We start from the raw sequence: 57,671 nt of genomic DNA on the forward strand, positions 1-57,671 counted from the left end.
TAGCAAAGAGGATACACCTGTTCCCATTCCGAACACAGAAGTTAAGCTCTTTAGCGCCGATGGTACTTGGGGGGCAACCTCCTGGGAGAGTAGGACGTAGCCACGTAATCTTTTTTATATATAAAAGATACTTGAATTAGGCTTATCAACATGATAGTTTGAAAAAAGAATCTTTTATTTTTTTTGTTTTAAATAAATATTAAAGGGTATTATAAAAAATAGTTAAAAAATTAATAATACTTGGAGGTATTTAGAAATGAAAGTTATAGTTGTAGGATGTACACATGCAGGTACAGCTTCAGTAGTTAATATAAAAAATAAATATAAAGATAGTGAAGTAGTAGTATATGAGAAAAATGATAATTTATCTTTCTTATCTTGTGGGATAGCGTTAAACGTAGGTAAAGTTATAGATACAACTGAAAAATTATTCTACAATTCTCCAGAAGGATTACAAGCTTTAGGGGTTAAAACTAACATGAAACATGAAGTTTTAGACATAGACTTTGTTAACAAAAAAATAACAGTTAAAAATTTATTAACAGATGAAATATTTGAGGATAACTATGATAAGTTAGTTCTTACACTTGGATCATGGCCAATTGTACCTAGATTTGAAGGTGGAGACTTAGAAAATATATTATTATGCAAAAACTACGATCATGCTAAAGACATAATAAAGAGAAGTGAAAATGCTGAAAACGTTGTAGTAATAGGAGCAGGATATATAGGTGTTGAATTAGCAGAAGCATTTGAGATGCAAGGTAAAAACACTACATTAATAGATGCAGAAGAAAGAATAATGGCAAAATATCTAGATAAAGAATTCACAGATATAGCAGAAACAGAGTTTAAGAATAAAGGTGTTAATGTAGTTTTAGGTCAAAAAGTTCAAAGATTTGAAGGAACAGATAATAAAGTATCATCTGTAGTTACAGATAAAGGTGAATTTAAAGCTGATTTAGTAGTACTATGTATTGGGTTTGCTCCAAATACAAAATTAGTTCAAGGGAAGTTAGATACATTACCTAATGGAGCTATAATAATAGATGAGTATATGAGAACTAGTAAAGAAGATGTGTTTGCAGCAGGAGATTGTTGTGTAGTTAGATACAACCCAGCAAAAGATACTAGATATATACCATTAGCTACTAATGCAGTAAGAATGGGAACGTTAATAGGTAGTAACTTAGTGGAACCTACATTAAAATATATGGGAACTCAAGGAACTTCAGGTATAAAAATATATGATCAATGTATAGCATCTACAGGACTTACAGAAGAAGTAGCGAAAAATACTACTAACTATAATGTAGACTCGGTAATGATAACAGATAATCATAGACCTGAATTTATGCCAGATTTTGAACCAGCAACAGTAAAACTTGTATTTGATAAAGATAGTAGAAGAATATTAGGTGGTCAAATTATATCAAAATTAGATTTAACACAATATATGAATACCTTATCAGTAGTAATACAAAATGAAATGACAATAGAAGAATTAGCTATGACAGACTTCTTCTTCCAACCACATTTTAATAAGCCTTGGAGTTTATTAAATACTGTAGCACTAAAAGCATTATAAAATAAAAAATAATTAATTAATAAATTAGCCTATAGGATATTATCTTATAGGCTAATTTCATATTATAATATAGTAGAGATTAGTTATAAAGGGGGGATTATAGTGCAAATAGATATACTACCAAAAATAGATTTGAGTATTATAGTATTATTTTTTTTGATTATAGTTATATTTTTATATAAATCAAAATTTAATATAAAAGAGAGTCATAATAAAATATTCATTACTATCATGATAATTTCAGCTGTAGTATTATTTTTGCAAATATTAGATGCGATTGTATTATTGTATACATATAAGTCTTTTGCTCCGCTTACAAAGATGATTAATATATTAGGATTTATATTATCGCCTATAGCATCTTATTTATGGCTAATCTATGTTTGTGAAAATTTAGATATAAAAATAAAAAATAAAATACTTATAATACCAGTTATAGTTAACTTTGTGATATCCATAGCTTCATATAATAATGGATATATATTTTATGTAGATCAATACAATAGCTATACAAGAGGGGTTTTATTCATGGTTCCTATACTAGTAACATATCTGTACTTTATTATTACCATGTATATTATTATAAAAAACAAATCTAAGATGGAGAAAAAGGAGTATAAATACTTACTGGTCTTTGAGATAATACCAATCACTGCGATATTTTTCCAAGTAATGTTTATAGAATTAATTTTAGTTTGGGCATCTGTAGGCATATCAATTATAATCTATTATCTTTATATTCAAGAGAAGCTAATAACATATGATACTTTAACTGGGGTATGGAATAGGTTCACTTTTGAATCATACGTTACAAACTCACTAATAAATAAAAAAACTTGCTTTTCATTAATATATATAGATTTGGATGACTTCAAATCTATAAATGATACCTATGGCCATGAAGAGGGGGATATAGCACTAAAGAATGTGGCTAAATTTCTAAAAGAGTACTTTATTACTATGGGAAAAGTCGTCAGAATGGGTGGAGATGAATTTGTAATTGTAGTTAGTTGTTATGAGAATAAGAAACTAGAAGCAATAGTAACTAATATGAAGATGGAGCTAAATATATATAATGAAATGTTAAAAAAAGAATACAACATTAAATTTAGTTGTGGATATGATATATATGATGAAAGGTATGAAGACCTAGATAGCTTTATAAATAGTGTTGATAAACTTATGTATATAAATAAGAAAAAAAATAAAAATAATTAGAATTAAATGTATATTAATAAAAAATTAGGGGCATAATATTATTGTAAAACTTAATACAAACAAATGAATTACTCAATCTCCCCCATTTTATAAGGCTTCTATCCCCCATAGAGGCCTTTATTTTGTTTAAAATAAAATTAATAAGGTTCATTTAATCTTAATTTGGGTAAAATATGTAAAAATACAAAAAGAAATACTATAAAGTTGCAAAAAACAATTTATATTATGATATAATTATACATATTAGGAACGAATGTTCGAAGAAAGGAGTGAGATTGTGGATTTTAACTTAAAATCAGATTTTAAACCTACAGGAGATCAGCCAGAAGCAATAAAATCTATTGTTAGTGCTATAAATAAAGATGAAAAATTTTCTACCTTACTTGGAGTTACTGGCTCAGGTAAGACTTTTACTATGGCAAACATAATACAAGAGGTAAAAAAGCCGACTTTAATAATTGCTCATAATAAAACATTAGCAGCTCAGTTATATAGCGAATTTAAAGAATTTTTCCCAGAAAATGCAGTAGAATATTTTGTAAGTTACTATGATTATTATCAACCAGAAGCATATGTAGCTCATAGCGATACGTACATAGAAAAAGATGCTAGTATAAATGATGAAATAGATAAACTACGACATTCAGCTACAGCATCAGTTCTTGAAAGAAGAGATGTCATAATAATATCTTCGGTTTCTTGTATATATGGTTTAGGGGATCCTAAGGATTATAAAGAACTTATGTTATCTTTGAGACCAGGAATGGAAAGAGATAGAGATGATATTATAAAGAAGTTAATAGAAATACAATATGAAAGAAATGATATTAATTTTACAAGAGGAACATTTAGGGTTAGAGGAGACATCTTAGAAATATTCCCTGCTAGTAATGACGAAAAAGCAATAAGGATTGAATTTTTTGGAGATGAAATAGATAGAATAACTGAAATAGATTATGTAACAGGAAAAGTGGCTGGTGTAAGAAATCATGTGGTTATTTTCCCTGCATCTCACTATGTAACAACTCCAGAGAGAATAGAAAGAGCAATAGTAGATATACAAGAAGAGCTTGCAGAAAGAATAGATTATTTTAAAGAAAATGATAAACTTATCGAAGCTCAAAGAATAGACCAAAGAACTAGATACGATATAGAAATGTTAAAAGAAATAGGGTTCTGCCAAGGAATAGAGAACTACTCAAGACATATAACAGGTAGAGAGCCAGGAGAAAAACCATATACTTTAATGGATTTCTTCCCAGATGACTATTTAATAATAGTAGATGAGTCTCATGTTACTGTTCCTCAAGTAAGAGGTATGTATGCAGGCGACAGATCTAGAAAAGGTTCACTTATAGATAATGGATTTAGACTTCCTTCAGCTTATGACAATAGACCTTTAAATTTTGGTGAGTTTGAGACTAATATTAACCAAATGTTATTTGTAACAGCAACACCAGGTCCTTATGAAATTGAGCATTCTACAACTATAGCTCAACAAATAATTAGACCAACAGGACTATTAGATCCAGTAATTGAAGTGAGACCAATAAATAATCAAATAGATAATTTGGTTGGAGAAATAAATCAAATAGTAGCTAAGAATGAGAGAGTTCTTATAACTACACTAACTAAGAAAATGAGTGAGGACCTTACTAACTATTTAAAAGAAATAGGAATAAAAGTTAAGTACTTACATTCAGATATAGATACACTAGAGAGAATAGAAATAATAAGAGATTTAAGATTAGGGAAGTTTGATGTACTTGTAGGTATAAACTTACTGAGAGAAGGATTAGATATTCCAGAGGTATCTCTTGTTGCTATATTAGATGCTGATAAAGAAGGTTTCTTACGTTCTGAAACCTCATTAATACAAACGGTAGGACGTGCAGCGAGAAATGCAAATGGTAAGGTAATAATGTATGCTGACAAGATAACTAGGTCTATGGAAGCGACAATATTAGAAACCAAAAGAAGAAGAGAAATACAAATGCAATACAATGAAGAGCATAGTATTATACCAAAGACTATTCAAAAAGGAATTAGAGATTCTATAGAAGCTACAAAAGTAGCTGATGAAGAAGCTATTTATGGAATAAAAGATACTGATGATATAGATGAAATAAAAGCTAATATAGCAGCGCTACAAGAAGAAATGATGGAAGCAGCACAAAACTTACAATTTGAAAGAGCTGCAGAACTTAGAGATAAAGTAAAAGAACTAGAAGAAAGGATTAAAAGTTAATGGAAGATAAAATCATTATAAAAGGTGCTAAAGAACACAATTTAAAAAATGTAGACTTAGAACTTCCTAGAAATAAATTTATAGTATTTACAGGGTTGTCAGGCTCTGGTAAATCATCATTAGCCTTTGACACTATATATGCAGAAGGTCAAAGAAGATATGTAGAAAGCTTATCTGCATATGCAAGACAGTTTTTAGGGCAAATGGAAAAACCAAATGTTGAATATATAGAAGGCCTATCGCCGGCAATATCTATAGACCAAAAAACAACATCTAAAAACCCTCGTTCAACAGTAGGTACAGTTACAGAAATCTATGACTACTTAAGATTATTATTTGCAAGAGTAGGAGATGTTCATTGTCCTGTATGTGGAGAGAAAATCAGTCAAATGACTATACAAGAAATAGTTGATAAAATGTTAGAGTTTCCAGAAAGAACTAAGCTACAAATATTAGCACCTGTAGTTAGAGGTCAAAAAGGAACACATAAAAAGACGATAGATCATATTAAAAAAGAAGGATTCGTAAGAATTAGAGTTAATGGAGAAAATTACGAAGTAACTGATGAAATAGAATTAAATAAAAATCAAAAACACAATATAGAGGTAGTAGTTGATAGAATAGTAATCAAGGACGGAATAGAAACAAGATTAGCAGACTCTATAGAGACAGCTGTAAAGCTTTCTGATGGACTTGTAATAGCTCAAATAATAGATGGTGAAGAAATACTTTATTCAACTAAATTTGCTTGTCCTGAACATGGTGTAGGTATAGAAGAGTTATCTCCAAGAATGTTCTCTTTCAACAGCCCATTTGGTGCATGTGATACTTGTAATGGGTTAGGTGAAAGTAAGGAAGTAGATCCAGATTTAGTTATACCAAATCCAGAGTTATCTATAAAGCAAGGTGCAATAGCTGCTTGGGGATCTTCAAGTGGTAATGATGATACCTATTACAGTAAAATGATACAAAGCCTTGCTGATACTTTTAAAGTATCTTTAGAGACTCCATTTAAAGATTTACCAGAGGATTTTGTACAAGAATTACTATATGGTAAAGATAATGTTATGGTTGAGTTTGTATATGAATCTAAATTTGGCGGAAGAAGACAATATAGAGCTCCTTTTGAAGGTGTAATCGTAAACTTAGAAAGAAGATATAGAGAAACAAACTCGGAATATTCTAGAGATAAAATAGAAGAATTCATGGGAGATACACCTTGTCCTAAGTGTAAAGGTAATAGACTTAAAAAAGAAGTACTTGCAGTTTTAGTGGATAACAAAAACATTATGGAAGTAACTGACTTCTCTGTAAATGAATTAATTGATTATATAGAAAATATAAATTTAAGTGAGAAACAAAAATTTATTGCCCACGAAATATTAAAAGAAATAAAAGGAAGAGCATCTTTCTTAAGAGATGTAGGTTTAGATTATCTTAATCTATCAAGAAAAGCTGGAACATTATCAGGAGGAGAAGCTCAACGTATAAGACTTGCCACTCAAATAGGGTCAGCTCTTGTAGGGGTTTTATATGTTTTAGATGAACCTAGTATAGGACTGCATCAAAGAGATAACGATAGATTAATAGGTACTTTAAGACACTTAACAGATATAGGGAACACTCTTATAGTAGTTGAACATGATGAAGATACAATGAGAGAAGCGGATTATGTAGTAGATATAGGCCCTGGTGCAGGTGTGCATGGAGGAGAAATAGTTGCTCAAGGAACATTAGATGAAATACTAGAAGATGAAAACTCTATTACTGGTCAGTACTTAAGTGGTAAAAAACAAATACTACCGCCTGAAAAAACTAGAGAAGGTAATGGAAACTTTATTGAAATAGTAAGAGCATCTGAAAATAACTTAAAAAATGTTAGCGTAAAGTTCCCTCTAGGTAAGTTTACTTGTATTACAGGTGTTTCTGGTTCAGGAAAGAGTACGTTAATAAATGATATCTTATACAAAGGTATTGCTACTAAAGTAAATAGATTAAAAGATAGACCAGGAAAGCATAAAGAAATCAAAGGAATAGAGAATATAGATAAAATAATTAATATTGATCAAAGTCCAATAGGAAGAACTCCTCGTTCTAATCCAGCTACATATACTGGAGTGTTTGATTTAATAAGGGATTTATTCTCGGCTACAAATGAAGCAAAAGCTAGAGGCTATAAGAAAGGTAGATTTAGCTTTAACGTAAAAGGCGGAAGATGTGAAGCCTGTAAAGGTGATGGTATAATCAAAATAGAAATGCACTTCTTACCAGATGTTTATGTACCTTGTGAAGTTTGTAAAGGAGAAAGATATAATAGAGAAACTCTACAAGTTAAATATAAAGATAAGACTATTGCAGATGTATTAGATATGAACGTTGAAGATGCGCTTGGATTCTTTGAAAATATACCTACAATAAAGAGAAAGCTAGAGACTTTAGTAGATGTTGGTCTTTCTTATATTAAGTTAGGACAACCTTCAACTCAGTTATCAGGAGGGGAAGCTCAAAGAATAAAACTTGCTACAGAATTAAGTAAAAGACCTACAGGAAAGACATTATATATATTAGATGAGCCAACAACAGGTCTTCATATGGCAGATGTAGATAAGTTAATTCAAGTACTTCAAAAGTTAGCGGATACTGGTAATAGTATAGTAGTTATAGAGCATAATTTAGATGTAATTAAGACTTGTGACTATATAATAGATTTGGGTCCTGAAGGTGGAGATAAAGGTGGAATGATAGTTGCTACTGGTACTCCAGAAGAGGTTTCTAAAGTAGAAGGTTCATATACAGGACAATTTCTAAAGAAGTACTTTGAATAAAATAAGAATAAATAATAAAATGTAGCTATTAAAAAAGCTCTTATCCGATTATTGGATAAGAGCTTTTATTTATGCTTCAGTAGTACTTTCTTTAGCTACTAATTCTGCTTCGTATTGTGCTAATTCTGATTTAGATCCATATATGAAGTGACCAGGTCTAATTTCAACCCACTCAGGAGTTTCAGTAGAGTAGTCATGCATTTTAGGATCGTATTTTATACGAGTTCTTCCTTTTTCATAGTCTGGATCAGGAAGTGGTATTGCTGATAATAATGATTTAGTGTAAGGATGTAGAGGGTTTGCATATAGTTCATCAGCAGTTGTTAATTCTACTAATTTACCTCTATGCATAACTCCTATACGGTCACTTATATATTTAACCATTGAAAGGTCATGGGCTATAAATAAGTAAGTAAGACCATTTTCCTTTTGTAATTTTCTAAGAAGGTTAACAACCTGCGCTTGGATAGAAACGTCAAGTGCTGATATAGGTTCATCGGCAATTATAAACTTTGGCTCTATAGCTAATGCACGAGCGATACCTATACGTTGTCTTTGTCCCCCAGAGAATTCATGAGGATATCTACTTGCATGTTGTTCATTAAGACCAACAGTTCTTAGTAATTCATAAACCCTACTAGTTCTTTCTTCCTTAGTTTTGCATAATCCATGTATATCAAGACCTTCAGCTATTATATCTCCAACAGTCATACGAGGATTTAAACATGCCATAGGATCTTGGAAAATCATCTGCATATTTTTATTTAGATGAACTCTATCATCTCTTTTTAGTTTTTTAGCAGACAAATTTTTATCATCAAATACTATTTCTCCGCCTGTTGGGTCATAAAGACGAATGATGGCTCTACCAGTAGTAGATTTACCTGAACCAGATTCTCCAACTAGACCAAATGTTTCTCCTTCATATATATGGAAAGATATATCGTCTACAGCTTTTACTACTGAGCGTCTGTCTAGTTTGAAGTGTTGTTTAAGGTTTTTTACTTCTAATAGTACTTTTCTACTCACCTATAGTCACCTTCTTTCTTCCTACATTAACAGGTCTTTCTACTTTTGGAGCTAAAGGATGTAATAACCAAGTAGCTGCGTAGTGACTATCACTAACCTTAAACATTGGAGGTTCAGCAATATGATCTATTTTCATAGCGTATTCACTACGTAGGGCAAAGGCATCTCCTTTAGGTGGATGCATTAAGTCTGGTGGTGTACCAGGTATATTATATAAATCATTGTCCCCTATATCTAAAGTAGGCATAGAACCTAATAGTCCCCAAGTATATGGATGTTGAGGATTATAGAAGATATCATCAGACGTTCCGTATTCTATAATTTTTCCTGCATACATAACAGCAACTCTGTCTGCCATATTTGCAACAACACCAAGGTCATGGGTTATAAATATAACTGCAACTCCAGTTTTCTTTTGTAAATCTTTTATAAGTTCTAATATTTGAGCTTGTATAGTAACGTCAAGAGCAGTTGTAGGCTCATCCGCTATAAGTATCTTAGGATTACAAGCTAGTGATATTGCAACAACAATACGTTGTCTCATCCCACCAGAGAATTGGTGAGGATATTGTTTAAATCTTTTTTCCGGTTCAGAGATACCAACTAAATCTATAAGTTCTATAGCTTTAGCTTTGGCCTCTTCTTTGCTAGCCCCCTGATGCTTGATTATTCCCTCCATTATTTGCTTACCGATTGTCATAGTAGGATTTAGAGAAGTCATAGGATCTTGGAATACCATAGCGATATCCTTACCTCTTAGTTTCTCCATTTCTGGTTCTCCAAGTTTAGTTAAATCTCTACCACCAAATAAAATTTCCCCACTTTTTATTATTGCATTTGAAGCTAATATTCTCATTATAGTTTTACAAGCAACAGATTTCCCCGAACCTGATTCTCCAACTATAGCCAATGTTTCCCCTTTATGTAAATCAAATGTTACACCTCTAACAGCTTGAACTTGACCGCCGTAAGTACCGAAGTTAACACGTAAATTTTTTACTTCCAGTAACTTTTCCAATTATCTCATCTCCCTTACTAATTATTGATTACGCATTTTAGGGTCAACTGCATCTCTTAAACCATCAGCCAATAAGTTAAGACTAAGTATTAATACACATAGCACAGCTGCTGGTATGAATAACATATACGGATAGTTTTGTAGAGCTAAGAAACCTTCGTTGATTAATATCCCTAATGATGCCATAGGTGGTTGAAGACCTAATCCTATAAAGCTTAAGAATGCTTCGTAGAATATAGCGCTAGGTAAAGAGAACATGATCATTACAACAACCGGACCTATTATATTAGGGAAAAGGTGTTTACTTATTAATCTAATATCAGAAGCTCCTAGTGTTTTAGATGCTAAAACGAACTCTTGATTTTTTAGTCTTAATACGTGAGAACGAACAACCCTTGCCATTCCTGTCCAACCGGATACAGCCATTGCCATAGATATGGACATTATACCGGGCTTAAACACCAGCATGAATAAAATAACCACAACAAGGTTTGGAATACCTTGAATAATCTCGATGATACGTTGCATAATTATATCCACTTTGCCACCATAAAAAGCTGATACGCTACCATATGTAACACCTATAACAAGGTCAAAGAATGCGGCAAGTAAGGCTATACCTAAAGATACTCTACATCCCCACCAAACACGTGTCCATATATCACGTCCAAGTGCATCAGTACCAAATATATAGTTATCCTCAACACCCTTTTCAGCGTATACATCATTACCTTTTGAATCAGTACCATCCATGATACCTATAGAAGATAATATTGATATTTTAGGTGGAAGCTTAACATGTCTTATATTTTGATCCTTGTATCCGTATTTAGAAAACATAGGAGCAAATATTGCCATTAATACTATACAAAATAATATACATAAACCAGTAATAGCAGCTGGGTTTTTAAACAATCTTTTTCTAGCATCTTGCCAGAATGTTAAACTAGGTCTTGAAATAGATTCATTATCACCAGCCTCAGCAGGAGCAGTTTCAAATAAATCTGCTGTTATTTCTAGTTCTTGGCCATCGACCATTATCTTATCTACCATATTACTTACCTCCTGCTATACGTATTCTAGGGTCTATTACACCATAAAGCACATCCACTATTAATATTACAGATATAAAGAATGTACTATAAACTATAGCAACGCCGGAAATTACAAATAAATCATTTGTATTTATTGCATTGACTAATAAGTCTCCCATTCCTGGAACTGCGAAAACTCTTTCAACAACTAGCGAACCAGTTAATAGACCTGCAGCTAGAGGGCCTAAGATTGTTATTACTGGAATTAATGCATTTCTAAGAGCGTGCCTTACTATAACAGTAGCACGACTTAACCCTTTAGCTTTAGCAGTAATTATATAATCAGCATTTAATACTTCAACTAATTCTGTTCTAGTAAAACGGGCAACTGTTGATATAGTCCAAACAGACATTGCTAAAGATGGAAGCACAGTCCATATATATTTAAAGTCTGATCCAAGAGGAAGTCCCCATGTAACAGGGAAAAATTTACTATTCATACCTAAATAATATTGTAATAAGGCGGCAATAACAAATGCGGGTACTGAAACTCCGAGAATTGCTATTACGGTACATAAATAATCCCAAAACGTATTTCTTTTTATTGCGGCAATAATACCGAGAATTAAACCTACACAACAACCAAAAATTAAAGATTGTACACCTAGCATAGCAGATGGACCAATACGACCTACTATTAAATCTTCTACCTTTTGGTTAGCATACTTAAATGATGTACCAAATTTTCCTTGGAATACACCAGTCAAATATTTTGCGTATTGAACTGGAACTGGTTGATCAAGACCATATTGAGCCTCTAGTTTTGCTATTTGCTCAGAAGTTAGTTTTTGATCATTAAATGGAGTACCTGGAAGAAGCCTTACCAGGAAAAAAGTAACTGAAATAACTACAAATAGTGTGATAAACATATACATGATACGTTTCATTACATAGCGGAACACGCTATCCCCCCCTTTTTTTAATTTAAAATTTTATTTTTGAAACAGAATTATGATGTTGCTAAAAAGCTAAGTATTGTAGTAGTTAAAGATATAATAAGACCGCAACTTAATAAATTGTAGGTAAAATTAAAGCTGTTTTTTCTAGAAGCGAATTCTTCGATAGTAATATTTTCTTCATCAGTAAGTATACCTCTACTTTTTTGAAGCTGTTGTCCTATTTTATTAAAGGAATATATTATAATATTAAAGAATCCTTTTTCCCATACATAACATAGTAATCCAAATAATAAATAGACCATTCCTATCATAAAACTACAATTTATGAAAGAATACTGCTTAAAGCCACAAATTATGTAGTACAAAATACTGACAATAATGTCAAATGAAATAAAATAAACTGATTTCTTCATTTTTACCCCCAACCTGAAAATTGTCTTTCTATTATTGTAAAGGCTTAAAGCATTAATTTCAAGTTCAAATAAATAATTTTTTACGAAAAAAAAGATTTAACTAAAAAATTTAGAAAATTTAAAAAAAAGAATGCAATCTTAAAACCAATGTTATATAATTATGAATAAGCAAGGAATAATTTAGCAATCAAATTATTTTTTTAGGAGGGGGACTATATGTTTAAGAAAAGAATATCAGTAATGGCGACGGTAGCACTTTTAAGTGCAGCTTTATTAGCTGGATGTAGTAGTACAGGAGGAGATAGTGATTCTAAAGGTGGTGGTGGAGAAGCCACATCTGCAGACGTTCTTGCTAACCAAAATGCAAGAGCAGCTATAGCTCAAGTTATAGATAAGCAGGCTATGTGTGACGTTATTTTAAATAACGGATCTTTCCCAACAAATATATGGACAGCAGAAGGATTAGCTTTCGATAATGGTAAAGATTATACAGAACTTTTAAAAGGTGTTGGGTATGAATTCAATGAAGAATCTGCAAAAGAATCTTGGGCTAAGGCTAAAGAAGAAGTTGGATTTGATACAGTTAATATAGAAATATTAACTTATGATAGTGATTCAGGAAAGAGATTAGCTGAGTTTATACAAGGTGAATTAGGTGATTTAGAAGGTTTAACAGCAAGCATAGTTAACTTACCTTTTGACCAAAAGCTTGATAGAGAAACTAAAGGTGAATTCGATATATCATTTGCAGGATGGGGAGCTGACTATCCAGACCCATTAACATTCCTTGCAACAATGGAAACAGGAAAACAATATGCTAAACAAGTTGGATATGACAGTTCTACATACAACTCGTTAGTTCAAGAAGCTATGAAACTTGGAACAACTGAAGCTTATGCTAAATATTCTGAAGCTGAAAAATTAATGTTAGAAGAAGGCTTTATAGCACCACTATATCAAAGAGGAAGTGCTTACCTAGAGAGAGAATATGTATCTGGAATAGTAGCAAACTCTTATGGAGCTGACTACACATATACTTATGCAGATGTAGATAAGCCAGAAAAAGTTCTTAACTTAAGAGAAGCTTCAGATATACCAACTATGGACGTAAGTGCTGCTACTGACCAAGTTTCATTCCAAACAATGAACTCTACTATGGAAGGTTTAACTAGAATAGATAAAGATGCAAAAACTCAACCAGGGGTAGCTACTTCTTGGGAAGCATCTGAAGATGGATTAACTTGGACATTTAAATTAAGAGAAAATTCAACTTGGTCAAATGGAGATAAGGTAACAGCTAAAGATTTCGAGTATGGATGGAAGAGAACTTTAAATCCAGAAACTGCTGCTGAATATGCATACATCATGTATGATATAGTGGGTGGAGAAGATTATAACTTAAATGGTGGATCTGTTGATGATGTAGGAGTAAAAGCAATAGATGATTATACTTTAGAAGTAAAACTAGTTAGACCTATAGCTTACTTCCCAGAATTAATGTCATTCCAACCATTCTTCCCACAAAACCAAGCGTTTGTTGAGTCTTGTGGAGATGCTTATGGTACTGCTCATGACAAACAAATATACAATGGGCCATTTACACTAAGTACTTGGAAGAAGGAAGACCAATTCTCTTTAACTAAGAACCCTAACTACTGGGATGCTGCTAATGTTAAGTTAGAAACTATAAATACTAAGATAGTTAAAGATACAGGTGCAGCTGTAAATTTATATGAAGATAAGCAAATAGATAAAGTTGCTTTAAGCTCTGACTATGTTGATAAGTATAAGGAAGATCCAAACTTTAAGACTAAGAAAGATGCAGCAACTTATATATTACAAATAAATGGTGGAAACAGAAAATAATATATAAAATATACTAAATATGACGCATAACTAATAGTTTATAAAAACACATTAGTTATGCGTTTTTAATTTTTTTGGGTATAATTAAAATATAAATATTTTAAAAGAGGAGGTAAAGAGTTGTTTGATATACAAGAGCATTTAAAAAACTTACCAGCTGAGCCTGGAGTTTATTTAATGAAAGATAAAAATGATAAAATAATATACGTGGGAAAAGCTATATCACTTAAAAATAGAGTAAGACAATATTTTCAGTCTTCAAAAAATCACTCCTCAAAAGTTGTATCCATGGTAAAAAATATATATAAGTTTGAGTATATAATAACAGATTCAGAATTAGAGGCACTAATACTTGAATGTAATCTAATAAAACAATATAGACCTAAATATAATGTTTTATTAAGGGATGATAAAACCTATCCATATATTAAGGTTACAACCAATGAAGACTACCCAAGAGTGTTAAAGGTAAGGCAAGTATTAAAAGATAAAGCTAAGTATTTTGGTCCATATACTAATACTGCGGCAGTAAATGATACTATAGAAATAATAAGAAATACATACCCTATTAGAAGCTGTAATATAGATATAGAAAAGGCTATAAGAAACAATATGAGACCTTGTTTGAATAAGCATATAAATAAGTGTGTAGGCCCTTGTACAGGTGATGTTAGCAAGGAAGAGTATAGTAAGATGGTAGAGGAAATACTTTTATTTCTATCGGGCAAGGAAGAGACCTTAATAGAACTATTAAAAGAAAAGATGAATAAGTGTGCTATGGAATTTAACTTTGAAGATGCAGCTACTTATAGAGATAAAATAAGAAGTTTAGAAGAAATGATGCAAAAACAAAAAATCGATGCATCTACATCAGATTTAAACCAAGATATAATAGCAATGGCAAGAGCCCATGACGAGGCTTGTGTACAGGTATTCTTCATCAGAAATGGTAAGATAGTAGGAAGAGAGCATTTTATATTAGAAGGTGTAATGGACAGTGAAAGGTCATCTATACTTGGTTCTTTTGTAAAGCAATTTTATATGGAACAAGAATATATTCCAAAGGAATTAATAATAGAAGATGAGATAGAAGATAGCTTTGTTTTAGAAGAATGGCTATCAGCAAAAAAAGGACAAAGAGTAACTATAAGAGTTCCTCAAAAAGGTGAAAAGAAAAGTTTAGTTGAAATGGTAAGAAAAAATGCCATAGAGTATTTAGAAAAGTTCTCAGATATGAATAAAAGAAAATATGAAAAAAGTGTAGGTGCTCTTGAAGAGCTTAGACAGATATTAGGTTTAGAAGAAGCTCCGAAAAGAATAGAGTCTTTTGATATTTCTAATATTCAAGGTGTAGATTCTATAGGGTCTATGGTAGTATTCACAAATGGAAAGAAAGATAAGAAAGAATATAGAAGATATAAAATAAAAACAGTAATAGGCCCTAATGATTATGACTCAATGGCTGAAATAGTTGAAAGAAGATTAAAGTATGGAGATCTTCCAGATTTAATTTTATTAGATGGAGGAAAAGGCCAAGTTAGTGCTGTAAAAAAGGTATTAAAATCACATAATGTAGAAATTCCTCTTTGGGGAATGTATAAAGACGATAAACATAGAACGAAGGGGTTAATTTCCCAGGAAAAGGAGATGGAACTAGATAAAACGTCTAATTTATATAGATTTGTCGCAAGTATTCAAGAAGAGGTTCATAATTATGCAATTACTTATCATAGAAGCTTGAGAAATAAAGCTTTGACAAAATCTGTTTTAGATGATATACAAGGAATAGGAGAAAAAAGAAAAAAAGCGCTACTTGCTCATTTTAAAGATGTGGAATTAATAAAAAAAGCTACTTTAGAAGAATTATTAGAGGTAGAAAATATGAATAAAGCATCTGCTGAAAGCGTGTATAATTTTTTTAGAAAGGGATAATTACATATGAATACGGTAGATAGAGTATCAATAAAAGAGATTATAAAAGATCTAGATTTAGATATAGTTTATATGCCTGAAGGTGTGGATTACTATGTAGATTCTCAAGATATAAACAGAACGGGTCTTCAGTTTGCTGGATACTTTGAATATTTTGCTTATGAAAGAGTTCAGATAGTAGGTAAGGCTGAATATAATTATTTTAGTCAAATGGATACAAAAACTAGAGAAGAGATACTAGATAAATTTTTCTCATATGAAATACCTGCATTAATAGTTTCAAGGGAATTAGAAGTAAAACCAGATGTAATAGAAAAAGCTAAAAAGTACAAAAGAGTAGTGTTAACAACTAAAAGAAATACTACAAGATTAATAAATAGGCTATCGAACTATTTAGATGATAAGTTGGCACCTCACACAACCATTCATGGGGTTTTAGTGGATGTATATGGTATAGGAGTATTAATAAAAGGTGAGAGCAGTATAGGAAAATCAGAAACAGCTTTAGAGCTTATACAAAGGGGTCATAGATTAGTTGCTGATGATGCTGTTGAAATAAGAAAGATAGATGAAGGAGTACTTGTAGGGCAGTCTCCAGAACTTTTAAGACATTTCTTAGAAATTAGGGGCATAGGAATAATAGATGTCAGAAGCTTATATGGCGTAGGTGCTATTAAGAATTCTAAGGCCATAGATATTATCATTAATCTAGAAGGCTGGGATGAAAATAGATATTACGACAGATTAGGATTGGATAAAGAGTATGAAGAAATACTTGGAGTTAACTTAGAGAAGTTAGTTGTACCAGTTAAGCCAGGTAGAAATACGGCAATGATATTAGAAGTTGCTGCTATGAACTTTAGACAAAAAAGAATGGGCTATGATGCAGCTCAAGAATTCACTAAAAAATTATCTAATTTAATAGACGCAAAGTAATTTAATTTAGAAAATGAATAGTAGTAATGTTACTATATAAAAAAAGGTAGATTATATCTAATTTAGACGTAATCTACCTTTTTTATTTATTTTATTCTACAGTAGCTTCAGCAGTTTGTAATTCCTCATTGTCATAAACATTACTCTTATCAAAATAATGAGTATGAAGTAATTTGTGAGACATATGTCCACAAGGCTCTCCTAAGAAATCTTTATATAGAGCTGCTATATCAGGGTTTTCATGAGATTTACGAAGTTGTTTGTTGCTATCTATGTTATATAATCCAGCTGCACGCTTTTTGATTATATCGTAATTTCCTTTGTGGTATGGTTGACCACCACCAGCTACACATCCACCAGGGCAAGCCATAACTTCTATTATATGATACTTAGAGTTTCCAGCTTTAACTTCATCCATAACCTTTCTAGCATTTCCAAGGCTACTAGCAACACATACGTTAACTAAAGTTCCGCCAACATCTATACTAGCTTCTTTTATTCCTTCGAATCCTCTTACAGCACTAAATTCAACAGATTCTAAAGTTTCTCCTGTTACAACTTCATAAGCTGTACGAAGAGCTGCTTCAAGAACACCACCAGTAGCACCGAAGATATCAGCAGCACCAGTAGATTGACCTAGCGGACTATCAAAGTTTTCATCTTCTAGGTTAAGTAAATCTATACCAGCTTCTTTTATCATTTTAGCCAATTCTCTTGTAGTTATTGATATATCAACATCTAAAACATCTTCTTGGCCAAGTTCTTCTCTTGAACATTCGTATTTCTTAGCTACACATGGCATTACAGAAACTACGTAAATATCTTTAGGTTCTATATTTAATACTTTTGGAGCAAAGTAGTTTTTAGCTATTGCACCAAACATTTCTTGTGGAGATTTACAAGAAGATGCTAGGTTTAGTGATTCTGGGTAAGTATGTTCTAAGAAACCTACCCAAGCAGGACAGCAGCTTGTTAATATTGGTAAGTTTTCACCTGATTTAAGTCTGTTTACAAATTCAGTACCTTCTTCTAAAATAGTAAGGTCTGCAGCAAAGTTTGTATCAAATACATACTTAAACCCTAAAAGACGAAGAGCAGCTACCATTTTACCAGTAGATATAGCTCCTGCTTCTAATCCAAATTCTTCACCTATAGCGACTCTAACTGCAGGTGCAACTTGAACTACAGTAGTTTGAGCTTTATTACTTAAAGCACTCCAAACTTTAGGTATATTATTAACTTCGGTTAAAGCTCCAGTAGGACATACAGCTATACATTGTCCGCAGAAAGTACATTCAGTAGATGACATTGGATCATTAAAGAATGTAGAAACCATAGTTTCAAAACCTCTATTAACTCCAGATAATACACCAACTTGTTGTATTTCATTACACATAGTTTCACATCTTCTACATAATATACACTTATCATGGTCTTTAACTATAGACTTACTAGAAGTATCTATTCCAAGTTTTGTTTGTTCACCTTTATATTTTATTTCTCTTATTCCTAAATCTTGAGCTATTTCTTGTAGCTCACAGTTTCCGTTTTTTTCACATACTAAGCAATCTTGAGGATGGTCAGATAATAAAAGCTCAACAACAGTTTTACGAGCTTTCAATGCACGTGGAGTGTTGGTTTGAACTTCAAGGCCCTCTCTAACGTTAGTACCACAAGCAGGAACTAATCCTCTCTTAGTGTCTACCATACAAACACGGCAAGATGCACATTTGTTATGCATGCTTATTTCATCCATGTGTAGATGACAAAGTGACGGTATTTTTATATTAAGCTTTTTAGCGGCTTCAAGTATTGTAGTTTCTTTATCTACAGATACAGGTTTGCCATTTATAGTTAAATTAACTAAACTCATTAAATATCCCTCCTATTTCTTGATTATTGCACTGAATTTACAGTTAGACATACAAGCACCACATTTTAAGCACTTAGTAATATCTATTTCGTGCTTTTCTTTTACATTTCCAGTTATACATCCTGCAGGACAAACCTTAGAACACTTAGTACATCCTATACAAGCATCAGTTATAACATAGTCTAATAGTGATTGGCACTTACCAGCTGGACATTTTTTGTCAACAACATGTGCCTTATATTCGTCATAGAAATAGTGTAGAGTACTTAAAATAGGGTTAGGAGCTGATTTACCAAGGCCACAAAGAGAAGTAGTTCTTATTGTGTTAGCTAAATCTTCAAGGTCAACTAAATCTTGCTCAGTACCTTTACCATCTGTTATTTTAGTTAATAATTCTAATAATCTCTTATTACCTATACGACAAGGAGTACATTTACCACAAGATTCTTCAACAGTAAATCCTAGGAAGAATTTTGCTATATCAACCATACAGTCGTTATTATCTAGTATAAGCATACCACCAGAACCCATCATAGATCCTAAAGCACTTAAATTATCAAAATCTATTGGAGTATCTAAGTGATCAGCAGGTATACATCCACCTGATGGCCCACCAGTTAAAACCGCCTTAAATTTCTTACCTTCAGGTATTCCGCCACCGATATCATAAACGATGTCTCTTAATGTAGTTCCCATTGGAACCTCAACAAGACCAACGTTACTAATTTTTCCACCAAGAGCGAAAACCTTAGTTCCTGAAGATTTTTCAGTACCTATATTTTTATACCATTCACCACCATTGTTTAAAATAGCAGGTATGTTAGCAAATGTTTCAACGTTGTTTGAACAAGTCGGAACATCCCATAATCCTTTTTTAGTAGAGCTGTATGTTTTCATTCTAGGCTCACCACGGTTACCTTCAATAGAACGCATTAGAGCAGTACCTTCACCACATACGAATGCACCAGCACCATATTTTAATTCTATATCAAAGTCAAATCCAGAACCTAAAATATTTTTACCTAATAGTCCTAATTCTTTTGCTTGACCTATAGCAAGATTTAATCTTTCTATAGCAAGAGGGTATTCAGCTCTTATGTATATATATCCAGTATCAGCGCCTACTGCATATCCACAGATAGCCATAGCTTCAAGAACCTTATGAGGGTCACCTTCTAGTATAGATCTATCCATGAAAGCACCTGGGTCACCTTCATCGGCATTGCATACAACATACTTTTTATCACTTTCAGATTTCTTTGTAGCTTCCCACTTTATACCAGTAGGGAAACCAGCACCACCTCTACCTCTAAGTCCTGAAACTTTAACTTCTTCAATAACATCTTCAGGTTTTAAATCAGTTAAACATCTACCTAAAGTAGAGTATCCATTGTTAGCTATATAATCTTCTAACTTTTCAGGGTTAATGTAACCACAGTTCTTTAAAGCAAGACGCATTTGTTTTTTATAAAATGCCATTTCTTCAGAAGTAGTTACTTTTTTACCTATTGAAGCTTCAAGATATAATAATCTATCAACTAAATTTCCGTTTACTAAATGTTCTTGTACTATTTCTTTAGCGTCCTCAGCATTTACCTTTACATAGAAAACGTTATCAGGGTGAACCTTAACAATAGGACCTTGAGCACAGAAACCAAAGCAACCAGTAAGTGTTACTTTTACAGAATCTTCAAGGCCTGCTTTTCTTATTTCTTCATTTAAATTATCTATTATAGGCATACTGTTTGCAGCTCTACATCCTGTATCACCACAAACTAGTAGCTCTCTTTTTTGATTTTCTTTTATAACATTATCTCTTATAGATAAATTAGGTTTTAAATTACTAGATAATTCCCTTAATTCATCAAATGATTTGATTTTACTCAAACTATTCCCCTCCCCGTTTGTATTGGATTATTTAGAAGCTACCTTCTAATACCTTATACTCATTTAATATGCTTTCAACTTGATCTACCTTTACATGTCCATAAACTTTACCGTTTACAACAACAACAGGAGCTAGACCACATGCACCTACACATCTTAACCCCTCAAGAGAGAACTTAAGATCAGATGTAGTTTCCCCGGCTTTTATTCCTAACTGCTTTTCAAATTCTTCTAGTATTCTGTCTGCACCTTTAACAAAGCATACAGTACCAAGACAAACACTTATTTTATAATCCCCTTTAGGCTCAGTAGTAAAGTAAGAGTAGAAGCTTACTACACCATAAACTTTAGCTGGTGGAACTTCAAGTTGCTTAGCTACATGAAGTTGAACTTCTCTTGGTAAATAACCAAATAAACCTTGAGCATGATGTAAAACTTGTATTAATGCTCCCTTTTTAGTAGGGAGAGAATCGATGAATTTATCTAACTCATCAAATAGGTTTTTGTTGCATTCAACAAAATTACACATATGGAACCCCCTTGTATAAAATAATAAAAGATTAAGTTTTGTACAATACAAAAACATATACTATATAAATAATATCACAATAATTGAAAGTTTATGGGTAAGTTAAAAAAAAAACAGTCAGAATTATTCGACAAGTATGCAATGATACATAAAATAGTATTTTAAAAATTATATGCTTAACTAACAAATAATTTTACTATAATTTAAAATAAAATAGCTGTTATAAAATGATTGAAAATCATTTTATAACAGCTATAAAGCTATTGAGCAGTGCAGTCGGATAATACTTCTTTTACGAAGGTATTACCTTTGCCTGTGTAGTGAGTATGAAGATATTTGTGAGCAGTAGAGCTATATGGTTCATTTAAGAAATCTTTGTATAAAGCAGCTACGTCAGGGTTTTCATGAGATTTACGATTTTGCTTATTTTTATCTAATTCATATAATCCATTACTGCGGCATTTTATTTTTTCATAATCGCCACCATGATATGGTTGACCTCCGCCTGCTATGCATCCGCCAGGGCAAGCCATTATTTCTATTATATGATAATTTGATTTTCCTTCCTTTATATCATCCATTATTTTTTTAGCGTTACCTAAGCTACTAGCAACACAAGCATTAATGATAGTACCATCTATGCTTATACTAGCTTCCTTTATTCCGTTTAGACCTCTTAAAACTTGGAAATCTAGATCTTCTAATTCCGTATTTGTTACCCATTCATAAGCTGTACGTAGAGCAGCTTCTAAAACTCCACCTGTAGCACCGAAGATATCAGCAGCACCAGTTGATTCACCTAAAGGGGTATCAAAGTTCTCTTCATCTAAAGCTAATAAGTCTATACCAGCTTCTTTAATCATTTTAGCTAACTCTCTAGTAGTTATTACAACATCAACGTCAGCTATATTGTTGGAACCAAGCTCTTCTCTAGAGCACTCGTATTTTTTAGCTACACATGGCATAATAGAAACTACTAATAAATCTTTTGGCTTAAGATTTATTTTTGGAGCGAAATAATTTTTAGCTATAGCTCCAAACATTTCTTGAGGTGATTTGCATGATGATGGAAGATTTAAAAATTCAGAGTAGTTGTGTTCGATATAGTTTATCCATGCAGGGCAACAGCTAGTAATGATAGGAAGATTTTCCTGTGATTTTAGTCTGTGTAAAAATTCTGATGCTTCTTCTAATATAGTTACATCAGCTGCAAAGTTAGTATCGAATACATATTTAAAACCTAAGTCTCTAAGAGCAGCAACTATTTTTCCGACAGGTATAGAGTTTGGCTTTAAGCCGAATTCTTCGGCTAAAGCAACTCTAACAGCAGGTGCTATTTGAACAACAGAAACTTTTTCTTTATGATTAATAACATCCCAAACTTTAGAGACATTATTGACTTCACTTAAAGCTCCAGTAGGACACACTGCAACACATTGACCGCAGAATGTACAGTTTGTTTGGGCGATAGGGGAGTCAAAGAATGTAGAGATAGTAGTTTCAAAACCCCTATTAACCCCAGATAAAGCACCAACTTTTTGAATATTATTACACATAGTTTCGCATCTTCTACATAATATACACTTACTATGATCTCTTTGGATAGACACACTAGAAGTATCACTATCAGCAAAAGAGTGACTACCTTGGAATGGTATATTTCTTATACCCAAGTCTTGTGCGATTTTTTGCAGATCACAGTTTCCGCTTTTATCACATACTAAACAATCTTGAGGGTGGTCTGACAACATAAGCTCAACAACAGTTTTGCGAGCTTCCAAAGCTTTAGCGCTGTTAGTTTCTATAACCATTCCTTCTACTACATTTGTAGCACATGAAGGTATTAAACCTCTAGGCGTATCAACCATACAAACTCTACAAGATGCGCATTTATGTTCTAAACTTATTTCATCTATATTTAAGTGACACAGAGTAGGTATTTTTATATTTAATTTTTTAGCAGCATTTAATACTGTAGTCTCTTTTGGTACAGATACAGGTATTCCATTTATAGTTAAGTTAACTAAACTCATCTTAAGACCTCCTTATTGCTTAATTATGGCATTGAATTTACAGTTTTCCATACATGCGCCACATTTTAAACATTTACTAATATCTATTTCGTGCTTCTCCTTAACTTTACCGCTGATACATCCAGCAGGACATATTTTAGAACACTTAGTACATCCTATACAAGCATCAGTAATAGAGAAGTTTAGAAGAGCTTGACACTTACCAGAAGGACATTTTTTATCTTTAACATGAGCTAAATACTCATCATAGAAATACTCAAGGGTACTTAATACGGGGTTAGGAGCACATTTACCTAATCCGCATAGAGAGGTAGACTTTATATTAGTAGCTAATTTTTTTAAGTTTACCAAATCTTCTTCGGTACCATTACCATCAGTTATCTTAGTTAATATTTCTAGGAGTCTTTTATTACCTATACGGCATGGAGTACATTTTCCACAGGACTCTTCAACTGTAAATTCTAAGAAGAACTTACATATGTTAACCATACAGTCAGTATCATCAAGAACTAGCATACCACCTGAACCCATCATAGAACCTATTTCACCAAGACTTTTAAAATCTATTGGAGTATCTAGATGTTTAGTAGGTATACAGCCACCAGAAGGACCTCCTGTTTGAACAGCTTTAAATTCTTTATTATTAGGTATGCCTCCACCTATTTCATAAACTATTTCTCTTAAGGTAGTACCCATAGGAACTTCAACTAGACCAACGTTATTTATCTTACCTCCAAGTGCAAAAACTTTTGTACCAGAAGAATCTTCAGTTCCGTAATTATTAAACCAATCAGCACCGTTATTAATTATTATAGGTAGATTAGCGAAGGTCTCAACATTGTTTACACAACTTGGCTTATCCCAAAGACCTTGAATAGCATAAACATAAGGTTTAAGCTGAGGCTCACCACGATTTCCTTCGATAGAGTGGATTAGGGCGCTACCTTCACCACATACAAATGCTCCGGCTCCATACTTAAGTTCTATATCAAAATTAAAATCAGTACCTAATATATTTTCACCTAACAAGCCACAAGCTCTAGCTTGATTAATTGCTATTTTTAATCTTTCAATTGCAAGAGGGTACTCAGCTCTAATATAAATATATCCTGTATCAGAGCCTATAGCATAACCACAAATAGCCATTGCCTCTAGAACACTATGAGGATCCCCTTCGAGAATAGATCTATCCATAAATGCACCTGGATCACCTTCATCGGCATTACAGATTACATATTTCTTATCATTTTTTGCATCCTTGCATGTAGTCCACTTAAGACCAGTAGGGAAACCGGCTCCCCCTCTACCTCTTAATCTGGAAGCTTTAACAATATCTATAACTTCGTCATCCGATAGTGATGTGATACATTTTCCTAAGGCAGTATATCCATCGCTAGCTATATATTCATTAATATCTTCAGGATTAATGTTACCGCAATTTCTAAGTGCCACACGAAGTTGTTTTTTGTAGAAGGACATTTCATCGTGTCTCTCCACTTTTTGGTGTCCAAGAGAAGGTTCTTCGAATAATAATCTTTCAATCACGTTATTATTCATTATGTGTTCATTTACGATATCCTTGGCATCACTTGGTTTAACTTCAACGTAGAATACATTGTCGGGGAATATTTTAACTATAGGACCCTTAGCACAGAATCCAAAGCATCCAGCTAAGTGAACACTTGCTATATCTTCAAGATTTGCGTCCTTTATAAATTGCTTAAGGTTATCTATAATAAGAGCACTATCAGCTGAGTTACACCCTGTACCACCACATACAAGTATTTCTCTTTTTATGATAGATGATGAAGTATTTTCATGTCTTAGGTTTAAGCTTGGTTTTAATTTATTAACAAGGTTTTTTAATTCATTAAACGAATTTATTTTATTCATAAGAAATCCCCCTAACAACTTAATTCAAGTTTTTTGTAGTGATCTAGAATTTCGCTAACTTGAGATGGCTTTACTTGACCGTACACTTTACTATTAACAACAACTACAGGTGCTAAACCACATGCGCCAACGCATCTTAAACCTTCTAGTGAAAACCTAAAGTCATCAGTAGTGTCACCTGATTTTATTCCCAGTTGCTTTTCGAATTCTTCTAATACTTTATCTGCACCTTTTACGAAACAAACAGTACCTAAACAGACACTTATTTTATATTCTCCTTTTGGTTCGATAGTGAAGTAGGAGTAGAAGCTTACTACACCATAAACCTTAGCTGGTGAAACCTTTAATCTTTTAGCTATATGAAGCTGAACCTCTTTTGGAAGGTACCCAAAAATTCCTTGGGCGTGATGAAGAACCTGAATCAAAGCTCCTTGTTGGGTAGGAAGAGCGTCGATAAAATTGTCTAATTCATCGAATAATGATTTATTGCGTAAAATAAAATCACACATAATAAAATCCCCCTAAATTGTTTATATTTATTTAAAAATATGAAAAAATATTCAAAATGAGTATGTTTAAAATATGAAAAAAGAAATAAAAATATTATGTCGAATTAATTAGTGGGTTGATACAAAGTAATATTTAATATCGGATAAGCGTTTGTTTATATTATTGTATATGATATGAATAAAATCAATCAAAATTTAGAAAATTCAAAAAGTATACAGGATATAGTATAAAATTTAGAATAGATAGAGTTTAAATTAATAAAAAATCGTTAGTTATTAGACAAACACTGGGGTTGTATTATTTTTATGAAATGATATATTATACTAATAAATTAATATTATTTATCAAAATAATCGTGTATAAATATATAAATATTTTATTAACAAATAAATTGGTAAGATAAAATAATAACATAACGCAAGAAAACTTGCATAAAATGTGGGATTTATAATATATAACGTTAAAAAACACAAAGTAAATTATATACTTTGTGTTTTTATATTTCTATAAAACTGGAGATAGCAATCTAGAAATAGACTCTTTAAATCTAATCATTTGAGATCTATTATTATATATTTCAGAAGTTATTTCAGTACATTTTTTTATATCTTCTTCAAAAATTAATTTTTGTTGTTTTGCTATTTCAGATGAATACATAAATGCATTGACTTCGAAATTAAGTCCGAAGCTACGAATATCCATATTAGCAGTACCTATTGAACATATAGAATCATCCATTACAACTGTTTTAGCATGTAAAAATGCATTTTTATCATATGTGTATAATTTAGCTCCGAATTTTAATAATTCACCTGCATAAGAGTAGGATGCCCAATAAACAAATGGATGGTCAGGTTTTGATGGTATCATAATTCTTACATCCACTCCAGAAAGACAAGTTATTTTTAAAGTCTCTATTAAGGTTTTATCTAATATAAAATAAGGGCTTTGTATATAAACATATTTGCATGATTTTTGAATCATTTTTATATATCCATATTTTATTTCTTCTAGTTCTGTAATATCAGGACCGCTAGATACAATTTGAACACCGACATTTCCGGATGTAGAAGTAGTATCGGTATTTTCATTAAATGACTTAACAAACTCTAGATCCTCTTTAGTAGTGTATCTCCAATCTAATATAAATCTAATGTTAAGGTCTTTTACACAGTCACCAGTAAGTTTAAGATGAGTATCTCTCCACATTCCAAACCTAGGATCTTTACCTAGATATTCATCACCTACGTTATTACCACCTACAAACCCAGTTTCACCATCTATAACTACTATTTTACGGTGATTTCTGTAGTTAAGGTTGAAGTTTACGATTTTTAAGAATGAAGGAAAGAATGAACCTACTTTTACACCACCATTTTTTAATTTAAGAATAGATTTGTCACTGAATAATCTACTACCAACAGCATCATATAAAAGTCTGACTTCTACACCTTCAGAAGCTTTTTGAAGAAGTATATCTATTATTTCGCTTCCGATCTCATCGTCTTTGAATATATAAAATTGAATATTTATGTACTTTTTAGCTTTCTTTAATTCTTCTAAAAGTGAATCAAAGAACTCTCTAGACTTTTCATATATAACTACATCATTATTATTTGTGTAATGGGCGTTATTAGAATTAGCTAGAGCGTAAATCATATCTCTGTGATTTACTACACTAGGATCAAAATTAGAGGGTAGCTGAAGCTTAATTTCGGTATCTAGAATATTAGATTTAATTAATTTATCTTCTTGTTCTTTTATTCTAAACATATTGTCTTTTGCCACACCACGACCAAAAGCAAAGTATAGCACAAATCCTGCAGCAGGTAGAGTACTTAGGATAAGTATCCAAGCTACTGTAGTATCAATACTTCTTTTTTCTCTAAAAATTAAATTTAGTATAGTTAAAAAATTTATTAGATATATGGCTGTTACCACAAACTCATAAGCTGATGCTTTGAACCATGAAATATCGAACAAAATAATTCCTCCTTAATATAAATTGAAATATATATAATTATATAAAATAATATGAAAATAAAAAAGAGAATTTGCACAAAGTTACTAATATTATGTAATATAAGGCTGAATTTTGAGTATAAAAGTATTATTAACAAAAATGTAATATAGTATTGGATGAGATATAAACTTTTATAAAATAAGTATTTTTTATAAAAAAAGAAGTTGCCTCAAAATGAATTTGAGACAACCTCTTTTTAAATAAGTTGAAATATATATAAATTATGCTGATTGGCTATCTTTAGATGTTGCTTTTGCATCATCATTCATGAATATGAAGTAGTAAACACCAGCAACAAATATTGCTCCACCTAATATGTTACCTATAGTAACAGGTATTAAGTTGTTCATAAACATGTTTGGTAAGTTTATTGCTGCTGCATCTGCTGCAGTTTTGTGAGCAGCTTCTAAGTATGCAGGGTTAGCTTTGCTGAATAATCCAGCGAATAAGTATCCCATGTTAGCAACACTATGCTCAAATCCTGTACATACGAATAAGAATATTCCGAAGAAACCAGCTAATAGTTTACCAGTAACGTCCTTAGCTGCGTAAGTCATCCATACTGTAGCGCAAACTATCCAGTTACATAATATACCAGAAGCTATAGCAGCTACCCAAGTAAATCCAAGTTTACCTATTGCATTCTTAACTATAACACCACCATATAATCCATTACTCCAGTCAAAAACACCAGATAAGCTTACTAAGTAAGCAACAAGTACTGCACCAGCTAGGTTACCTAACCAAACTAATGCCCAGTTTTTAAATGTTTGACCCCAAGTAACTTTCTTCTTTAAAGCTGCTAATGTTATTAATATGTTTCCTGTAAATAAATCTCCACCCGCAACTAAAACAAACATAAGTCCTGCAGGGAACATAAGTCCTGCTAAAGCCTTACCTAATCCGTAAGTAGCAGGGTTAGCTAATAAATTGTAAGCTGCTGCTACTGAACCTAAAGCACCGAATGCAATATATGCACCTGCTAAGAATGCAGAAGCAAGAACTTTTTTTGTAGGCGTAGTAGCTTTTTTTACTCCAGCATTAACAGTGTATTCTGCTACTTCTGCTGGCATAAGCATTTTTTTATCCGACATCAATAATTCCTCCTAAAAATATATTTATAATTATCATTTAATAATATTCGATAAAATTCGTTGAATTCCTACACAACATTTGTAATTATACAATAAAAAAATATTTTTGTATACATTAAACATAACTAAAAGTTTAAATTTTATTAAAGTCTTATTGAATAGTTAGAAAAAAGAGAAAATTATATGTAAAATTTGTTAAAAAAGTACGTATACATACTTTTTTATCAGAGTATATATTTATTAAGAAGAAAAACATAGTGAGGTGGGTGTATGGAAAAAAGATTACTGGCACCAGCTGAAGTAGCTAAAGCTACTATAACTGTAGGAGAAAAAAAAGCAGGTCTATCAACGAAATCAACCATAGTACTTGGAATATTAGCAGGTATATTTATTGGACTGGGTGGACTTGGAAATATAGTAGTGACTCAAACATTAGGAGGAATAGACGCAGGTTTGGCAAAATTTATGGGTGCAGCGGTGTTTCCTGTTGGACTTATGCTAGTAGTTGTATGTGGAGCGGAATTATTTACAGGTAACAATTTAATGACTTTGGCTTATATGGAAAAAAATATATCTATGAAACAATTATTAAGAAACTGGGGGCTGGTTTGGCTAGCAAATTTCATAGGAGCGCTATTATTAGTTGCTGTAGTTTATTATGGTCAGGTACTAAGTGGAGATGCATCAACAAAAGCAATTGCAGTTGCAGAATCTAAAGGAAGTCTTAGTGTTACAGTTATGTTCTTAAGAGCTATTCTTTGTAACATGATTGTTGTACTGGCAGTATGGATGGCTACTGCATCTCAAGATATTATTTCTAAAATATTTGCATGCTGGTTTCCGATAATGTTATTTGTTTTATGTGGGTTTGAACATAGTATAGCAAATATGTTTTTTATTCCTATGGGGGTAGCATTGGGTGCTCAAGTAACAATGTCACAATTAATAATAAACTTACTAGTTGTAACTTTAGGAAATATTGTAGGTGGAGCTATTATAATACCTTGTATGTACAAAGTTGCATATTTACCTAAATTGGAAAAAGAATCATCTCAAGTAAATAATTAAAAGTATATGAAAGTGCCTTATCACAGGCACTTTTTTCTAATTTATGGTATAAAGTTATTACATTATATATATTAATGTAGTAATTTAATCAATAGACTATCGATAATATAGTAATATCAATACTTACTATAAATTATTAATTTCTTTATTATTGTTATTTTTTTTTTAATACATTATTATATTAATTATATAAAAATAATATAGTAAGTATATAAACCATGAATAAATAGTGTAAACTAGGAGGAAATATAATGAATAAGCAATATATATATGAAAAATTATTAAATATTATAGATAAAGAAGATATAAAAGTTGATGAACCTATGAAAAAACATATTTCATTTAGAGTAGGAGGACCAGCTGATATATTAGTAAAACCAAGAACTGAAGAAGAGCTAAAAAATGTGATAGCTCTTGTTAAAGAAGAAAATGTACCGTATTTAGTAATAGGAAATGGTTCAAATCTATTAGTAAAAGATGGTGGTATAAGAGGTGTAGTAATTGAGATAAGTGATAACTATAATGCCTTTGAAATAAAAGGAAACACACTAGAAGCTCAAGCTGGTGCATTATTATCTGTATTAGGTAAATCGCTTTTAAGATCTGAATTAAAAGGATTTGAATTTGCAGCAGGAATCCCCGGAACTTTAGGTGGAGCCTTAGCTATGAATGCAGGTGCTTATGGTGGAGAAATGAAGGATATAGTTAAGACTGTAAGGCTGATGGATACTAAAGGTGAAATATTTGAACTTACAAATGAGCAAATGGAATTTGGGTATAGAAAAAGTATACTTTCAAGAGAAGAATATATAGTATTATCAGCTACTATAGAGCTTGAAAATGGTAGCTTTGATGAGATAAAAGCTGTAATGGCAGATTTCACTCAAAGAAGGGTGACGAAACAACCACTTAGTTTGCCAAGTGCTGGAAGTACTTTTAAAAGACCAGAAGGTAATTTTGCAGGTAAATTAATAGAAGACAGTGGTCTTAGAGGATTAACTTTAAGAGGTGCTCAAGTATCAGAAAAACACTGTGGGTTTGTTGTTAATTTAGGGAATGCTAATGCAAAAGATCTTTTAGATTTAATGTATGTAGTTAAGAGTACTGTATTTGCTAAATATGGGGTAATGTTAGAGGAAGAAGTAAAAATACTTGGAGAGGATTAATATATGCAAATATTAGCGGATTACCATACCCATACCATATATAGTCATGGTAAAGGAACTATAGAAGAAAATGTTAAAGAAGCTATATCAAAAGGAATAAAAACTATTGGGATATCAGATCATGGTTATAAGCATATGACCTATGGAATAAAACTAAAAAACCTAAATAAGATGAGAGAAGAAATAGATTTTTTTAAAGAAAAATATCAACAAATAGATATTTTATTAGGAATGGAATGCAACATACTGGATGAGCATGGTAATATAGATATAAATGATGATGTCAAACAGCTATGTGATTATATAATGGCAGGCTATCATTTTGGTTCAGCACCAAAATCTTTTAAAAGTTTATTAAATCATTGTGATAATTATATTAGAAAAAGTGAAAAAGCTAAAGAGCATAATACAAAAGCTATAATAAATGCAATGAAAAAAAATGATATATTTATCATTACTCATCCTGGAGATAAAGGTGATGTATATATAGAAGAAATTGCAAGAGCAGCAAAAGAAACAGATACTAGATTAGAAATAAATAGTAGTCATGGATTCCTTAATTGTGATCAAATAAATAAAATTAAACACTTAGGCAATAAATTCATTATTGGATCAGATGCTCATGTTCCAAAAAATGTAGGAAACTTTGAATTAGCAATGAAAATAGCAAAAGAATCAAATCTTGATTTATCATTAATAGAAAATATAAAATTATAGATCACAAGGGGGCGTTAGTATTGAAATTTGTAATTGTTACAGGTCTTTCAGGATCAGGAAAAAGTGAAACGATGAGATCTTTAGAAGATATGGGATTTTATTGTGTAGATAACTTACCGCCTGCCCTTATTACTAAGTTTGCAGAGTTATGTTATCAACCAAATTCAAGTATTGATAAAGTTGCTTTAGGTATAGATATAAGAGGTAGAAAGTTTTTTGAGGCATTACACGAAAGTCTAAGTTATTTACAAAAAGAAAATTATCAGTATGAAATAGTATATCTAGATTGTGCAGATGATGTTTTATTAAAAAGATATAAAATGACTAGAAGAAATCATCCATTAGCTAAAAACATGCAAATATCAGAAGGTATTAAGATGGAAAGAAAAATAATGGAGGAGCTAAAGGAAATATCAAATTGTATAATAGATACAACTAATATGAAACCTAAAGATCTTAAGGAGGAAATAAGTAAAATCTACTCTATAGGAGAAACCAATAAAAATCTAACTATATCAGTAGTATCTTTTGGATTTAAACATGGTATACCTGTGGATTCTGATTTAGTTTTTGATGTAAGATTCTTGCCTAATCCATACTATATAGAGGATCTAAGACCTAAGACTGGTGAAGAACAAGATGTAAGAGATTATGTTATGAATTCTAGTGTTAGTGTAGCTTTTTATGAAAAACTTAAAGATATGATAGATTTTTTAGTACCTCAATATATAGAAGAAGGAAAACAACACTTAGTTATAGCTATAGGATGTACCGGTGGTAGACATAGATCTGTTACTATATCTAAGTTAATATATGATGATTTATTAAGCAAAGGATATAGGGTTGTGCAAAAGCATAGAGACTCTTTGTTAAGATAAGGTGGAGGTAAAAATGCCAAGTATATTCATTATTATAGGGATAGTTGGATGGGTGGCCTTAATAGTATCAATATACCTATATAGGAAAATAATAAAAATTCAAACTCAGTCCCTTAATAATTTACAACCAAAAGAATGTAAAGATCCGAAAGTAGTTGTTATTGGAGGTGGAACAGGGCAGTCAATTTTCCTAAGAGGGCTTAAACATTACACACAAAACATTACTGCTATAGTGACGGTAGCAGATGATGGTGGAGGCTCTGGCGTTTTAAGAGAAGACTTAGGTATGTTACCTCCAGGAGATATAAGAAACTGTCTATTAGCTCTTGCCAATATTGAACCAACTATGAATGAAGTAATGCAGTATAGATTTGAAGAAGGTGCATTAAAGGGTCAAAGTTTTGGAAATTTATTTTTAGCGGCAATGAATGGCTTATACGGAAACTTTGAGACAGCTGTTTATAAGATGAGTGAAATTTTTGCTATAACAGGAAGAGTACTTCCTGTTACATTAGAGGATGTTAATCTTGTTGCTCAGCTAGAAAATAAAAATATTGTTAAAGGTGAATCAAGTATAGGAAAAGAAGTTAAAGATCAAAAAAGTCCTATAGAAAGAGTGTATCTAGAACCACTAGATGCTAAGCCTTTAGATGAAGTAATAAATTCTATTAATAATGCAGATATAGTTATTATGGGACCAGGAAGTTTGTATACAAGCATAATACCAAACTTATTAGTGGAAGGCGTAATTGATGCAATAAAAAAATCTAGCGCAGCAAAAATATATATATCTAATATTATGACTCAACCAGGAGAAACAGATAATTTTGATGTATTAGACCATGTTAAGGCTATACTAAAGCATGCTGATAGTAATATAATAGACTATGTAATAGCTAACAATGAGGTTATGCCTGAGCCTGTGTTTGATTTATACAAAAAAGATGGAGCAGAGCAAGTTTTATTAGATAAGAATCAAAGGGAAACACTTAAAGAAATGGGTATAAAAGCTATTGAAGATAACCTAATAGAGATAAAAAAACACTACATTAGGCATGATGCAAAGCATATATCTAAAATAGCAATTAATTTGGCACTAAGTCATAAGAAGGACAATATTGAGTAAAAGAGGATTTTTGAAATTTATGTAGAAATCCTTATTATTATGTTAGTTTTAAGGAGTGAACATCTATGAGAGAAGAGGTTAGTGCCGGTGGTGTGGTATTGTTTGGAAATGCTATACTTTTGCTGAGAAAATTCAATGGAGATTGGGTTCTACCAAAGGGAAAAGTTGAGGAAGGCGAGAATAATCAAGAGGCAGCACTAAGAGAGGTACTAGAGGAAACAGGAGTAAAAGCAGATATTTTAAAATACTTAGGAGAAATTCATTACACATTTAAAGAAAACTGGGATGAGAATAGAGCGGTTCACAAAACAGTTTTTTGGTATCTAATGCAAGCGAGAAGTATGGATACTGTACCACAAAAAGAAGAAGGATTTATAGACGCTAAGTTTATACATCTGGATAGAGTAGTAGATTTAGCTAGATACGATGACGAAAAAGAAATAATAAAGGTAGCCTTACAAGAAATAAAAAAAAGGCTAAAAAAGAACTAGTTAATAGGTGATTGGTATGTCTTTTTCAACTGAAACAAAAAATGAACTTGCAAGAGTTATGTCTGAGGATAGCTGTTGTGGTATAACAGAATTAGCAGCCTTAGTTAGACTAGCGGGAAGTATTCAAATTGTAGGTTATAAAAAATTAAATCTTAAAATAACTACAGAGCTTAATTCTATAGCTCGTAAAATATTTAAGTTATTAAAGCAGAATTTTAATATTAATACTACAATTTCTGTAAATAAGAATCAAATGCTTAAACGAAATAATAGCTATGTTCTTATGGTTACTAGCGAAATGGGAGCTGAAAAGCTACTTAAAGATCTAGGAATATTAGCACCAGGAGAGGATTTTTATACCGTTAATAAAGTCCCTACTAATTTAATAAAGCATGATGAGTGTGTAAGAGCTTTTATTAGAGGTGCATTCTTAGGAGGAGGATCTATAAGTGATCCTGAGAAAAATTATCACATGGAGTTTGTAACCAACAACGAAGATTTCGCTAATTCATTAAAAGACTTAATAAATACCTTAGACTTTAATTGTAAAATAGTATCTAGAAAAAACAACTATGTGGTATATCTAAAGGAAAGTGAACAAATTTCTGATTTATTAAGTATAATAGGTGGACACAATGCCCTATTAAGTCTGCAAAGTACTAAAATAGTAAAAGAGATGAGAAATAATGTTAATAGAATAGTTAATTGTGAAACAGCTAATCTTAGTAAAACAGTTAATGCATCTGTAAGACAGGTAGAAAATATTAGATTAATACAAGAAACGATAGGGATTGATAGTTTACCGGAAAATCTGCAAGAAATAGCAAGAATAAGAGTGGAATTCGAAGATATGACTCTTAAAGAATTAGGGGAGATGCTAAATCCTCCTATAGGAAAATCTGGAGTCAATCATAGATTAAGGAAAATAGAAGAAGTAGCTAACAAATTAAGAAAGAAGTAAATATTTTTAGAGGGGGGATATTTTTATATATCCTCTTTTTGAGTATAAGCAGTTGAGTGTGGGAATAAATTGTACTAGCCTTATCTAGTGAGTTAAGGGTAGTGTATCATAACATAAAAATTAGGAGGTGATGTAATGAATAAAGATTTCGTTCATCTTCATGTTCATACAGAGTATAGTTTGCTAGATGGTTTTTCGAGAGTTAAAAAACTAGTAAGTAGAGCTAAAGAGTTAAACATGAGCGCAATAGCTATAACTGACCACGGATGTATGTTTGGGGTTATAGATTTTTATAAGACAGCTAAAAAAGAGGGAATAAAGCCAATAATAGGATGCGAAGTGTATACAGCACCGCGTGGATTAAGAGATAAAGATCCGAATTATGATAAAAGACAGGGGCACTTAGTATTACTAGCTAAAAATATGGAAGGATACCAAAATCTAATAAAATTAGTATCTACTTCATATGTTGAAGGATTTTATTACAAGCCAAGAATTGATATTGAGGAGCTTAAAAAATATAGTGATGGGATCATAGCTTTATCAGCTTGTTTAGCTGGAGATGTAGCTCAATCACTTATGGATCGAAATTATGAAAAAGCTAAAAAATACGCTCTTTTATATAGAGATATTTTTGGAGAGGAAAACTTCTATTTAGAAATACAAGATCATAATTTACCGGAGCAAAAAGAAGTAAATGCTGCATTAGTTAAGTTATCAAAAGAAACAAACATACCTTTAGTAGCAACAAATGATACTCATTACATTAACAAAGAGGATTCTAAAATACATGATGTATTAATGTGTATTCAAATGGGTAAGACCGTAAATGACCCAAATAGAATGAGATTTGGAAGTGATGAATTCTATTTAAAATCTAGAGAAGAAATGGAAGCAATATTCCCATATGCAATAGAAGCTTTGGATAATACATCTAAGATAGCTGAGATGTGTAATGTGGAATTTGATTTTAATACAATACATTTACCACAATATGATGTACCGGAAGGCTACACAACAGACTCTTATTTGAGAGAACTGTGTTTTAACGGTTTAAAAGATAGATATGAAAATCCAAGTCAAGAAATTATAGATAGACTAAATTATGAATTAGACGTAATTGAAAGAATGGGTTATGTAGAATACTTCTTAATAACTTGGGATTTTATAAACTATTCAAAAGAAAATAATATAATGGTAGGTCCAGGACGAGGTAGTGCGGCTGGTTCTATAGTTGCATATACATTAAAAATAACAGATATTGACCCTATAAAGTATTCTCTTCTATTTGAAAGATTCTTAAATCCAGAACGTGTATCTATGCCCGATATAGATATAGATTTTTGTTATGAAAGAAGAGAAGAAGTTATAGACTATGTAAAGAGAAAGTATGGTGAAGACCACGTAGCCCAGATAATTACCTTTGGTACAATGGGAGCAAAGGCTGCAATAAGGGATGTTGGGAGAGTATTAGATATTGGCTACAACAAAGTAGATAAGATTGCTAAAGAAATACCTTTTGCATTAGGTATGACTATAGATAAAGCCTTAAATACAAATCCAAATCTTATGGCAATGTACACTCAAGACCCTGAAACCAAGGAAGTATTAGATATATCGAAACAAATAGAAGGTATGCTTAGACATGCATCAACTCACGCTGCAGGGGTGGTTATATCTAAAAATCCTGTAGATGAATATGTACCGTTATATAAGCATCAAGAATCTATAACAACACAATTTACAATGACAACATTAGAAGAACTTGGACTATTAAAGATGGATTTCCTTGGTCTAAGAACTCTTACAGTAATAAGAGATGCACTTGACTTAATAGAAAGAAATCATAATAGAAAAATAGATTTTTCGAAAATGGATTATGACGACCCTAAGGTATATGAATTGCTTTCTTCAGGAAATACTGCAGGTGTGTTCCAGCTAGAAAGTGCTGGTATGAAAAGTTTTATGAAGCAACTTAAACCAGACAACTTTGAAGATATAGTTGCCGGAATTTCTTTATATAGACCAGGACCAATGGACTCCATACCTACTTATATAGAAAATAAGAATAATCCAGAAAATGTAACTTACTTACATGAAAGCTTAAAACCTATAATGGGTGTAACTTACGGATGTTTAGTTTATCAAGAACAGGTTATGCAGGTAGTTAGAGATTTAGGTGGATATAGTTATGGACGAAGCGATTTAGTAAGAAGAGCCATGGGTAAAAAGAAAATGGATGTAATGGAAGAAGAAAGAAGATATTTCATTCACGGAAAAGAAGATGAAAATGGCGATATTGAAATAACTGGTTGTGTAAGAAATGGAGTACCTGAGGATATTGCAAATAAAATATTTGATGACATGATAGACTTTGCTAAATATGCATTTAATAAGTCTCATGCCGCTGCGTATGGAGTTTTATCATATCAAACGGCATATTTAAAAGCATATTATCCAGTAGAATTTATGGCTGCTTTAATTACTAGTGTTATGGGTAATACAGATAAAGTTGTTGAATATATAAGAGAGTGTAGTTTATTAAATATTGAGGTTTTAAAACCTGATATAAATAAGAGTTTTTCAAAATTCTCAGTTGAAGGAAGTAATATTAGGTTTGGACTTGCAGCTGTTAAAAATGTTGGTGTGAACATTATAAACAATATTATAAATGAAAGAGAATTAAATGGTTTATTTACGGACTTTGTAGACTTATGTAAAAGGCTAGATTCAAAAGATACAAATAAGAGAGTAATAGAAAGTCTTATTAAATGTGGAGCATTTGATGATATAAGTGAAAATAGAGCTAGTTTAATGTATGGTTATGAAAAACTTTTAGACAGTATATCTATGGATAGAAAAAAGAACATACAAGGTCAAATTTCTTTATTTGATGGTTTTGGTGGAGCAGAAGAAGATAATAAAATTCAAGAAATATATACTATGCCTAAAGTAAAAGAATACGAAGAAAAAGAAAGACTTAATTTAGAAAAAGAAGTATTAGGTATGTACGTTAGTGGACATCCGTTATCCCAATATGAAGAGATTCTTAGAAATAATACCTCTATAGATAATGGTAAGTTAAATGCTCTAAAAGAAGACGATGAAGCCTTTGTAAGCTTTGATGAAAAAGAAGTTATTATGGGAGGTATAATAGTAACTAAAAATATCAAAACTACAAAAAGAAATGATATAATGGCATTTTTAGAACTAGAAGACTTATATGGCACTATTGAAGTGATAGTATTCCCTCAGTTATTACAAAGATATAATACTATATTAAATGAAGATAGCATTATATATGTAAAAGGAAACTTAAGTATAAAAGAGGGCGAAAATGCAAAACTTATAGCTAGGGAAATAAGAGATATAAATGATAATCAAAATAATAATTCGAAAAATGGTTTATACTTAAAAATTAGCAGCTTTGAAGATAAGAATATTATTTCACAAATAACGAAAATTTCAAAAAAATATCCTGGAAATGAAAATATATTTTTATATTCAGAAGATACTAAACAATTATACAAGTGGAATGAAATTAAGATAAATACAAGTGAGCAGCTAATAGACGAATTAAGGAAAATACTGCCTAATGAAAATATTAAAATAAAAAAATAATTTATAAATAATTAAAGTGAAAAAAAATCGGCAAATTATGATATAATAACAAAAAAAGAGGTTTTTTATAGACATCTAATTTTTTTAACCTAAATGGGATGAAATAATGAGGTAGGGACGCAAAAAGTCCCTGCTCCATCTAAATAGATAAACAGGAGGGACATAAGTATGAAAACTATAGGAATATTGACTAGTGGTGGAGATGCTCCAGGAATGAATGCTGCAATAAGAGCGGTGGTAAGATCTGCAATATACTATGGATGTAAGGTTTATGGTATTAACAGAGGTTACAAAGGCTTAATAGAAGAAGATATACAAGAAATGAACTTATCTTCAGTTGGTGACATAATACATAGAGGTGGAACTGTACTAAAATCTTCTAGATGTGAAGAGTTCAAGACAGAAGAAGGTAGATTATTAGGAGTAAAAGTATTAAAGAAATATGGAATAGACTGTTTAGTAGTTATAGGTGGAGATGGTTCATTTAACGGAGCACAAAAATTAAGTGAATTAGGATTCCCAGCTATAGGTATTCCAGGAACTATAGATAATGACTTAGCTTATACTGATTACACTATAGGTTTTGACACAACAATGAATACAATAATAGATGCAATAGGAAAAATAAGAGATACATCTTCTTCTCATGAAAGGGTTAACATTATAGAAGTTATGGGAAGACATTGTGGAGATTTAGCTTTATATGCAGGTCTTGCAGGTGGAGCAGAAACAATAATAGTACCAGAAATGGACTTTAAAGTTGAAGATGTTTGCAATAAATTAAGAACAACTCAAAAAAGAGGTAAAAGACACAGTATAATAGTTCTAGCTGAAGGTGTAGGAAATGCACAAGATCTAGGAAAAGAAATAGTAGCAGAAACTGGTGCTGACTTAAGAGTAACTGTATTAGGACATGTACAAAGAGGAGGAAGCCCAACTGCATTTGATAGAATACTAGCAAGTAAGATGGGTGTTAGGGCTGTAGAATTACTATTAGATGGAAAATCTGCTAGAGTAGTTGGTATAAAGGACAATAAGATAATAGATATGGAAATACATGAAGCTTTATCAATGACTAGACCTTTTGATAAAGACACATTTGAAATGGCTAAAATACTATCTATATAACAGATATTAGGAGGATATACACATGTTAAAAAACACTAAGAAAACTAAGATTGTATGTACACTAGGACCAGCTTCACAAAGCGAAGAGGTATTAACTCAACTTGTTGAAAACGGTTTAAATGTATGTAGATTCAACTTCTCTCACGGGTCTCATGAAGAACACAAGGGTAGATTTGATATGGCTAAAAAGGTAAGAGAAAAATTAAACAAGCCTGTAGCTATATTATTAGATACTAAAGGTCCGGAAATAAGAACAGGGAACTTTGCTGATCCAGAAGTTCTTTTAGAAGAAGGACAAAAGTTCACTATAACTATGGATGATGTTATGGGAACAAAAGAAATAATGACTGTAAGTTACAAAGGATTAGCTGAAGATGTTAAACCAGGGGATGTTATATTAATAGATGACGGTCTAGTAGGATTAAGAGTTCAAGAGATAAACGGTGTAGAAATAAACTGTATAGTTGAAAACTCAGGTATAGTTAAAAATCACAAAGGGGTAAACGTTCCAGGCGTATCAATAAACTTACCTGCATTAACTCCTAAAGATGTAAGTGATATAGAGTTCGGTATAGAACAAGGTATAGATTTTATAGCTGCATCTTTCGTAAGAAAAGCATCTGACGTTTTAGCTATAAGAGAAATATTAGAAAGAAATAATGCAACAAACATACAAATAATATCTAAGATAGAGAACCAAGAAGGTGTTGATAACTTAGACGAAATATTAAAAGTTTCTGACGGTATAATGGTAGCTAGAGGGGATCTAGGTGTTGAGATACCAACAGAAGAAATGCCAATAGTACAAAAAATGATGATAAAGAAATGTAATGAGTTAGCTAAGCCAGTTATAACTGCTACTCAAATGCTTGATTCTATGATAAGAAACCCAAGACCTACAAGAGCAGAAGTAACTGACGTTGCAAACGCTATTTACGATGGAACAGATGCAATAATGTTATCTGGAGAAACAGCTGCAGGTAAATATCCAGTTGAAGCTGTTAAGATGATGGCTACAATAGCTAAGAGAACAGAAGAAACTTTAGATTATACACAATTATTACAAGAAAATGCTAAGAACAACAATACAGTTACAGATGCAATAAGCCACGCTACTTGCTCAACTGCTGTTGACTTAAATGCATCTGCAATAATAAGTTCAACTTCTTCAGGATACACTGCAAGAATGGTATCTAAGTTCAGACCTAAGTCTCCAATAATAGCAACTACTCAAGATGATAGAGTTATGAGACAAGTATCTTTATCTTGGGGAGTATACCCAGTTAAGTGTGAACAAGCTGGAAATACTGATGAGGTTATAGAAAACTCTATAGAAGCAGCTAAGAGCGCTGGATATATAGGAAATGGAGAATTAGTAGTTATAACTGCAGGAGTACCAGTAGGAGTAAGTGGAACTACTAACTTAATAAAAGTTCATGTAACTAGCGAAGAGTTAGTAAAAGGAATAGGTGTTGGTAACCAAACTGTTGAAGGTAAAGTTAGAATATTAAAGGGTGGAGAAGCTTGTGAAAACTTCAATGCTGGAGATATACTAGTTACTTCAATGACTGACATAGAAATGAACCCAGCTATAGAAAAAGCTGCTGCTATAATAACAGAAGAAGGCGGAATGACTTCTCATGCTGCAATAGTAGGATTAAACTTAGATAAGCCAGTTGTATTATCTGCTACAGGAATAATCAGTGCTCTTGAAGATGGGGAAGTTATAACTGTTGACGCTGCAAGAGGGGTAGTATACAGAGGTTCAACTAGAGTTTTATAAGATTTATAATGAATTATCATTGTTAAATTTTTAGAAAATTCAAAAAAGTGAAAAAATATATTGAAAATAATGGTAACTGATGATATCATATTTTTAAGTTAATCAATGACCACTAAGTATAATTGCTTAGTGGTTATTTTATAAAATTATTTTTCAGAATATTTCAATATTTTAGAATATAATAATTTTGTAAGGAATACATATTATGTAAGAGTGTCATAATTGATTAACTTATATATTTTATAAAAATAAAGGGGGGATAGTAGATGGCTGAAAAAAGTAGAGAGAATTGGGGTTCGAAAATCGGTCTTATACTAGCCATGGCAGGGAATGCCGTTGGATTAGGGAATTTCTGGAGATTCCCATATGTAGCTGCTTCAAATGGTGGAGGAGCATTTATGATACCGTACTTCTTCGCACTAGTCGTTATAGGTATACCTTTAATGATGGTTGAATGGAGTATAGGGCGTTATGGAGGGAAGCATGGTCATGGTACTGTGGGTCCAATAATGTACTTACAAGCTAAGCAAGCAATGGCGCCTAAAAAAGCACTTATAGTTGGTTCACTAGCAGGAATGATAGCATTTGGTGTTACTATACTAGTTAACTCATATTATAATCAGTTAATTGGTTGGTCACTTGGATATGCATTTAACTCATTAACAGGTGGATATATGGATGCGAGTGTTTCCACAGGAGATTTCTTTGGCCAGTATATCCAAAATCCAGTAAACTTAATATTCTGGATAATAGCCTTATTATTACTAGCATATGCAGTAATGAAAGGTATAGAAAAAGGTATTGAATCATGGGCAAAAGTAATGATGCCTACTTTATATGTATTTGGAATTATACTTGCAGTTAGAGCATTAACTCTAGGATCACCTGTAGATCCTGACTGGAGTTCATTAGGAGGATTAAACTTCATTTGGAATCCGGATTTTAGTCAATTATCATGGTCATCTGCAATAGCAGCAGCTGGTCAAATATTCTTCACGTTATCTTTAGGTATGGGTATTATAATTAACTATGCATCATACTTAAAACCAGAAGAAGATATAGTTGTTTCTTCAATTGCTACAATATCTTTAAATGAGTTTGCAGAAGTTGTTTTAGGTGGTACAGCAGTTATACCTATAGCTTATGCATTCTTAGGACCAGAAGGTATAAAAGGAAGTATAGGTCTTGCTTACATGGCTCTACCTAACGTATTTAGAAATATGACTGGTGGAGGAATATTTGGAGCGATATGGTTCCTATTATTATTCTTCGCAGGTATAACTTCGGCAATAGCTATGTACAACTATTTAGTTGCACTACTTGAAGAAGATGCAGGAATAGATAGAAAGAAAGGTACTTGGATAGTATTCTTTGGTTATATATTAGTTGGTCTTCCAGTTGCTTTAGAGCCAATATTAACAAAAACTGCAGAGTTAATATACTTTACAGAAGTTGATAACTGGATAGGAAACTATTTACTAATAGTTTTAGGATTAATCGAAATAGTTGTTATAGGTTGGTGTGTTAAAGATAAGGCTCTTGAAGAAATGAATAAAGGTGGATTATGGAAGGTTCCTAAGTGGTACTTTAGATTATTCCATCAGTTCTTAACACCAATTACAATAATAACATTCTTATTCTTCTTTACAGTTGATTATGCAAAAGCTGGTAACTTCAATTTGATTCCAGCCTATGTTGCTGGCATGCCAGATATGGTAATCTGGGCTAATCTAGGTAGGGTAGTAGTGCTTGTAGTTCTATTATTAGGATTTATTCAATCATATAGAGCTATTAAGAGCAAGTACCCTAACGATTTAGATAAGAAAATAACAACTTCATAAAAAGAAGGAGGAGATATGTATGACAGGAGCTGCATGGACTTTCCTAGGATGTGTTTGGGTAATAATATTCACTGCAATAGGAATATCATTAAAAACTATAATTAAGGAGCAACAACAATAATTTGGTTATCTCGGATACTGATAATTGGGGATAAGCGGTTAATTAAAAAATAATAAATAAAACCCTACTAACTGTAGGGTTTTATACTATATTTTATAAGAAAGTATAGTACAATATCAATAAGGGGGTGGATTGTATGAAGGGCAATTTAGCAGCCAATAATATCAATCAAATTAGGTCAGAGGTAAAGAAATCAAAATTATTAAAAGAGAAAAAATTAAACAATTACATAAAAGAATTAGACATGTTATATGATAAATATTTAGAAATAGAAATCCCTGAAAACTTAAAAACACAATATAATCAGATGAATAATAAGGGTGTTGAACTTATAAAAGAATTAAAAGGAAGTAAAGATAAAGTTGCTATAGAAGGTGGCGTTGAAGTTTATATAAGATATCTAAAGGCATCTCTATGTGACTTTGAAGGTAGGACTCATAATTTAAGAAAATATATAACTAGTTTTTTATTCTGTGCTATGCTTTTCTTAGCATTAACACCTCAGTTTTATGGATTCTTTTTACCTATACTATTCTTTATACCTATATATATAGGGCTAAAGGGTGTAAAACAAAGAACTATGACTGGGTTTTATATGACTATGAGTGTAGTACCAGTAGCTATAATGACTGCTGTAACATGGATAAGATATGGAATAAATATTAGACAAGATTATGCATCAGCGCTAATGTCTATAATAAATGATGGTGTATCGGAAGGATTAGCCAAGATATTATTGGTTGCAGGACCAATTTTAGGATATTTTTTACTATTCTGCGCAGTGATGCAATTATATAGAGGAATTAAAAATAGAGATTTATTTATATAGGGGCTTTATAAGCCTCTATTTTTTTGCTAAAATAGAGTATTGTAGAGTTCGTTAAAATAATTGTACGGAGGATTAACCTATGCTATTAAAGAATAAAGAGTACATCGTTGATATCGTTGATATAGGTCAAGGCGGAGTTGGAATAGGTAAGCATGATGGCTTTACAGTTTTTGTAGAGGGCGGATTAATACAAGACAAAGTAAAAGTCAAAATCAATAAAGCTAAGAAAAATTATGCAGTTGGAGATATAGTAGAAATAATAGAAAAGTCACCTTTTAGAGTAGAAAGAATATGTAGCGATAGCCTAAAAGATTGTGGAGGATGTCAAATACAAGAGTTGCAATATGAAAAACAACTTGATATAAAGACAAATGAAGTGAAACAAGTTATTTCAAGAATAGGTAAGCTAGAAAATGTAACTATATATGACACATTAGGAATGGATGATCCTACTAGATACAGAAATAAGGCTCAATTCCCTATTCAAAAAGTTAATGAAGCGCCGGTAATAGGTTTTTATAGAAAAAAGAGTCATGAACTAATACCAACTGATAAGTGTATTATACAACATGATATAAATGACAAAATAATGAAAATAATAAAAACGTATATAAATGCTTACAAGGTTAGTATATATGATGAAAAAACTAATACTGGAGTATTAAGACATTTAGTAACTAAAATAGGATTTACTACTAATGAAGTGATGGTTGTTTTAGTTGCAAATGGGAGAAAACTACCATACCTAAATGAGTTAGCATCAGTACTAGAAGAAAACATACCAGGATTTAAAACATTAGTAGTGAACGTAAATAGAGAAAAAACTAATGTAATACTTGGTAGAGAAAATATAGTTATATATGGTGACGGAAAAATCAATGACTATATAGGAGATTTAGTGTTTGAAATATCACCTTTATCTTTCTTCCAGGTTAACCCTGTTCAAACGGAAGTATTATACAATAAAGCGTTAGAATATGCAGAATTAAAAGAAAATGATACTGTTTTTGATATATACTGTGGTATAGGTACTATATCATTATTCTTAGCTCAGAAAGCTAAAAAGGTATATGGTATAGAAATAGTTGAAGATGCTATTAAAGATGCCAAAATAAATGCAAAAATAAATAATCTTGATAATGCAGAATTTTATGTAGGTAAGGCTGAAGAAGTAGTACCTAAGATGTATAAAGAAGGAAAAACTGCAAATGTAGTTGTAGTGGATCCACCTAGAAAAGGATGCGATGAAAAAGTACTAGATACTATTGTTTCTATGGAACCAGATAGAGTGGTATATGTTTCTTGTAACCCTTCTACATTAGCAAGAGATTTAGCATATTTAGATGAGAAAGGATACAAATGTACTGAAATACAACCAGTAGATATGTTCCCTCATACAATGCATGTGGAGTGTGTAGCTAAGATAGTTAAAAAATAATTAAATAAATGTATTTTAAAGCACAATTATGGGTAATAAATAATTGTGCTTTTTATTTTGTAAATACTAGATAAATAATATTTATAACAAGGGATTTGGTAAAGTATTGATGAATAAATAGTAATGGTATAAATACAAAAAAGAGGAGTAGATTATATGTCATTTGAGAATATAAAAAATATTGATTTAAATAATATACATAACAGAAGTTGTATTATGTTAGTTAACTTTAGTGGTAAAGAATTAAGTAGTATAAAAAATATAAGTAAGCTAGTAGGATTGAGGGACATAATAGAATTAGATTATAAAAATGGAAATAATATAATTGAAAATATACTAGAAGGTGAAATTACTTCCAATGAAGAAGGCACTATTAAAAATAAAGCTATAATATTTAATAAAATACCTTCTCAGAAGATAAATGGATTATTAGATAACTTGAAGAAAATGAGAATAAATAGACCTTTAAGTGCGATGGTTACAGAGCAAACTATAAAATGGACCCTTAATGATTTAATAATAAATTTAGCTAATGAAAGAAAAGCTATTAGTGAAGGAAAAATTTCTAACCATAAATAAACAATAGAAGAACAAAATAGGATATTTAAATAAATATTACATAATAAAGAATAACATAATGGTTAAAATACATATAAATAAATGTATTACACCTCATAGTTATTCATCATAGTTTTATATACATTTATTTTAAAATAGATTAAGTCCTTCAAATTATTTGGAGGACTTTTTAAATTTGTATTTAAAGAATACTATAAGTAATCTTAGTTCATATAATAAAAAGTAAAAATTAATAACACTTGGGGGAATCATTATGAAAGTATTATGTACCATAAACTATGGAGAAGAAAAATTTCAAAAAATAAGAGATTTAGGATATGAATTAATATATTATCATCAAAATAGTGTTAAAAATAGTGAAGACGTAAATAGTGTAGATGTTTTAGTAACATATAACCCTTTTGATAGGCTAGATATATCACAGATGAAGAATTTGAAATATATACAGACGACTAGTATAGGTATAGATCAAGTGCCTAAAGGTGAGGTATGTAAAAGAAACATTATAGTAGCTAATAATAAAGGTGGTTATAGCATACCAATCGGTGAGTGGATAGTTATGTATATCTTAGAAATTTATAAAAATAGCTTTAAATTTTATAAACAACAAGTAGAAAAAAAGTGGAAGCTAGATTTCTCAATAACAGAGTTAAGCGGAAAGAGAGTTGGATTTTTAGGTACAGGAAATTTGGCAATAGAGGGTGCAAAAAGATTAAAAGCATTTGATGTGGAGTTATGGGGTGTAAATACTACTGGAGCAATAAAGCCTTATTTTGATAAGTGTTTTAGCGCAGAAAATATGGATGAAATATTTAAAAACTGTGATGTGGTAATAGTGACTATTCCTTCAACTAAGGATACTATAGGCATGATTAATAAAGACAAATTTCAGATTATGAAAGAAGGGTCAGTTTTCATAAATGTAGGCAGAGGAAATATTGTGAATGAAAACGACTTAATTAATTATGCAGATAAATTTAGAGGAATAGCATTAGATGTTTTTCAAGAGGAGCCTTTAAGTAAAGAAAGTAAATTGTGGGATATGGAAAATGTTATAATAACTCCTCATAATGCTTTTGTATCTGATAAAAATTTTGAAAGAACTTTCAATACAATCTACAATAATTTAAAAAGTTATATTCAAAATAAACCAATTAATAATGTAATTGACATTGAAAAAGGATATTAATATAAATTTTTACAATAAGTTGTCTAAAAGTATAATATAGATTATATTTAGACAGCTTATTTGCAATATAATTCAAAATATAATTTTCAAGGTTTAAGTAATAAGATATACTTAAAAATATGAAGTTATAAATTGGCAATAATTAAGAAAGACTAAGATAAGAGGTGATTATATATGGATATAAAAAAACGAATTGATGAATTAATAGATATAATAAACTACCATAATGAAAAATATTATAATCAAGATCAACCGGAAATATCAGATTTTGAATATGATAATCTAATGAAGGAACTAATAAAATTAGAAACTGAAAATCCAGAGCTTAAGAGAATAGATTCTCCAAGCAATAGAATAGGTGGTAAACCTTTAGATAAATTTAAACAAATAGTACATAAAATACCTATGCTAAGCTTATCAAATGCATACTCATCAGGAGACTTAAAGGACTTCGACAAAAGAGTCAAAGATATGGTAAGAGAAAATGTAGAGTATGTAGTAGAATTTAAAATTGATGGTCTGTCAGTAGGACTAACTTACAATAATAGTGAATTTGAAAAAGGTGCTACAAGAGGTGATGGAGTAGTTGGAGAAGATATTTCTCAAAATTTAATGACAGTTAAGAGTATTCCATTAAAGATAAAAGACAATAATGAAATAGTAGTAAGAGGAGAAGTTTACATATCAAAAGAAAACTTTAAAAAAGTAAATGATCAACAAGAAGAACTTGGTATGCAATTATTTGCTAATCCTAGAAACCTTGCTGCAGGTTCGTTAAGACAATTAGACCCTAAGTTAACAGCTAAAAGACCTTTAGATATATTTGTGTTTAACCTTGAACATATAGACAATAGAGAGTTTAAAAGTCATAGTGAATCTTTAGAATTCTTAAAAGAGCAAGGATTTGAAGTTAGTCCAAATTATAAGGTATGCAAAAGTATAGATGAAGTAATAGAATATATAGAATACTGGACCGAAAACAGAGATAGCTTAGATTTTGAAATTGATGGAATGGTTATTAAAGTAAATAACTTAGCTCAAAGAGATGAGATGGGATATACTGCTAAAAGTCCTAGATGGGCAATAGCTTATAAATTCCCAGCTGAGAAAAAGAAAACTAAAATATTAGATATTATAGTAGAGGTTGGGAGAACAGGAACAATAACACCTACTGCTGTACTAGAACCTGTAAGGCTTGCAGGAACAACAGTTAGTAGAGCCACACTGCATAATCAAGATTACATAAAAGAAAAAGATATAAAGATAAATGATACCGTATTAGTACAAAAAGCTGGAGATATTATTCCTCAAGTATTAGAGGTAGTAAAGGAAGAAAGAAATGGTGAAGAAATAGAATTTAATTTACCGGATAAATGTCCAGTTTGTTCTGAGCCTACAGTAAGATTAGAAGGTGAAGCAGCTGTAAAATGTATAAACATGTCTTGTCCTGCTCAAATAAGAAGAGGAATAATACATTTTGTTTCTAGAGATGCAATGAACATAGATGGGTTAGGTGAATCAATAATTTCTTTATTATTAAATGAGAAGCTAATAGAAGATGTTGCTGATTTATATTATTTAAAGAAAGAAGATGTAGTTAACCTTGAGAGAATGGGAGAAAAATCAGCAAATAATCTTATAAACTCAATAGAAAACTCTAAAGGAAATGATTTATGGAGACTTGTAAATGGATTAGGCATTAAGTATGTAGGAGTAAAAGGTGCAAAAATACTTGCAAGTAGCTTTAAAGATTTAGATGAGATAATTAACGCGAAAATAGAGGATTTAATAAACTTAGAAGAGTTTGGGGATACAATGGCAAACAGTGTTATTCAATTCTTCAAAGAAGATAAAAATCTAAAAGTCATAGAGAAATTAAAGAGTGCAGGTGTTAGTACAAAAGCTATAGTTAATAATGATGAAAGTATAGTGAAGATATTTGAAGGAATGAAGATAGTATTAACTGGAACTTTACCAACATTAAAAAGAAATGATGCTAAAGAAATCATTGAATCAAGAGGTGGAAAGGCTACATCAAGCGTTTCTAAATCTACGACATTTGTATTAGCAGGAGAAGAAGCAGGATCAAAACTTACAAAAGCTAATGATCTTGGAATAAAAGTAATAGATGAAGATACTTTCCTAGAAATATCTAAATTATCTTCTAAAGAAGAAGTTGAAAATAAATTAGTTTAAAGCTCACTAAATAACTATAATATATGAAAAAAAATGAATATATTTGTGGGAAATAGTATTAATATATTTGTGGATAATTATGTTAAATAATGATAGAATTATCAAATAGTGAGTAAATAATAAACGTAAGAATGATGTAAAGATATAATGATTTTTATATAAATAAACTTGGATAAAAAATATAGGAGATATGTTAGAATGGCAAGAATTGATAATAGAAAAAACAATCAAATAAGAGACATAGAAATTACTAGAAACTACACAAGATATGCAGAGGGTTCCGTATTAATAGAAATGGGAGAAACAAAAGTAATATGTACTGCATCTATAGAAGATAAAGTACCTCCATTTTTAAGAAACAGCGGAACAGGATGGATAAATGCAGAATACTCTATGCTTCCTAGATCAACTCATCAAAGAAAGATAAGAGAGTCATCTAGAGGGAAAGTAGACGGTAGAACTCAAGAGATACAAAGATTAATTGGTAGAGCGATAAGATCTGTTGTAGATTTAGAAAAAATAGGTGAAAGAACTATTTGGGTAGACTGTGACGTTATACAAGCAGATGGTGGAACAAGAACAGCATCTATAACTGGTGCATTTGTAGCAGTAGTTGATGCTATACATAAATTATATAAGTCAAAAGCAATAAAAGAGATGCCTATTAGAAACTTCGTTTCTGCTATAAGCGTAGGTATAGTAAACCAAACTCATATGCTTGATTTATGTTATGAAGAAGATTCAAATGCTCAAGTTGACATGAACGTAATAATGACTGACAATGGAGAATTTGTTGAAGTTCAAGGTACTGGAGAAGAAAGACCATTCTCAAGAAATGACTTAAATGAGTTATTAGCTCTAGGAGAATTAGGAAATAGAGAGTTAATAAAGGCACAAAGAAAAGCACTAGGTGAAATAGCAGATGAAATATTAGGTGTAGATTATGGAGATGAAGTAGTTATAGCAACTAATAATGCTCATAAATTAGAAGAAATAGGAGCTATATTAGAAGACTTTGATTATAATATACACTCATTAAAAGATGTTGATTTAGCAGGAATAGAAATTGTTGAAGATGGTGCTACATTTGAAGAAAATGCACTTATAAAGGCAAGAGTAATTGCACAAAAAACTAATATGATAGCTATATCTGATGATTCTGGACTAGAAGTAGATGCAATAAATAAAAAGCCAGGTGTATATTCTGCTAGATTTGCAGGAGAAAATGCTACAGATGAAGAAAACAGAGAAAAACTACTTAAAATGATGAAAAATGTACCTATGAGCCAAAGAAGTGCAAGATTCGTATCTGCAATAGCTGTAGTGTTCCCTGATGGTAAAGAATTTGTAGTAAGAGGTACATGTGAAGGTGCTATAGCATTTGAAGAAAAGGGTAAAAATGGATTTGGATATGATAGCTTATTCATAGTTGATAAATACAATAAGACTTTTGGAGAAATACCAGCAACAATAAAGAATACAATAAGCCATAGAGCTAACTCTTTAAAATTAATGAAAACTGAATTTATGAAAAGAGTATCAAGATAATGAAAATAGGGGTATTAAGTGATACACATATGATGAAAAGGTATATGGATAAAACTATTCCATACCTTAAAGAATGTGATTTAATCATTCATGCAGGAGATAATTTTTCAGATTCTAAATATATTCACAATATGACTAATGTAGGGATTATGGCAGTTAAAGGAAATTGTGATTTTGATAATGTAGAAGAAGAGCTAGTTTTTGAAGTAGAAGATAAAACTATATTTCTATGTCATGGTGACAAATATGGAGTTAAATATGGAATAGATATGATAGAGGATAAGGCTAAAGAATATGGTGCAGATATAGTTATATTTGGCCATACTCATATTCCATTAAAAATAGAAAAAGATAAAATACTATATATAAATCCAGGGAGCACATCACTACCTAGGCAAGTTACATATAGAAGTTTTATTATTATGAATATAGAAAATAATGAAGTAAGTGTAGATGAAATAAAAATCTAAAATATATGTGGGGGTATATTATGGAGATTTTATTAGGGTATCTGTTTATATTTTTAGCTAAATGTGCAGATGTAACTTTGGCGACAATTAGAACGATATTTGTAGTAAAAGGAAAGAAAAAGCTTGCATTTGTAGTAGGTATATTTGAAATAATTATATATTTGTTTGCAATGGAAAAAGTATTAAGTGATATGAGTAACCCTCTTAAAGTGGCTGCATATGCCCTTGGATTTGCGACAGGTAACGTTATGGGAATAACCTTAGAATCAAAACTTGCAATAGGATTAATAACAGCACAAATATTTACTAGTAGAGATGTAGATGCATTTTCAAACTACTTGAGAGACAACGGATTTGGTGTAACTGTAATAGAGGGTAGAGGTAGAGAAGGAATAAAGTATATACTACAAGTTGCTCTTGATAGAAAAAAATTAGGCAAGTTTGAAAAAACAGTTTTACAATATGATGATAATGCATTTGTAACCGTCTCAGAAATAAGAACTGTTAGAGGTGGATACTTTGGAAAAGATGCTGCAAGAGAAATAGTAAAATAATAGATAAAGCCATAAGTAGTAGTTGAACCTAAGGGAACACTTGTAAATAAAAAAACTTATGTGATATAATTAAAGAGTTAAACTATAATGAAATGTATTATTTAAAATATAATACGTAATTACATACTAGAGGAGGAATTAAGTCAATGAAGGCAGAATTAATTAAAAGAGAAGGCAATAACGTGACTTTAAAAATAACTGTAGAAAATGATAAATTTGAAGCAGCTGTAACTAAAGCATACAATAAAACTAAAGGAAAGTACAATATACCAGGATTCAGAAAAGGTAAAGCTCCAAGAATGGTAATAGAAACTCAATACGGAAAAGGTGTATTCTATAACGATGCTATAGAAATATTATTCCCAGAAGTTTATCCAGCGGCTATAGATGAGTTAAATATAGATCCAATAGATAGACCAGACTTAGACATAGAAGAAATAAGCAAAGACAACGGATTAGTAATGGTTGTTAACGTAGAAGTTAAGCCAGAGTTTGAATTAGGAGCATACAAAGGTATAGAAATATCTAAAGTAGATAATACTGTTAATGAAGATGCTGTAGATGAAAGATTAAACGAAATGGTAGAAAGAAACGCTAGATTAGTAAGCGTTGAAGATAGAGCTATAGAAAACGGAGATACTGCTGTTATAGATTTCGAAGGATTTGATAACGGAGTTGCTTTCGAAGGTGGAAAAGGTGAAAACCACAACCTAGTTATAGGATCTAACTCTTTCATACCTGGATTTGAAGAACAATTAGTAGGAAAGAAAGCTGGAGAAGAAGTAGAAGTTAACGTATCTTTCCCAGAAGAATACCATGCAGAACAATTAGCTGGAAAGCCAGTTGTATTCAAAGTTAAAGTAAATGATGTTAAGGTTAAAGAAGTACCTGCATTAGACGATGAATTTGCTAAAGATGCAAGTGAATTCGAAACTTTAGCTGAGTTAAGAGCTGACGTTAAAGCTAAGTTAGAAGAAGAAGCTGAAAACAGAGCTAAGGGAGAAATGAGAAACTCTTTAGTAGAAAAAGTTGCTGAAAATACAGAAGTTGTAATACCAGAAGCTATGGTAGAAAGTCAAATAGACAACATGTTAATGGAGCTTAACTACCAATTACAATACCAAGGATTAAGCTTACAACAATTATTAGAAATGACTGGAAGAAGCATAGAAGAATTAAGAGCTGAAAGAAGAGCAGATGCTGAGAAATTAGTTAAGTCTTCTTTAGTATTAGAAGCTATAGCTAAAGTTGAAAATATAGAAGTTAGCGAAGAAGAATTCAACGCTGAATTAGAAAAAATGGCAGCTATGTACAACATGGAAGCTGATAAAATTAAATCTTCTTTAAGAGAAAATGATATAGAAGATATAAAAGGTCAAGTAAAAATAAGAAAAACAATAGACCTACTTGTTGAAAACGCAAAAATAGCTTAATTTTTTACAGTAGCCTATTATAGGCTACTGTAAATTATATATAGAATTATAGATATAGAGGGGGTATAGTCCATGGCATTAGTACCTGTAGTAGTTGAACAAACAGGAAGAGGAGAAAGATCTTACGATATTTACTCAAGATTATTAAAGGATAGAATAATATTTCTAGGTGATGAAGTAAACGATGCCACAGCAGGGCTAGTAGTAGCTCAGCTATTATTCTTAGAAGCTGATGACCCAGATAAAGATATACACTTATATATAAACTCACCAGGAGGTAGTATAACTGCTGGTATGGCTATATATGATACTATGCAATATATTAAGCCTGATGTAAGTACTATATGTATAGGGATGGCTGCTTCTATGGGTGCATTTTTACTTAATGCTGGAGCTAAAGGAAAGAGATATGCGCTACCTAATAGTGAAATAATGATACATCAACCTTTAGGAGGAACTAGAGGTCAAGCAACAGATATAGAAATACATGCAAAGAGAATCTTAAAAATGAAAGATACTCTTAATCAAATATTATCTGAAAGAACTGGTCAGCCATTAGAAAAAATTCAAATGGATACTGAACGTGATAACTTCATGAGTGCAGAAGAAGCTAAAAACTATGGTTTAATAGATGAAGTGATTGTACAAAAACCGTAGAGAGGAAGAGGTGCTTAATATGTCAAAATACGAAGATAAAAGACAGTTAAAATGTTCATTCTGCGGTAAGAATCAAGAACAAGTAAGAAGATTAATAGCAGGTCCAAATGTTTATATATGTGATGAATGTGTAGAACTTTGTGACGAAATAATACAAGAAGAGATAGAAGATACTATTGAAGAGGATACTACGTCTTTACCTAAGCCGAAGGAAATGATGGAAATCCTAAATGATTATGTAATAGGTCAAGAAAGAGCTAAAAAAGCTTTATCTGTTGCCGTATATAATCACTACAAGAGAATCTACAGTAAAAAAGCTAATACAAAAGAAGTAGAAATACAAAAGAGTAATATACTTTTACTAGGACCAACAGGTTCAGGTAAAACACTATTAGCTCAAACTTTAGCTAAAACATTAAATGTTCCTTTTGCAATGGCTGATGCCACATCATTAACTGAGGCAGGATATGTTGGAGAAGATGTTGAGAACATACTTTTAAAGCTTATCCAAGCAGCTGATTTTGATATAGAAAAAGCTGAAAGAGGAATAATATACATAGATGAAATAGACAAAATAGCTAGAAAATCAGAAAATCCATCTATAACTAGAGATGTTAGTGGCGAAGGTGTGCAGCAAGCATTACTAAAGATATTAGAAGGAACTGTTGCTAATGTTCCGCCACAAGGTGGTAGAAAACATCCTCATCAAGAATTCCTAAAGATAGATACAACTAATATATTATTTATATTAGGTGGAGCTTTCGATGGTATAGAAAAAATAATCCAAAAACGTGGTGAAGAAAAAACTATAGGATTTGGAGCTAAAATCGAAAGTAAGAGAGAGATGGACTTAGGAAAAATATACGCAAGAGTTCTTCCTGAAGATTTATTAAAGTTTGGTATAATACCAGAATTTATAGGTAGAATACCTGTAGTTGCAACTTTAGAATTACTAGATGAGAATGCTCTTATGAGTATATTAAAAGAGCCTAAAAATGCATTAGTTAAGCAATATAAAAAGCTACTTGAGCTAGATGAAGTAGATTTAGAATTTGAAGATGATGCACTTAGAGCCATTGCTAAAAAGGCCATAGAAAGAAATACAGGAGCTAGAGGTCTTAGAAGTATAGTTGAATCAGTAATGATGAACAGTATGTATGAAGTGCCGTCTAGAGATGATATAAAGAAAGTAGTAGTAACAGAAGCATCTGTAAATGAAGATGTGGAACCTATTATGATACTTAAAGATCAATCAGAAAGTGCTTAATATAAATAATATAAGGAGCTTTATAAGCTCCTTTTTAAGTTAAATTTAGTAGTTAGCTTATATTAATATTTAAGCATTAAAGTAAATGTTAATTGATATCACTAAAAGGGTAATAATTAATATTATAAGGTGTTATTACATGCAAGAAGTCTTATGACTTCTTTTTTACGTATTAGGAAATTATGATGGTTCATAATCTGTAAATAACTCTTGTAGCCAAATTATATCGATGCACCAACTTTAAGTTTGTTAAAAAAGAGTATTAATTTATTTTTATTATTAATAATTACAAAAATGTATTAATATTAGAAGATTACAACATAATAAAATAAGATTAAAATATACTAATAATACTCAATAATGTTGAAAAATGCACGATGTAAATATATAATATATAAAGCAATGAAATCTAGCACTTTAAGGAGTGATGATAGTGGAACAAAATTATACTAAAGTAGAACATGAATTACCGTTAATTCCACTTAGAGGATTAGCGATATTCCCATATATGATATTAAACTTTGATATAGGAAGAGAAATATCTATAAAAGCCTTGGATGAGGCTATGTTAAGAGATGAAATGATATTCTTAACATCTCAAAAAGAGGCAGAAGTAGATGAACCTACAGAAGAAGATTTTTATCATGTTGGAACAATATGTAAAGTAAAACAAATGATAAAGCTTCCTGGAGATACTGTGCGTGTTTTAGTTGAAGGTATTTCAAGAGGTAAGATTATAGAGGTAGACCAAGAAGAAGGATACTTTGAGGCTAAAATAGAAGAAATAGTTTATGATGAAGAAAATAGTGAAGAAGATGTTGAAATAGAAGCATATGTAAGAAATGTATTTGATGCATTTGAAGAGTACATAAACATAGGAAATAGAGTTTCTCCTGAAATTCTTATTTCACTAGCAGATACAGATAATGTTGATAGATTTATAGACACTATTGCAGCAAATGTATATTTAAAAGCTAATCAAAAACAAGAAATACTTGAAGAATTTGATATTAAGAAAAGATTAGAGTTAATATACAAAATATTATTAGAAGAAATAGATATTCTTAAGATTGAAAAGAAAATAAGCTTAAGAGTAAAAAAGCAAATGAACAAAGTACAAAAAGAGTACTATTTAAGAGAGCAATTAAAAGCCATACAAAAAGAGTTAGGTGAAGAGGAAGATATAAGCTCTGAAGTAGAAGCTTATAGAGAAAAACTTAATAAAATAAAGGCGCCTAAAGAAACAAAAGAAAAGATAGCTAAAGAAATAGATAAGTTCTCTAAAATATCACCTATGGCTCCAGATGCATCTGTAAGCAGAGGATACTTAGATACTGTATTTTCTCTTCCTTGGAATAAAGAAACTAGGGACAAACTAGATATTAATAAAGCTAAGGAAATATTAGATGCTGAGCATTATGGATTAGAAAAAGTTAAGGAAAGAATTTTAGAATATTTAGCAATTAGAAAATTATCTAAATCTCTTAAAGGTCCGATAATATGTTTAGTAGGTCCTCCAGGTGTAGGTAAAACATCTATTGCGAAATCAATAGCAGAAGCCTTAGGAAGAAAATTTGTAAGAATATCTTTAGGTGGAGTTAGAGATGAAGCAGAAATTAGAGGTCATAGAAGAACATATATAGGATCTATACCAGGTAGAATAATAAATGGAGTTAAAGAAGCTCAAACTAAGAATCCTGTA

At 31.2% G+C, this 57,671-nt stretch carries 43 protein-coding genes and 1 rRNA gene (1 of these 44 running past the window's edge); 31 read left to right on the forward strand and 13 right to left on the reverse strand.

What is annotated here, in order from left to right; all coding sequences use genetic code 11:
* The 5 genes from rrf to uvrA form a co-directional block, all read left to right on the forward strand.
* Window positions 1-106: ribosomal RNA gene (gene rrf / locus ACI48P_RS13770) — 5S ribosomal RNA — on the forward strand; the annotation flags it as partial.
* A 150-nt stretch (window positions 107-256) separates the two neighbouring features.
* On the forward strand, window positions 257-1,588 hold the full coding sequence (locus ACI48P_RS13775; protein WP_475216630.1) for an FAD-dependent oxidoreductase: 1,332 nt from the start codon (window positions 257-259) through the stop codon (window positions 1,586-1,588).
* Between the two features lie 102 nt (window positions 1,589-1,690).
* The gene (locus tag ACI48P_RS13780) at window positions 1,691-2,806 is read left to right on the forward strand and encodes a GGDEF domain-containing protein (protein ID WP_475216631.1); all 1,116 of its coding nucleotides are present in this window, start codon (window positions 1,691-1,693) and stop codon (window positions 2,804-2,806) included.
* 253 nt (window positions 2,807-3,059) lie between these two features.
* A complete protein-coding gene (gene uvrB / locus ACI48P_RS13785) occupies window positions 3,060-5,054 on the forward strand; it encodes an excinuclease ABC subunit UvrB (RefSeq protein ID WP_475216633.1) in 1,995 nt (664 codons plus the stop codon).
* Entirely contained in the window at window positions 5,054-7,879 is a 2,826-nt protein-coding gene (uvrA, locus tag ACI48P_RS13790; RefSeq protein ID WP_475216635.1) for an excinuclease ABC subunit UvrA, read from the forward strand. Before uvrB ends, uvrA begins: the two co-directional genes overlap by 1 nt.
* Window positions 7,880-7,948: 69 nt before the next feature.
* Here uvrA and ACI48P_RS13795 read toward each other — a convergent pair whose 3' ends face one another.
* From ACI48P_RS13795 to ACI48P_RS13815, 5 genes are read right to left on the reverse strand one after another with little or no spacing between them, the layout of a single operon-like run.
* Window positions 7,949-8,908 (reverse strand): ABC transporter ATP-binding protein, encoded by a 960-nt coding sequence (locus ACI48P_RS13795; RefSeq protein WP_475216636.1) that lies wholly within the window; start codon window positions 8,906-8,908, stop codon window positions 7,949-7,951.
* On the reverse strand, window positions 8,901-9,926 hold the full coding sequence (locus ACI48P_RS13800) for an ABC transporter ATP-binding protein (RefSeq protein WP_475216637.1): 1,026 nt from the start codon (window positions 9,924-9,926) through the stop codon (window positions 8,901-8,903). The genes ACI48P_RS13795 and ACI48P_RS13800 overlap by 8 nt, the downstream gene beginning before the upstream one ends.
* Before the next feature lie 21 nt (window positions 9,927-9,947).
* Complete coding sequence (gene opp3C, locus ACI48P_RS13805; protein WP_475216639.1) at window positions 9,948-10,979, reverse strand: oligopeptide ABC transporter permease; 1,032 nt, start codon at window positions 10,977-10,979, stop codon at window positions 9,948-9,950.
* Between the two features lies 1 nt (window position 10,980).
* Window positions 10,981-11,922 (reverse strand): ABC transporter permease, encoded by a 942-nt coding sequence (locus ACI48P_RS13810; RefSeq protein WP_475216641.1) that lies wholly within the window; start codon window positions 11,920-11,922, stop codon window positions 10,981-10,983.
* A 47-nt stretch (window positions 11,923-11,969) separates the two neighbouring features.
* Entirely contained in the window at window positions 11,970-12,332 is a 363-nt protein-coding gene (locus tag ACI48P_RS13815; protein ID WP_475216643.1) for a DUF3899 domain-containing protein, read from the reverse strand.
* A 216-nt stretch (window positions 12,333-12,548) separates the two neighbouring features.
* On the opposite strand from ACI48P_RS13815, the gene ACI48P_RS13820 reads away from it, so the two are divergent.
* The 3 genes from ACI48P_RS13820 to hprK all read left to right on the forward strand — a co-directional run bounded on the left by ACI48P_RS13820 (window position 12,549) and on the right by hprK (window position 17,066).
* Window positions 12,549-14,198 (forward strand): ABC transporter substrate-binding protein, encoded by a 1,650-nt coding sequence (locus ACI48P_RS13820; protein WP_475216644.1) that lies wholly within the window; start codon window positions 12,549-12,551, stop codon window positions 14,196-14,198.
* A 120-nt stretch (window positions 14,199-14,318) separates the two neighbouring features.
* Window positions 14,319-16,130 (forward strand): excinuclease ABC subunit UvrC, encoded by a 1,812-nt coding sequence (uvrC, locus tag ACI48P_RS13825; protein ID WP_475216646.1) that lies wholly within the window; start codon window positions 14,319-14,321, stop codon window positions 16,128-16,130.
* A 6-nt stretch (window positions 16,131-16,136) separates the two neighbouring features.
* Window positions 16,137-17,066, forward strand: a complete 930-nt coding sequence (gene hprK / locus ACI48P_RS13830) for an HPr(Ser) kinase/phosphatase (protein WP_475216647.1) — start codon at window positions 16,137-16,139, stop codon at window positions 17,064-17,066.
* Between the two features lie 91 nt (window positions 17,067-17,157).
* On the opposite strand, the gene ACI48P_RS13835 is transcribed toward hprK, so the two are convergent.
* The 8 genes from ACI48P_RS13835 to ACI48P_RS13870 form a co-directional block, all read right to left on the reverse strand.
* Window positions 17,158-18,939, reverse strand: a complete 1,782-nt coding sequence (locus ACI48P_RS13835) for an NADH-dependent [FeFe] hydrogenase, group A6 (protein WP_475216648.1) — start codon at window positions 18,937-18,939, stop codon at window positions 17,158-17,160.
* 12 nt (window positions 18,940-18,951) lie between these two features.
* Window positions 18,952-20,826: an NADH-ubiquinone oxidoreductase-F iron-sulfur binding region domain-containing protein gene (locus ACI48P_RS13840; RefSeq protein ID WP_475216650.1), complete on the reverse strand. Its 1,875-nt coding sequence runs from the start codon at window positions 20,824-20,826 to the stop codon at window positions 18,952-18,954.
* Between the two features lie 31 nt (window positions 20,827-20,857).
* Window positions 20,858-21,355, reverse strand: a complete 498-nt coding sequence (locus ACI48P_RS13845; RefSeq protein ID WP_475216652.1) for an NADH-quinone oxidoreductase subunit NuoE family protein — start codon at window positions 21,353-21,355, stop codon at window positions 20,858-20,860.
* Window positions 21,356-21,615: 260 nt separating this feature from the next.
* Complete coding sequence (locus ACI48P_RS13850; RefSeq protein WP_475216653.1) at window positions 21,616-23,388, reverse strand: NADH-dependent [FeFe] hydrogenase, group A6; 1,773 nt, start codon at window positions 23,386-23,388, stop codon at window positions 21,616-21,618.
* Window positions 23,389-23,400: 12 nt separating this feature from the next.
* Window positions 23,401-25,281: an NADH-ubiquinone oxidoreductase-F iron-sulfur binding region domain-containing protein gene (locus tag ACI48P_RS13855; RefSeq protein WP_475216656.1), complete on the reverse strand. Its 1,881-nt coding sequence runs from the start codon at window positions 25,279-25,281 to the stop codon at window positions 23,401-23,403.
* 11 nt (window positions 25,282-25,292) lie between these two features.
* On the reverse strand, window positions 25,293-25,790 hold the full coding sequence (locus tag ACI48P_RS13860) for an NADH-quinone oxidoreductase subunit NuoE family protein (RefSeq protein ID WP_475216658.1): 498 nt from the start codon (window positions 25,788-25,790) through the stop codon (window positions 25,293-25,295).
* Window positions 25,791-26,295: 505 nt separating this feature from the next.
* Window positions 26,296-27,774 carry a cardiolipin synthase gene (gene cls, locus ACI48P_RS13865; protein WP_475216660.1) on the reverse strand — a complete coding sequence of 493 codons (1,479 nt, stop codon included), beginning with the start codon at window positions 27,772-27,774 and terminating at the stop codon, window positions 26,296-26,298.
* A gap of 261 nt (window positions 27,775-28,035) precedes the next feature.
* Complete coding sequence (locus tag ACI48P_RS13870; protein ID WP_475216662.1) at window positions 28,036-28,908, reverse strand: formate/nitrite transporter family protein; 873 nt, start codon at window positions 28,906-28,908, stop codon at window positions 28,036-28,038.
* Between the two features lie 270 nt (window positions 28,909-29,178).
* Here ACI48P_RS13870 and ACI48P_RS13875 point away from each other — a divergent pair, with 270 nt between their 5' ends.
* The 23 genes from ACI48P_RS13875 to lon all read left to right on the forward strand — a co-directional run.
* The gene (locus ACI48P_RS13875; protein ID WP_475216664.1) at window positions 29,179-29,976 is read left to right on the forward strand and encodes a formate/nitrite transporter family protein; all 798 of its coding nucleotides are present in this window, start codon (window positions 29,179-29,181) and stop codon (window positions 29,974-29,976) included.
* Window positions 29,977-30,227: 251 nt separating this feature from the next.
* Window positions 30,228-31,142, forward strand: coding sequence for a UDP-N-acetylmuramate dehydrogenase (gene murB / locus ACI48P_RS13880; RefSeq protein WP_475216666.1), 915 nt, complete (start codon window positions 30,228-30,230; stop codon window positions 31,140-31,142).
* A gap of 3 nt (window positions 31,143-31,145) precedes the next feature.
* Window positions 31,146-31,859, forward strand: coding sequence for a PHP domain-containing protein (locus tag ACI48P_RS13885; protein ID WP_475216667.1), 714 nt, complete (start codon window positions 31,146-31,148; stop codon window positions 31,857-31,859).
* A 20-nt stretch (window positions 31,860-31,879) separates the two neighbouring features.
* Window positions 31,880-32,737: an RNase adapter RapZ gene (rapZ, locus tag ACI48P_RS13890; RefSeq protein WP_475216669.1), complete on the forward strand. Its 858-nt coding sequence runs from the start codon at window positions 31,880-31,882 to the stop codon at window positions 32,735-32,737.
* A gap of 13 nt (window positions 32,738-32,750) precedes the next feature.
* On the forward strand, window positions 32,751-33,863 hold the full coding sequence (locus ACI48P_RS13895) for a gluconeogenesis factor YvcK family protein (RefSeq protein WP_475216671.1): 1,113 nt from the start codon (window positions 32,751-32,753) through the stop codon (window positions 33,861-33,863).
* Window positions 33,864-33,928: 65 nt separating this feature from the next.
* Window positions 33,929-34,354: an NUDIX hydrolase gene (locus tag ACI48P_RS13900; protein WP_475216673.1), complete on the forward strand. Its 426-nt coding sequence runs from the start codon at window positions 33,929-33,931 to the stop codon at window positions 34,352-34,354.
* Window positions 34,355-34,370: 16 nt separating this feature from the next.
* A complete protein-coding gene (gene whiA, locus ACI48P_RS13905; protein WP_475216675.1) occupies window positions 34,371-35,315 on the forward strand; it encodes a DNA-binding protein WhiA in 945 nt (314 codons plus the stop codon).
* Window positions 35,316-35,450: 135 nt separating this feature from the next.
* A complete protein-coding gene (locus tag ACI48P_RS13910) occupies window positions 35,451-38,936 on the forward strand; it encodes a DNA polymerase III subunit alpha (RefSeq protein WP_475216677.1) in 3,486 nt (1,161 codons plus the stop codon).
* Window positions 38,937-39,104: 168 nt separating this feature from the next.
* Complete coding sequence (gene pfkA, locus ACI48P_RS13915; protein WP_475216679.1) at window positions 39,105-40,064, forward strand: 6-phosphofructokinase; 960 nt, start codon at window positions 39,105-39,107, stop codon at window positions 40,062-40,064.
* 22 nt (window positions 40,065-40,086) lie between these two features.
* Window positions 40,087-41,847 (forward strand): pyruvate kinase, encoded by a 1,761-nt coding sequence (pyk, locus tag ACI48P_RS13920; protein WP_475216680.1) that lies wholly within the window; start codon window positions 40,087-40,089, stop codon window positions 41,845-41,847.
* Between the two features lie 266 nt (window positions 41,848-42,113).
* Window positions 42,114-43,688, forward strand: a complete 1,575-nt coding sequence (locus tag ACI48P_RS13925) for a sodium:neurotransmitter symporter family protein (RefSeq protein WP_475216682.1) — start codon at window positions 42,114-42,116, stop codon at window positions 43,686-43,688.
* Window positions 43,689-43,945: 257 nt separating this feature from the next.
* Window positions 43,946-44,638: a hypothetical protein gene (locus ACI48P_RS13930; RefSeq protein ID WP_475216684.1), complete on the forward strand. Its 693-nt coding sequence runs from the start codon at window positions 43,946-43,948 to the stop codon at window positions 44,636-44,638.
* A 79-nt stretch (window positions 44,639-44,717) separates the two neighbouring features.
* On the forward strand, window positions 44,718-46,076 hold the full coding sequence (rlmD, locus tag ACI48P_RS13935; protein WP_475216686.1) for a 23S rRNA (uracil(1939)-C(5))-methyltransferase RlmD: 1,359 nt from the start codon (window positions 44,718-44,720) through the stop codon (window positions 46,074-46,076).
* A 156-nt stretch (window positions 46,077-46,232) separates the two neighbouring features.
* Window positions 46,233-46,655, forward strand: a complete 423-nt coding sequence (locus tag ACI48P_RS13940; RefSeq protein WP_475216688.1) for a DUF3783 domain-containing protein — start codon at window positions 46,233-46,235, stop codon at window positions 46,653-46,655.
* Between the two features lie 253 nt (window positions 46,656-46,908).
* Window positions 46,909-47,844, forward strand: a complete 936-nt coding sequence (locus tag ACI48P_RS13945; protein WP_475216690.1) for a phosphoglycerate dehydrogenase — start codon at window positions 46,909-46,911, stop codon at window positions 47,842-47,844.
* A 174-nt stretch (window positions 47,845-48,018) separates the two neighbouring features.
* The gene (ligA, locus tag ACI48P_RS13950; protein ID WP_475216692.1) at window positions 48,019-50,040 is read left to right on the forward strand and encodes an NAD-dependent DNA ligase LigA; all 2,022 of its coding nucleotides are present in this window, start codon (window positions 48,019-48,021) and stop codon (window positions 50,038-50,040) included.
* Between the two features lie 198 nt (window positions 50,041-50,238).
* The gene (gene rph / locus ACI48P_RS13955; RefSeq protein WP_475216695.1) at window positions 50,239-51,588 is read left to right on the forward strand and encodes a ribonuclease PH; all 1,350 of its coding nucleotides are present in this window, start codon (window positions 50,239-50,241) and stop codon (window positions 51,586-51,588) included.
* The gene (locus tag ACI48P_RS13960) at window positions 51,588-52,058 is read left to right on the forward strand and encodes a YfcE family phosphodiesterase (RefSeq protein ID WP_475216700.1); all 471 of its coding nucleotides are present in this window, start codon (window positions 51,588-51,590) and stop codon (window positions 52,056-52,058) included. The genes rph and ACI48P_RS13960 overlap by 1 nt, the downstream gene beginning before the upstream one ends.
* A 20-nt stretch (window positions 52,059-52,078) precedes the next feature.
* Entirely contained in the window at window positions 52,079-52,612 is a 534-nt protein-coding gene (locus ACI48P_RS13965) for a DUF2179 domain-containing protein (RefSeq protein WP_475216702.1), read from the forward strand.
* Window positions 52,613-52,758: 146 nt separating this feature from the next.
* Window positions 52,759-54,045 carry a trigger factor gene (gene tig, locus ACI48P_RS13970; protein WP_475216704.1) on the forward strand — a complete coding sequence of 429 codons (1,287 nt, stop codon included), beginning with the start codon at window positions 52,759-52,761 and terminating at the stop codon, window positions 54,043-54,045.
* A 72-nt stretch (window positions 54,046-54,117) separates the two neighbouring features.
* Entirely contained in the window at window positions 54,118-54,702 is a 585-nt protein-coding gene (clpP, locus tag ACI48P_RS13975) for an ATP-dependent Clp endopeptidase proteolytic subunit ClpP (protein WP_475216706.1), read from the forward strand.
* Between the two features lie 19 nt (window positions 54,703-54,721).
* Entirely contained in the window at window positions 54,722-55,969 is a 1,248-nt protein-coding gene (clpX, locus tag ACI48P_RS13980) for an ATP-dependent Clp protease ATP-binding subunit ClpX (protein ID WP_475216709.1), read from the forward strand.
* Window positions 55,970-56,396: 427 nt separating this feature from the next.
* Window positions 56,397-57,671 carry the 5' portion of an endopeptidase La gene (lon, locus tag ACI48P_RS13985; RefSeq protein WP_475216713.1) on the forward strand. The gene runs 1,080 nt beyond the window's last position, so only the first 1,275 of its 2,355 coding nucleotides appear in the window; it begins with the start codon at window positions 56,397-56,399; its stop codon lies beyond the right edge, outside the window.

The sequence above is a fragment of the Romboutsia sp. LXY-2 genome (genome assembly GCF_056171995.1).

Coding starts and splice junctions, on each gene's coding strand:
- ACI48P_RS13775 (WP_475216630.1), top strand. CDS start 257: ATGAAAGTTATAGTTGTAGGATGTACACATGCAGGTACAGCTTCAGTA.
- uvrB (WP_475216633.1), top strand. CDS start 3,060: ATGTTCGAAGAAAGGAGTGAGATTGTGGATTTTAACTTAAAATCAGAT.
- uvrA (WP_475216635.1), top strand. CDS start 5,054: ATGGAAGATAAAATCATTATAAAAGGTGCTAAAGAACACAATTTAAAA.
- opp3C (WP_475216639.1), bottom strand. CDS start 10,979: ATGGTAGATAAGATAATGGTCGATGGCCAAGAACTAGAAATAACAGCA.
- ACI48P_RS13815 (WP_475216643.1), bottom strand. CDS start 12,332: ATGAAGAAATCAGTTTATTTTATTTCATTTGACATTATTGTCAGTATT.
- ACI48P_RS13820 (WP_475216644.1), top strand. CDS start 12,549: ATGTTTAAGAAAAGAATATCAGTAATGGCGACGGTAGCACTTTTAAGT.
- hprK (WP_475216647.1), top strand. CDS start 16,137: ATGAATACGGTAGATAGAGTATCAATAAAAGAGATTATAAAAGATCTA.
- ACI48P_RS13835 (WP_475216648.1), bottom strand. CDS start 18,939: ATGAGTTTAGTTAATTTAACTATAAATGGCAAACCTGTATCTGTAGAT.
- ACI48P_RS13845 (WP_475216652.1), bottom strand. CDS start 21,355: ATGTGTAATTTTGTTGAATGCAACAAAAACCTATTTGATGAGTTAGAT.
- ACI48P_RS13850 (WP_475216653.1), bottom strand. CDS start 23,388: ATGAGTTTAGTTAACTTAACTATAAATGGAATACCTGTATCTGTACCA.
- ACI48P_RS13855 (WP_475216656.1), bottom strand. CDS start 25,281: ATGAATAAAATAAATTCGTTTAATGAATTAAAAAACCTTGTTAATAAA.
- ACI48P_RS13860 (WP_475216658.1), bottom strand. CDS start 25,790: ATGTGTGATTTTATTTTACGCAATAAATCATTATTCGATGAATTAGAC.
- ACI48P_RS13870 (WP_475216662.1), bottom strand. CDS start 28,908: ATGTCGGATAAAAAAATGCTTATGCCAGCAGAAGTAGCAGAATACACT.
- ACI48P_RS13875 (WP_475216664.1), top strand. CDS start 29,179: ATGGAAAAAAGATTACTGGCACCAGCTGAAGTAGCTAAAGCTACTATA.
- murB (WP_475216666.1), top strand. CDS start 30,228: ATGAATAAGCAATATATATATGAAAAATTATTAAATATTATAGATAAA.
- ACI48P_RS13885 (WP_475216667.1), top strand. CDS start 31,146: ATGCAAATATTAGCGGATTACCATACCCATACCATATATAGTCATGGT.
- ACI48P_RS13895 (WP_475216671.1), top strand. CDS start 32,751: ATGCCAAGTATATTCATTATTATAGGGATAGTTGGATGGGTGGCCTTA.
- ACI48P_RS13900 (WP_475216673.1), top strand. CDS start 33,929: ATGAGAGAAGAGGTTAGTGCCGGTGGTGTGGTATTGTTTGGAAATGCT.
- whiA (WP_475216675.1), top strand. CDS start 34,371: ATGTCTTTTTCAACTGAAACAAAAAATGAACTTGCAAGAGTTATGTCT.
- ACI48P_RS13910 (WP_475216677.1), top strand. CDS start 35,451: ATGAATAAAGATTTCGTTCATCTTCATGTTCATACAGAGTATAGTTTG.
- pfkA (WP_475216679.1), top strand. CDS start 39,105: ATGAAAACTATAGGAATATTGACTAGTGGTGGAGATGCTCCAGGAATG.
- pyk (WP_475216680.1), top strand. CDS start 40,087: ATGTTAAAAAACACTAAGAAAACTAAGATTGTATGTACACTAGGACCA.
- ACI48P_RS13925 (WP_475216682.1), top strand. CDS start 42,114: ATGGCTGAAAAAAGTAGAGAGAATTGGGGTTCGAAAATCGGTCTTATA.
- ACI48P_RS13930 (WP_475216684.1), top strand. CDS start 43,946: ATGAAGGGCAATTTAGCAGCCAATAATATCAATCAAATTAGGTCAGAG.
- rlmD (WP_475216686.1), top strand. CDS start 44,718: ATGCTATTAAAGAATAAAGAGTACATCGTTGATATCGTTGATATAGGT.
- ACI48P_RS13940 (WP_475216688.1), top strand. CDS start 46,233: ATGTCATTTGAGAATATAAAAAATATTGATTTAAATAATATACATAAC.
- ACI48P_RS13945 (WP_475216690.1), top strand. CDS start 46,909: ATGAAAGTATTATGTACCATAAACTATGGAGAAGAAAAATTTCAAAAA.
- ligA (WP_475216692.1), top strand. CDS start 48,019: ATGGATATAAAAAAACGAATTGATGAATTAATAGATATAATAAACTAC.
- rph (WP_475216695.1), top strand. CDS start 50,239: ATGGCAAGAATTGATAATAGAAAAAACAATCAAATAAGAGACATAGAA.
- ACI48P_RS13960 (WP_475216700.1), top strand. CDS start 51,588: ATGAAAATAGGGGTATTAAGTGATACACATATGATGAAAAGGTATATG.
- ACI48P_RS13965 (WP_475216702.1), top strand. CDS start 52,079: ATGGAGATTTTATTAGGGTATCTGTTTATATTTTTAGCTAAATGTGCA.
- tig (WP_475216704.1), top strand. CDS start 52,759: ATGAAGGCAGAATTAATTAAAAGAGAAGGCAATAACGTGACTTTAAAA.
- clpP (WP_475216706.1), top strand. CDS start 54,118: ATGGCATTAGTACCTGTAGTAGTTGAACAAACAGGAAGAGGAGAAAGA.
- clpX (WP_475216709.1), top strand. CDS start 54,722: ATGTCAAAATACGAAGATAAAAGACAGTTAAAATGTTCATTCTGCGGT.